This is a genomic window from Vibrio sonorensis (assembly GCF_001854765.1).
Lineage (GTDB): Bacteria > Pseudomonadota > Gammaproteobacteria > Enterobacterales > Vibrionaceae > Vibrio > Vibrio sonorensis.
The window spans coordinates 230,687-288,357 of record NZ_LJJE01000002.1; the positions used below are offsets into that span (position 1 = coordinate 230,687).

Sequence of the window (57,671 nt, forward strand, 5' to 3'; positions counted from 1 at the left end):
CAAAGGAGGAGGAGCACGATGAGTCGAAACCAAGTAATTTTACTCTTCTTACTATCGGTTATCTTCGGTTTGGGGGCGGTATTTTTTGCCAAGCAGTGGATGGACAGTCAGGTACAACCGACAGTAGAAGTGGAAGTGGTGGAGCGAGAGCCAGTAGTGGTGGCAGCGCTTGAGATCACCGCGGGCAGTGTGATTGAACAGCAACACATTAGTACTAAGTTGCTGGAAAAAGATTGGCGAGACGATAACCAATACACCAGTGAAGAAGAGTTGTTGGGTCAAGTGGTCGCCAATACCATTTACGCGGGTGAAATTATCACGGTGCAAAGGCTATCTAACCCCGGTGAAGGTTCAACATTGGCCGCCTTAATTCCTGAAAATAAACGTGCGGTGACCATTCGAGTGGACGATGTTATCGGGGTTGCGGGCTTTTTGCTACCCGGAAATAAAGTGGACGTTTTGAACACGGTGAAATACAGCGAAACATCGGCAAATACCGTGACCGTGCTGAAAGACATTAAGGTTCTCGCGGTAGACCAAACCGCCAAAACGAAAGAAAACAAACCAGTAATTGTTCGCGCAGTGACATTAGAAGTCACTCCGAAAGATGCGGAGAAATTGCTGACCGCCAGAAGTCGGGGGGATATTCAACTTACCCTCAGAAACCCTTATGAGGAAGAGAAAGTCGTCAAACGCTATGTAGCGCCTAGCGTGACTATAATTAAAGGGACAGAGTCTTCCAAAATTCGAGTCAAGGATTGAGGTGAATTATGAAAAGAATAATGGTCACACTCGCCCTGTTTTTAATTAGCAGTGTTGGAGCGTCTTTTATTGCTGTTGCAGCGACTCAAAGTAGCAAGGTCGTTACGGTTGCGCAGCATAAATCAACCCATGTAACCCTTTCAGGTAAAGCCAAACGCGTCTCTTTAGGAGATCCTGAAGTCCTCGATATTGTGATACTCAAATCCGATGAAGTGTTCCTTATTGGTAAAAAATTGGGGTCAACAAACTTGATGGCATGGAACAGTCGCGGGCAGTTGATCGAATCGATCAACATAGAAGTTACCCATGATCTAAATAGTTTAAAAGCCAAGCTCTACGAGTTTTTACCCGATGAGGTGATAGAAGTGCACAGTGCTCAAAATCGCTTAATTTTAAGTGGTCAAGTGAGCAATCAAGCCAGCATGAATATTGCGTTGCGCGTAGCTGAAACCTATACCGCAGGGGAAGCGGCAGACGAAAGCAATAAGTCGCTGAGTGAGCAAACCGACAAAACGGGTGTTATTAACTTAATGACCATTGGCGGGGCTCAGCAGGTAATGTTAGAAGTGACGGTTGCAGAGGTGCAACGCAGCTTGGTTAGAAAGTTTGATTCTAACTTCCACTTCTTTGAAACCAATGGCAAATTTGGTTTTGGTGGTACTTCAGCAGGAGCAAGAATCGATAACCTAACCGCGGGTGGTATCGGTCCTATCTTCAATGCCCCTAGTATCGAAGAGACGGGCTTCCTCAGTACCTTTATCGACGGTGACACCTTGTTCACCTTTGCTCTGGATATCGCTAAGCAAAATGGGGCTGCCAAAGTTTTAGCCGAACCTAATTTGACCGCACTAAGTGGTGCTAAAGCAGAATTTTTAGCTGGTGGTGAGTTCCCAATACCTGTGCCTGATCGCGATGGCATTACGATCGAATACAAAGAGTACGGTGTGGGCTTGAAGTTTATCCCCACCATCATTAGCGATCAGCAAATCAATCTAAACCTTGCCGTAGATGTGAGTGAGATCGCCAACACTAATTCGCTGACTCTCAATCCGGGCAACACCAATAGCACCTATGTGATCCCGCCAATTACGCGAAGAAGTGCGTCTTCAACGCTTGAGCTAGCAGACGGTCAAACCATTGGTATCGCAGGTCTGTTAAGTGAAAACGTTAGGGATATTGTCAGTGAGGTTCCCGGGTTTAGTGACATTCCAGTACTTGGCCAGTTGTTCAACAGCCAAGAGTACGTATCTGGTGAGACCGAATTGGTGATTTTGGTAACGCCAAGGCTGGCGAAACCGATCGATCGCAATCGGGTGACTCTTCCTACCGATGCGTTTGTCGAGCCAACCGACCTTGAGTACTACCTACTGGGCAAAGGGGCGTATATCGCCACTAAATCAGGTAAAGCGCCGGAAGAGCAAGCGACGGCTCATACTCAAGTACCGACCACCAAAGGTGGTTCCGAAGGTCAGTTTGGACACAGTTTATAGGAGCCAAAGATGAAAATAACAATTGTGGCCATAATCGCATTAATGCTTGGGATAGTGGGTTGTGCTGCGAACAACGACCCTCTCGGGGCGCATGTGGCAAAACTTCGCAGTGAACAAGTCAATAATCCCAATGCAAGCAGAGATAACTTAGCAGTGATCCCCATTGGTAGTGGGGAGCGGATGGAAGGTGCTTATCAAATCTACACGGGTAAACAGAGTGAGGAGTTGAAAGGCACAGATAGTCAGTTCTTAGAAGGGTTTGGTGATAGCCCTTAAGGAAGTTGAAAATGGGTCAGGCAAACAGAAAAAGCCAGAAACAGCAAAAAGGCTTAGTTTTGGTACTTACTACAGCAGCACTACTGGCGTTAATTGGTATTGCTGCATTAGCTGTCGATGTAAATCACGCCTTACTAAATAAGACGAGGTTGCAAAACGCGGTTGATGCCGCTGCATTAGCGGCCGCTATAGTTATGGATGATGGCGGTACTCGTGACCAAGGTGCGGCGGCGGCCAATGCGGCGCTCACCACTATGGCTGGTGCTTCGGGGAATGCAGAAATGGATTTCACCGGATCGACGATACAGATTCAGTTTGCCAATGACCCAACGCTTTTCCCAAGTGGGGGAGGCGATCAGTCTGGATATACCACGAGTGAAGATTCTTACATACGAGTGTTTGCCAGTGGCTATGATCTGGAAGATTTTTTTGCTGGCGCTTTTGGCTTTAACAAAGATATAGCGGCGAGTGCTGTTGCCGGTCCGAGTTCTTCTATTGATATTCTCACTAACGTGGTGCCCATTGCGGTTTGTGAAGGCGAAGACGGTGGAGCCAATGGTTACAACATAGGCCAAGTGTATGCTTTAAAACTGGCGGATCAAAATCAATCGGAAATGGGGTCGGGTAATTATCAACTGCTAGATTTTGGCTCAGGGGCTGATACGGTTCGCGAAGCGCTAGCTGGGGGTACGAAGGTACGGTTGACATAACAGAACCGGTGATTACTAAACCCGGTAATACGATTGGCCCAGTTGGACAAGGGTTAAATACTCGATTTGGCGATTACGGTGGTGCGGGCCTTAATGCTACGGATTACCCACCTGATGAATACGTATATGAACCCAATCCCAAAGCGACGTTAGATAACAACGGTGATGTTAGTTATAACGGTACTTGGGGTTATGACGACTATTTAACTTCCGTTCCTTGTAGTTCTGGCACCTACTGTACCGCGAATGGTCAGCCCAATCGAAGAATTTTACCCGTTCCCATTGTCGTTTGCTCAACAGCCAGCGGGGGAACAACCGCCTTTGATATTACGGCGATTGGCTGCTTCTTTATGTTGCAGACTGCCCCAACTTCTAATTCTGGCAAAGAGGCGGTATTTGGGGAGTTTATCGAGGATTGCACTGTAACGGGTGGAGCGCCGGGGGACGATTCCGATACCAACGGGGCGTATCGAATTGTGCTCTATAACGATCCGCTAAGGACAGAGTCATGAGATTGATACGTAAAAAAGAGCACGGTGTAGCTGCGGTTGAGTTTTTGGCAACCATACCTGTACTGCTGATTATTCTTGCTGGGATAACGGAAATAGGCAATGCATGATCCGCTACAACACTATTAATAAAATGGTGCAAAACGGGGTGAGGTACGCGACAACGGACATTACGGGAACGGCTTCATACGACACGATAGCCGATACTACCTCGATTAAAAATATGGTGGTGTATGGAAAAACCAGTGCGGGCGATACCCCTATGGTGGATGGTATGTCAACCGGTGATGTAACTGTCACTCACACCGGAGGTTACGTCACCATCACAGTAAGTCACAATTACACGCCAATCTTGAGCATACTCCCTTTTAGCAGTCAGTTTAATGTTCCATTAAACGCTTCTGCAGTGATGAGGACGGCGCCATGAGAGCTCAAAAAAGGCAAAGGGGCTTAAGTATTGTCGAGTTTACGATTGTCGCAACTGCTTTGTTAATCGTGATTTTTGGCATTATTGAGGTGGGTCGTTATGTCTATTCCCTTCAACTGATCAACGACATGACGCGATCGGCGGCGCGCCTTGCTGCGGTTTGCCGTCCGCAAGATAGAACCGATATCCCAACACTGGTTGTTCCGCCCAATGCACCGGGGGGATTTACAGCAAATAATATAGAAATCGACTATTTAGGTGTAAATGGATCAACGATTGATCTGACATCTTCCGATGCTTTTTCTAATATTAGATATGTAAGGGCAAGAGTTGTGAACTTCCAGTATCAGTTTGCAGGGCTACTTAGCTTTTTAAATGATTTAGGTTTGTTAAACATACCTGATTATGAGGCCATTAGGCCACGAGAGAACTTGGGGTTTCATCGAGGGACCGACGACAACCCCGTTGCTATTACCGATTGCTAGGAGAGGCATATGGGAGAAGCGGTGAAGTTGACAAGGAATGATGAGCACAGTCTTAGGTTAAAAACCAATCTCACCATTTGGGTGTTTTACTCAAGTGATCGCTTCCATATGCATATCACCGATGAACTCAGCAAATGTAAAAGCGTGAGTTATGAAGCGATCTCATTTCACAGCTTAGTGGTTGCAAATCTTGCTCAGTTTAATCCCCCAGATCTTATCTTTGTCGAAACCGGTCCTAACTGGGCGCAAAAAATCGTCGAGTTACAAAACTTCGAGGGCCCAACAAACACGGATGGGCATGAAGCCTCCCTTATCGTTTTTGGCAACGAAAATGACAACGGCGCACTCAAGATTGCACTTCGCATCGGTGCCGCGGATTTTGTATCAGACAAGGCTCAGTTTGAAGAGCTTGTCCCCATGCTCAAAAATGTCGCCGAAGAAAAAGTGGCCAGTCGCCACCTTGGCGAGTTGTTTGTTTTTCTCAATACCAAGGGGGGAGCTGGGGCGTCGACATTAGCGGTGAACGCCAGTATCGAAATGGCTAAGAGACACCCTGATCAAGTGTTACTTCTCGATCTCGATCTTCAGTTTGGGGTCGTTGATGATTACCTCAATGTCTCCTCTCCCTATAGTCTTGCCGATGCCATTGCGCATGTGAGCGATTTGGACGAAATTTCTTTAAATAGTTTTGTCACCAAGCACCCAAGTGGTCTACATGTACTAGGCTTTAAACATGAGAACACACACGATAATTACGATAAAGCGCATCACCTAAACAAGTTGTTACCCATGCTTAGAGAGTTTTATCCCTATGTGATTGTGGATTTGTCCCGGGGACTCGATCGTCTGTTTGCATCTGTTTTAGCGCCTGCGTCAAAAGTGTTTCTTATTACTCAGCAAAATTTGGTGGCGATAAAAAACACCACCAGAATTGCAAAAATGTTGGCGTTCGAGTTTGGTATTAACAAAGAACAATTAGAAGTGATTGTTAATCGATATGAAAAAAGACAATCGATAAAGATTAAAGATATAGAAGAGACCGTTGGCGGTGTAGCAGTGCACATGATTCCCAATGACTTTAAGGTCGCAATTGAAAGTGCCAACTTAGGCAGGCCATTTGCGGAAGGGAAGCAAAATAGTCCGATTGCAAAATCTGTCCTGAAGTTTGCCAACACATTAATGCCAGAAGTTGAAGTGAAAAAAGGCTGGTTAAAACGTCTGTTCTCCTGATGACTAGGGGTAAAACATGTTCTTCAAGCGCAAGAATCTCAATCCAGAGTTACAAGAAAAGCTAGCGGCGAGTGATCAAGCTGAAGCCGTGCAAGCCCGTTCAGCTATCGAATCACTCTCTTCGGAACCCGCATCAGAGGGAGACGCTGACTCGGCGGCGAAGCAGCAAAAACAGATGGAAGCTGAAGCGAAAGAGCAAGCGGTAGAAGATGCGAGAAAACAGTTAGAGCAAGAGTTGGATATTAAACACTACTACCACCAACGCTTGTTAGAGACCCTTGACTTGGGACTTTTGTCAAGTTTAGACGAAGACACTGCCAAGAAAGATCTGCACGATGCCATTGTTCAACTGATGGCCGATGATCAAACTCACGCTCTCAGTGGAGAAGGTCGCAAAAGGGTCATTCGCCAAATTGAAGACGAAGTGTTTGGATTGGGGCCACTAGAGCCATTGCTTCACGACTCAACAGTATCAGATATTCTTGTCAATGGGCCGAAAAGCGTGTTTGTGGAAAGAAGGGGTAAGCTCGAAAAAACGCCCTATACCTTCCTTGATGATAGGCATCTTAGAAACATTATTGATCGCATTGTTAGCCAAGTGGGGCGTCGTATCGATGAAGCTTCACCTATGGTCGATGCGAGGTTGATTGATGGCTCCCGTGTTAATGCCATTATTCCACCTCTGGCCTTGGATGGGCCTTCGGTATCCATTCGTCGCTTTGCCGTCGATAAACTTACTATGGATAACTTACTGGGTTACAACTCCTTGTCTGAACAGATGGCAAAGTTTGTCGAAGCTGCGGTGAAAGGGGAGATGAATATCCTGATAGCAGGTGGTACAGGTTCAGGTAAAACCACAACGCTGAATATTTTCTCAGGATTCATTCCCAGTGATGACCGAATCATCACCATCGAGGACTCAGCGGAGCTGCAACTTCAACAGCCCCATGTCGTTCGCTTGGAAACACGCCCTGCTAACCTCGAAGGCAAAGGGGAGATTACACAGCGAGATTTGGTGAAAAACTCACTTCGTATGCGCCCCGACCGAATTGTACTTGGGGAGGTGCGTGGCGCGGAGGCCGTCGATATGCTGGCTGCGATGAACACAGGTCACGATGGCTCATTAGCAACCATTCACGCCAATACGCCAAGGGATGCGCTTAGCCGTGTGGAAAACATGTTTGCCATGGCTGGCTGGAACATATCAACCAAAAACTTACGCGCTCAGATTGCGTCAGCGATCCACTTAGTGGTGCAAATGGAAAGGCAAGAAGATGGCCGTCGTCGCATGGTGAGCATCTCAGAGATTAATGGCATGGAAGGCGAGATTATTACCATGTCAGAAATATTCCGCTTTCAAAGACAGAAGATGGATGAAGAAGGCAACGTAATTGGATATTACACGGCGACGGGAGTTATTCCGGGCTGTCATGACCAGTTGTCTAAACGCGGTCTCCACCTGCCGTTTGAAATTTTTAACGAGACATTTCAATAGAGGGCAGGGACATGTTTGAAGACGCGACTCTCTTTTTTATCTTACTCTTTTTTGCTGTACTGTTTATTTCGCAGGCGTTAATACTGCCCGCTGCAGGCAGTAAGGCCAAGCACAAGGAGTTGTCTAAGCGACTCAAGGAAACTCAGGCCACACTTGATGAAGAGGCGCGATCTTTACTTCACGAACACTATTTGAAAAGTCTGACTCCTATCGACCGAAAACTGGTCAAAATAGGGCTTTTCTCTTCACTCAAAAAGTCCATAGAGCTGTCGGGCTTTGATTGGTCATTAAGTCAAACCCTAGCTATTACGACTGGTATTTCTGTTTCTCTCGCGCTGATCTTATTACTGCTAAAACAGCCATTTTTTGTTCCTATCGCCGCTTTTGTTGGGGTTTGGGTGATACTCCATATGTATTTGGGCAAGAAAATATCCGACCGACTATCGGCTTTTGAAGAGCAGCTACCCGATGCGTTAGATATTATGCGCCGTATGTTGCAAGCGGGTCAGCCAATTACTCAGGCATTCAATGAGGTTGGTAATGAGATGCCAGCTCCTATTGGAATAGAGTTTAAAAATACCTTTAATTTGCTCAACTTCGGCTATGACATGCGATTGGCCATAATGCAGATGGCTGAGCGAACACCGACGGTATCCATGTTGGCGTTTTCCAGTGCGGTACTCTTGCAGAAAGAGACCGGTGGTAATTTGTCTGAAAACTTAGAGAAGGTATCTCACGTATTGCGTGCCCGATTTAAGTTGGCAAGAAAGATCAAAACCATATCGGCGGAAAGTCGCTTGTCCGCTTGGATACTAGTGTTGTCACCATTTGTACTATTTGTAGTGCTCGCGTATATGCACACCGAGTACGTCAGACCTCTTTGGGAAGATCCTAGGGGGCCAACATTGGTGAGTGCAGGCATTGTCAGCCTGTTCTTTGGCTCGATATGGATTCGCAATATCATTAATTTCGAGGTGTAGTATGGACGCTATTTTAGACCTGTTCTCCTCGTTTGAGATTGATGAGCAAACCCTGTTCTTAGGCATGATCTTGGTAGCCACCATACTGATTGTGTTTAGCTTGGCTTTTATTTTGATTGGCGTTCGTTCACCGCTCAAAGATAAGCTGCTAGAAATACGCAGTGAAAGTGGTTCACAAAAGTTAAAGAAAAACCGTCGCTTAGATAATACGCTGGAATCCCTAGCGCCAATTATGGCTCCAAAGAGTTCAAAAGAGAGAGAGACGGTTCGCCACCAACTTATGCACGCGGGTTATCACGATGCCAGTGCGCTTTCTACTTACTACGCAATTAAGGGCGTTTCGTTAGTTATCGGTTTAACGATTGCAGGCTCTCTCTACTTTTTGGTTCCTGATCTAAGCAACTTGAATTTGCTGATGGCGGTATCCGTCGGTGCTGGTTTGTATGCGCCAAATGTTGGCCTTAATCGCATGGTAAAAAAACGCCAGTCCAAGTTGCGCGGTGGTGTACCGGATGCACTCGATTTACTTGTGGTGTGTACGGAATCTGGTTTGGGTTTCAATGCCGCTCTTCGCCGCGTTGCCGATGAGTTAATGATTTCACACCCAGAATTTGCCGATGAGCTCGATACGGTTTGTGCAAAGATCAAAGCGGGTATCGAAATGTCCGATGCGTTTGCCGATTTAGTAGAACGCACTGGGGTGACGGAAATCACTGGCTTGGTCAATATGCTGGCCCACGCGTCGAGAATTGGTGGCAGTATCTCGCAAACTCTCAGGGAGTATACGGAAGACTTTCGGGATCGCCGCAACCAAGAAGTCGAGGAAATTGCTGCGAAGATCCCAACTAAGATGATCTTCCCACTGTTGCTGTTTATCTGGCCATGCTTCTTCATTGTGGCTATTGGCCCCTCGCTGCTTGCTCTTTCTGCCTCTTTGGGGAAATAAGGAATTTATATGAATGGAAAACAAATAATATTGGCTACCCTTATCGCGCTCGCAGTTGCAGGATGTGCAAGCAAAGAGTCAAAGCCAGCTTTTGACTCTTCTCTGTACGACGGTAGACCCGTAGACACTCTGACCAGTGACGCACCTCCGCTTAATGAAACGGAAGCCATTACCCGAGGTGATATTGCACTGAGAAGCAATAATCTTGACCTTGCCCTATACGAATACATACGTTCGCTCTCTTTTCCTCAGGCCGAGTTTCAAGACAAAACCCTGTACAATATTGGTCGAATACATTTGGTGAGAGGTACGCCTTCACTGGCCGAAAAAGCGTTTTTGTTATCGGTGGAGAAAAACCCAAACAACGTTCAATCCTTGGAGCAGCTCGGTAGTATGTATGCTAAGGCGGGCAGTGTGGATCAAGGTGCCAGCTACTTCCGCAAGGCAATCAATGCAGATCAAATTCGCTTACAGCAGTCGGGTACGTTAAAAAAAGAAGATTTCGAAACCTTGGACAAGGTTCGCGCTTTGCCAGTAGATAACAGCTCGCCAGCGCTATCTTTTATCGGTTTGGGCATACTTGGGGATATCGACGACAAACACGATTTGGCTCAAGCCTATTTTACTCAGGCGTTGAAAATTGATAGTAAGTCGATCAAGGCACTGATCAATCTGGGTTACTCCTACTATATGAGCGGAGATTACAATACCGCTCAGCGCTTTACTTTGTCAGCGTTGGAACAGTCGCCTAATGACGAAAAAGCCCTGAACAACCTCGCTCTGATTTATCTTGGCAAAGGAGAAATTAACCGAGCGCTTAACGTGTTTAAGCAGCAGATGGAAACCCCAGAAGCGCTTAACAACATTGGTTATTTTCTTATCTTACAGGGACAAGCAGATAAGGCGGTTCCCTACCTTCAACAAGCGATTGATAAAAAACCGACCTATTACAAAATTGCCAATGAAAACTTAGAGAGAGCTCTATCTATGATTCGCGAAGAGAAAGGCAGCGAATAAGTGAAACTAAGGGAAGAAAAGGAGAGCGGCTGCTCTCCTTTTTACTATTCCTACTGTTTAGATAGGCAGCATACCACCAGTAATACCAGCAGCGACAAAGAAGAGTACCATCCAAACAATCGGCAACTTCCACTGTTTTAGTAAATAAAAGCCAACCAATACAAATGAGATATCCAGAGCACTAATTACGGCACTGCTAAACACCGGTTGGTAAAGTGCCGCTAATAGCAGGCCTACCACGGCGGCGTTAACGCCATTCATCGCACCTGCCACTTTAGGTTTTGCCGCGAGTGATTGCCAATTTTTAAGTACGCCAAGTAGGAGCAAAAAACCGGGAAGGAAGACGGCAATGGTTGCAATTAGGGCACCGGCCACTGGCGCAGATGGCAACATGACATAGCCAATATAGGTAGCAAAAGTAAACATCGGGCCAGGAACGGCTTGTGCTGCAGCATAGCCAGTCAAAAAGGCATCTTGAGATAGCTGATCGCCAACAATATTTTGCAGTAAAGGCAGAACAACATGGCCGCCCCCAAATACCAAACTACCCGCTTGAAAGAACTCACTAAATAGCGTCAGTGAAGGCAAAGCTGAAGCGAATAACGGCAATGCGAAAAGTAGCGCAACAAATAGTATCAGCGGCAATAGGGAAGGGGCAAAGGTGGCATTATCGCTGTTGGTACTTTCAGCGGTAGATATTTTATCCCCAAGAGCGCTGCGGTGAACAGCACGAACATTTGTGTGCCAATACCCGGAACGAGTAGTAAAGCGATAGCGGTTGCTACGCATAAAGAGACTGATAAGGTATTTTTGCAGAAGTTTTTGTACATGCCCCAAGTCGCATCAGCGACGACAACCACTGCGAGCAGTTTTAGACCGTGCACCACACTTTGAAACAGCGAAGTGTCGGTAAATTGGCTACTAAGTGCGGCCAGAGTCAACATGATCATAATCGAAGGCAAGGTAAAGCCGAGAAAGGCTAAGCACGCGCCAGCTAAACCGCCGCGCTTGTAACCCAATGCAAAACCTACTTGGCTAGATCCTGGCCCCGGTAAGAACTGACTCAAGGCGACAATTTGCGCGTACTCTTTATCATCCAGCCAGTTTAGCTTTTCGACAAAAGTCGTTCGGAAATACCCAATGTGAGCGGCAGGGCCACCAAAACTAATCCAGCCAAGCCAGAAAAAGGTTTTAAATATAGTCAACATAACGGCAAAGTTTACGGTTTCTCATGATTGGGTAAGTGTAGGGAATGATGTAAAATGACTCAAATTGATAGTTTTAATACTCAGTATGAATTAAACGGGATGGGCAGATGAAAGAGTTTAGTTGGAAAGGTGTTGATCTCAATCTTCTTGTCGCTTTTCAGGCATTGTATTTTCATCGCAGCGTTAGCTTGGCGGCCGATGCTTGTTTCGTCAGCCAGTCTGCCATGAGTCACACCTTACAGAGATTGAGAAATCTATTTGATGATCCTCTGTTTGAGAGGGTGGGCGCGAAGATGGAGCCTACCCAATACGCCCAAGAAATCGCTCCGCGTATTGATGGGCTTTTGGGGAGTATTAAAAATGACCTGTTGATAAAAAAACGTTTCTCTGCAGAGAGTTATGCCGGTGTGTGGAAGATTGGTTTAACCGATTATGCGGAGCAGTTATTTGCCTCTTCTTTGTATGATTCCATCAAGCAAAATTCTCCTCATTCTCAAGTCAGCTTCTACAATGTGAACCGAAGTAACTACGTCGATATCGCTGAAAGCGAAGGGTTAGATGTGGTGATAGGCAGTATAGAAAACTTGAATCGTCGATTCCTGTCTGAGCATCTTTATACTGAACAGCACTTGTGTCTGTTTGATCCGGCGATGGTTAAGACAAAACAGCCGATGAGCTAGAAGAGTTCGTAGACATTGAACACGCTCTAGTTAGCCCAGATGGCAGTCTTCAAACCCAAGTAGACAAACGTTTGGCAAAACTGGGTTACCAGAGAAGGGTCGGTGTCGCTTCACGACATTTTCTAACGGTAAGGCGATTGCTGTTGGGTCGAAAACTGCTGTGTATCGTGCCAAAGCGCTTTGCTCAGATGGAGATGTACACTCATGATCTCTATGCTATTGAAACTCCAATTGAGATACCAGACTTTGAGATCCGACTGTTGTATTTAAAAGCCGCGCAACACGAAGAAAAGAACCAGTGGATTAGAAAGATTGTCGCTTCTGTCGTGGAGTAGGGTTTAGTGACTCTTTGACTGGTGAAACCAGTTGTGAACAAAGTCGATAAATGCAGTTAGCTTAGTACTGGTTCTAAGTTGGGGCGGGTAGATAAGATAGATATTACTACTCGCGATATAGTAGTCAGATAACACTTGTACAAGTCGCCCATCTTCTAACGCCTCTTCAACCAAATAGCAGGGCAGTTTAATCAAACCTTTTCCTTTAATCGCAGCATCGAGAAGTAGTAAGTTGTCGCTGATCAGCATGTCGCCATCTGTCTCTACGTGGAGAGTTTTGCCTTGGCTTGAAAACTGCCACTTGCGCAAGTTGGGATCGGACATACAGTTGTGGTGAGCCAATTGGTCTGGGTGTGTGGGTGTGCCGTTTTTAGCAAGGTAATCAGGGGAAGCGCAGCAAAGGTGTTGATACGGCATTAACTTTTTTGCCACCATATTTTCCGGCGGCTGATTGGTCGCCCTAATTGCCAAATCAAAGTGGCTTTTTGCCAAGTCTACCCGCTGGTATCCAATATCCAAATCGAAGCTGATATTAGGATGAAGATGTTGAAACTCACAACAGATATCAACGAGGTAACGATGACTGAAAATGGTGGGGGCAGTAATTCTCAACACGCCTTCCACTTCATTTTTATTGTGGTCGAGTTCTTTTTCTAGTTCGACGATTGCAGAGTTAATGCCATTCATCTTAGCGAGGATTTTTTCTCCAGCAGCGGTGAGTCTTACGCTTCTTGTGGAGCGAATAAGTAAACTCGTTTTGAGCTCTGCTTCGAGTTGTCCTATTTGTGATGATAGATAGCTTCTCGATATACCGAGGTTTTCGGCGGCTTTTGAAAAGCTGAGTTGTTTCGCCACTTCCCCGAAAAGGACATACCTTTCAAAGCGTTTGTGCATTTTGTGCATAGTGTATTCCGTCGAGAAGCCAGTAAGAGTCCGCAATTATATCGTTCCTTATAAGAAATTAAACAGTGGTGATTGTTCGTTATAAAGAATTATCTTTTCGAGTGGGTTGGGTTAATCCTTTGCAAATGTAGGCGTATACTGCGATAGCAGAAGTGCAGTAAAACGCAGCACGATCACATTAGGTAGGGTACATAATGAATAAATCACATCCGGTGTTTTCACCTGTTATTCAAGGCTATTGGCGAATGGCGGAATGGGGGATGACGACTCAACAGCAGCACGCATTTGTTAAGCAACATTTAGAGATGGGGATTACCACTGTCGACCATGCTCCGGTGTATGGCCCTGACTCAGCTTGTGAACGTATGTTTGGTGAAGTGCTATCGCTAGATCCCGCTTTGCGCGAGCAAATTGAAATCGTATCAAAATGCGGCATTTACCCTGGAAAAAATCCAAATGAAGTCGCTCATTACAACAGCAGTAAAGAAGCGATTCTGGCTTCGGTTGATCAATCACTTTCGCGCTTAAACACCGATCACCTTGATGTTCTTCTGCTGCATCGTCCCGATCTTCTCATGGATGCCGACGAAGCTGCAGAAGCATTCGAACTGCTATCTAAAGCTGGAAAAGTGAAGCACTTTGGCGTATCTAATTTCACGCCTTCTCAGTTTGATTTACTGCAATCAAGATTAGCTCAGGACCTGATCACTAACCAAGTTGAAGTGAACCCCGTTAACTTGAGTGTTACTGAAGATGGTACGCTTGATCAGTTACAAGAGTACAGAGTACAGCCAATGGCTTGGTCGTGTTTAGCTGGTGGTCGCCTTTTCAATGACACCAGTGAACAGATGAATCGCCTGCGCAAAACCTTATCTGAAGTCGCAGAAGAGCTAGGTGCTTCAAGCATTGATCAAGTGGTTTACGCTTGGGTGATGCGCATGCCTTCTAACCCGATCCCTATTATCGGTAGTGGTCAGATAGAGCGAGTTCAAGTAGCCGTTGATGCATTAGAGTTAACGATGAGTCATGAGCAGTGGTATCGCATTTGGGGTGCTTCCAAAGGCCACGGTGTCGCTTAACCTTATCGCTTCTAGCTAAACGACAGAGCCCTGCTCCTGTGGGGCTATCTTTTAACTTCTGGCCTCGGCAATCAGTGAGTCAATCTGATTGTGATGCGCCTCTGTAACACCTGCAAGATTGCCATATTTTGGCGAGTCTCGGTCGTCTTCCCAAGGGAAGTGCCAGCCCAAAGTATGTTCGACAAACTCTCTAGCAAAGGCTTCTGAAATTTCTAGACACCCAGCAAGAACCGTATCCACATAGGATTGCATTATTGGGCTAAGAGAGCAGGGTGGCTCTGGATCTTGCTTGATATAGACCCAAACCTCATCCTCTTCGGCAATGGTTTGACTGGTAGTCAGCTGTTCTGGTTTGATCAAAACTCTCTGGTATCCGCGTTCTCTACGGTCAAACTCCAGCAATCCAGCTTGGTCGACTTTTAACAAAACACCATTGACGCTCCCCTCTCCTCGGTTCACCACCAAAGGTGCGAGAATATAGCTGTCGTCAACCTTGCCCCAGTAGCGCATAAAGCCCTCTGCGACTGCGGTGACCGCATCTGAGGTTTGGCCTGTCAGGCGGCGAGATGCAGAATTGATTAAGCTACCGTAACCAAAGATAAAAATGCTCATTTTTTCTCCTGCCTATAAGGACACTCGTTTACTTAACGTTATCGATTTTGTCTTAAGAAGAAAAGAGAAGTTCCTATGATTTATAACTCTTTAATCTGATTGGATTCTCAATGACTCTATGTAGTCAATATAACATGATTATGTTGTGTTAAATTGACTCTATTTTATGCTGGTTTTTATTTAAGTTGTTGTATTTTAACAATTAATATTCTTGGCTTGGTTTGTGCAATAACTTGGTTTTGCAGATGATTTTCGGGTAACACCTTGCTCAATATTACAGATAAACGGATTGAAGAATCGATTCCTCCCTATTTGCGTTTAGGCTTTCGTCCTTTTTTTCTACTTGGCAGCGTCTATGCGCTACTGCGATTGTGATTTGGCTGTGGATGTTTCAAAACGGTCAACCAACCGTTTTGCAGGTCCCAGCTTTGTGGTGGCATGTCCACGAAATGTTGTTTGGTTTCTCTATGGCCATTGTTGTGGGCTTTGTTCTCACCGCCGTTCAAAACTGGACAGGTATCAATGGTACCAAACATCACAGGCTCGCGGTGTTGGTAGGCTTGTGGCTGGCAGTTCGGATCTGTTTTTGGTTACCTGTCCCCCTTTGGTTAACTTCTAGCTTGGAAGCGGTGTTTATCGCTCTGGTTGCCTACGAAGTCGGGTGGCGCGTAGTTAAAGCGAAAGGCTGGCGAAACTTGTTTTTTGTTCCGTTATTTTTAATCGCCATTATTGCCAATTTTGCTAGCTATGCGACGATTAAGGGTATGCCGCCATTTACTTCTTCAGCGGTTTGGCAAGCGATGCTGTGGTGGTTCGCCATTTTACTGACCGTGATGGGAGGTCGTGTTATCCCATTCTTTACTGCCCGTCGCTTTCAGTTTGAAAAACCTCAACCGATAGTCGTGGTTGAACTGTTTTCTGTCGTGCCATTATTAGCTCTGTTTATTCTCAGCTTCTTTCCTGCCACCATGGCCGAGTTGGGCGATAAATTGCTACTCGTCGGTGGTATTGCTCAGCTTTATCGCTGGTATCGTTGGAAACCTTGGACTACTAAAGGCGAGCCTTTGGTTTGGTCACTGCACCTAACTTATCTATGCTTGCCGTTAACTTTGCTGGGCAAAGGACTTTTTGACGATGCTTTTGCCAGTCACAATATGATCCACTTGTTCGCTTTAGGTGCTTTGTCTGGTTTGATCCTTTCAATGATTGCCAGAGTGACAATGGGTCATACGGGGCGAGCCATTTACGAGGGACCGAATATGGGCATTGCATTTGTTTTATTGTTGTCGGCCGCGTTGATTCGCAGTTTTGGTGTGGTGCTCTTTCCCGCTTATATGATGGAAATGATTACGGTGAGTGGGCTATTTTGGGTGATCGCTTTTGCTGTTTATGTTTGGCGTTTTGGCAAGATGTTGGTGACACCAAGAGTCGATGGACATCCCGGATAAAAAAGGGCGCGACGCGCCCTTTGAATCACCCTAGCAACTGAATGAGATTAACTCACCTTTGGAAAATTGATGACGTCACTGGGGTGACGGTGGTTTTTAATATATTCCGCCACGCGAGCTTGCTGATCTTGATTCAGATACAAGCCAATTTTGCTTCGTCTCCAAAGTAGATCTTCGGGCATTTTGACAAACTCGTGCTCAAGCATATAGTCCAACTCTTTCTGGTAAATGCCTTCACCAAAGCATTCACCAAGGTCGCTTGTAGTTTGTGCACCATCGAGAAGCTTGTGAGTGTTGGTACCAAATTGACAGACGTAGCGATGAGCTAGCGCGTGATCTATCCACGGGTAATCATTGACAATAGATTGCACGTACTGATCTCTGGTGCAGCTAAAGTTACCACCAGGTAGGCTTTGCTCAGCTGTCCACGGTTTCCCCATACCACGAAAGAAAGGTGAGAGCTTACTCATCGCTGCTTCGCCTAGTTTTCTATAGGTCGTCAACTTTCCACCAAAGATAGAGAGTAGAGGGGCTTGATCTAACTCTTGGTTCAACTCTAGAGTGTAGTCTCGGGTGATAGCTTGCGGTGAGTCAGACTCATCATCACATAGTGGACGGACACCGCTGTAATCCCAAACAACGTCTTCGCGTTTCAGCGTTTTCACGAAATGCTGATTAACAACGTCGATCAGGTAGTTGATCTCCGCTTCATCGATAGCGACGTCTCTAGGATCTCCTTTGTATTCAACGTCTGTAGTCCCAATAATTGAAAATTTGTCCAAGTAAGGGATGACAAAAACAATTCGGTTATCTTTGTTTTGTAGAATATAGGCTTGTGGTTCGTCGTGAACGCGAGGAACAACAATATGAGAGCCTTTGATCAACCGGATATTGCGAGGAGATAGCTCTTCCATACTGTCGTCAAAGAACTGTTTTACCCATGGTCCGGCGGCGTTGATAAGCGCGCGGGACTGGCGTTGAAAGGTAATACCCGTTATTTGATCTTTAAGAGTAACCTTCCACAAGCCGTTGCTTCGCACTGCATTGATAACCTTGCAATAGTTGGCCACTTCCGCCCCAGACTGCTTGGCCGCTTGAATATTGAGTAACACCAAACGCGCGTCGTCCACCCAGCAATCAGAGTATTCGAATCCTATTTTCATTTCAGGTTTGAGCAATCCAGATTGTGAAAGATTCACACTGTGGCTTGCTGGCAGAGTGGTTCGTTTGCCTAAATGGTCGTAAAGAAACAGTCCGCAGCGAATCATCCATGCGGGTCTTAGAAAAGAGCGATGAGGTAATCGAAAACGCATCGGTTGAGCGATATGGGGGGCCTTCTTTAGCAGTACTTCTCGTTCAGCAAGCGCTTCCGAAACTAAACGAAACTCGTAGTGTTCTAAGTAACGAAGACCGCCGTGGATCAGTTTTGAACTGGCAGAGGAGGTGGCCGAAGCGAAATCGCTAGCGTCATAAATACCGACTGAAAGTCCACGTCCAGAGGCATCAGCGGCAATACCTGCGCCGTTGATCCCACCGCCTACGATGATAATGTCGAGCACACGTTCAGACGTGTTTTTATTATGAATGTCCATAAGTAGCTAACCCTTATTGAGCGAACGAGCATTTTGGAAAGTGAATTAACTCTACATTAAGTTTCGTATCGGATCATCTTTTATTTTCGTTTGTGAGCGTTTGTGTGATTTGCACATAAAAAAACCTCCCTAATATAGAGAGGTTTTTCTAATCAATTAGAGGTGGGTTAATTAGCGACTTCTACCGGGATCTGGTTTTCAGTTAGAATCGCTTGGATTTCTTCAGGCGGAGTTTGATCGGTAAACAGTGTATGGATTTGATTAATACTGCCGAGTTTGACCATGGCGTTACGGCCAAATTTAGAGTGATCGGCCGCTAAAAACACGCTGCGGCTATTTTCTATTATGGCTTGTTTAACTCTTACTTCGTGATAATCAAAGTCAAGCAGAGAGCCGTCGTAGTCTATACCACTAATACCCAATATGCCGAAGTCGAGCCTAAACTGTTTTATAAAGTCGAGAGTGGCCTCTCCGACGATACCACCGTCGCGATCTCTCACTTCTCCTCCAGCCAGAATCACTTTAATTTCTGGGTTAGGAAGTAATATAGTCGCTACATTGAGGTTATTGGTGACGACGCGCAACTGCTTGTGTTCTTTACCTAGTGCTCTGGCGACAGCTCCGGCGTAGTACCAATATCGACAAACAGAGTTGCGCCATCTGGAATGTGCTTCACTAGCTCTTCAGCAATGAGGTCTTTCTGATCAAGGTTATGAGTTTTACGTGTGGTGTAAGAGGTGTTTTCTGAGCTCAATGGCACGGTTGCACCACCGTGATAACGACGAATTTTGTTCTCATCGGCTAACTCATTTAGATCTCTTCTAATGGTTTGTGGACTGACGTTGAACTTTTCAACAAGCTCATCAGTACTTACATACCCTTGCTTTTTCACCAACTCAACAATTTGCTGATGCCTTGGAATTTGCTTCACGTATTACTCCCTGTTGCGTCCCTGTCACAATAGATTTGATATCAATTTCAAGGGATCATTGTCTATTAAAAACAGCTATTGTAGAAGGGGAAAGCAAGTTTAATGAGCTTAAAAACGCAAAAAGAGCGTTCGGGGAACGCTCTTTTGCTCATTCTTAATAAAAAATACTGAGGCTAATCTTCGCTATCGCGCAGTTCTGCCCAAGTTTGTGCGCATTTTACTGCTCGTTTCCACCCCTTGTAGCGACGGTGGCGTTTCTCTTCGTCGTGATGTGGAATAAAGGAGCGATCAATTTCAGCTTTGTCTTTTAGCTCATCGAGGCTGTCCCAGAACCCTACGGCCAATCCAGCTAAGTATGCGGCACCGAGAGCCGTCACTTCGGTTACCGTAGGACGGTGAACTTCGGTATCTAACACATCTGCTTGGAACTGCATCAAGAAGTTGTTGGCGACCGCACCACCGTCGACACGAAGGGCTGAGAGCTTAATTTCAGAGTCTGCTTGCATTGCATCAAGAACATCTCGGGTTTGATAAGCAATACCTTCTAGCGTCGCACGGATAATGTGATTGGAGTTGACGCCACGAGTGAGTCCAACTATGGTGCCGCGAGCATAGGCGTCCCAATAGGGAGCCCGAGACCAGTAAACGCGGGAACGACGTAAACGCCATTGGATGAGTCGACTTTGGTGGCAAAATACTCTGAGTCTTTTGCATCGGCGAGTAGCTTCATTTCATCTCTTAACCACTGGATAGAAGCGCCTCCCATAAAGACCGCGCCTTCTAGAGCGTAGGCTGGTTCACCTTTTTCGCCGCAGGCAAGGGTAGTCAGCAAGCCATGAGTCGAAGCCACTTTTTCCTGACCAGTGTTCATTAATAGGAAACAGCCAGTACCATAAGTGTTTTTTGCTTGGCCGGGTTGCACACACATCTGACCAAAGAGCGCAGCTTGTTGGTCACCCGCAATTCCTGCAATCGGGATTCGAGTACCGCCTTTACCACCGATGTTTGTCTGGCCGTAAATCTCAGATGAACGCTTAACTTCTGGCATCATTGACACAGGAATGTCGAGTGCTTTTAGTAGCTTCTCATCCCAACGCATGTCATTGATATTAAATAGCATAGTTCGAGATGCGTTGGTGTAATCAGTAACGTGAACACGTCCTTGAGTCATCTTCCACACAAGCCAAGTATCAACCGTACCAAACAATAGTTTTCCCGCTTTGGCATCTTCACGAGCACCTTCAACATTGTCCAATATCCATTTTACTTTGGTTCCAGAAAAGTATGGATCGAGAAGTAGACCAGTGTTTTCTTTTACGTATTCCTCTAGGCCTTGGGATTTTAGCTCATCACATATCGCCGCCGTACGGCGACACTGCCAGACAATAGCGTTGTATACGGGTTTTCCCGTTTCTTTGTTCCAGACAATGGTGGTTTCACGTTGATTGGTAATGCCGATAGCCGCGACTTGGTCGCTGCGGATCCCCGATTTACCTAGCACCTCTACCAAGGTAGAGCTTTGAGTGGCATAGATTTCCATTGGGTCGTGCTCTACCCAGCCTGCTTGAGGATAAATTTGCGTGAACTCGCGTTGCGATACGCTGACGATGTTTGCGTCACGGTCCAGTACAACTGCTCTAGAGCTTGTCGTGCCTTGGTCTAAGGCGACAATATACTTTTGCTCATTCATATTTAAGTCCTTTGAATTCGTTATTGTAATTTTAGTTGTTCGCGCTTAAGCACGAGCTTCTTTTGTCGCGCTTTCTTGCGGTGACGCGCTCTTTTCTTCAGGGATTGGCAGGTATGGGGCGATGACCTTGGGGTATAACCATCCACCAAAACACGCACCAGCGATAGGCGCGAGTATAGGGACGATAAAGTAAGGAATATCGCGAGCACCAGACAGGGCATAGTCCCAACCGGCGAAGTAAGTAAAAAGCTTAGGGCCAAAGTCACGAGCTGGGTTCATTGCGAAACCTGTTAACGGACCTAGAGAGCCGCCTATGACGGCAATAAGAATGCCGATCAACAGTGGTGCCATAGCGCCTTTTGGCGCGCCGTTTTTGTCATCTGTTAGCGCTAATATGGCAAACATTAATACCGCAGTAATGACAAACTCAACGGCAAATGCACCGAAGAAAGAGAGGGAAGGATTTGGATACGTAGAAAAAATGCCAGCGGTCGCGAGTCCATCTTTGCTTCCACGAACAAGGTTATGTGCTATTTCATAGTCGGTGAAAAGATTGCTGTATAGCGCGTATACCAAAGCCGCCGCACCAAATGCGCCCAATAGCTGGCTGATGATATAAGGGAGTACTTTTGCCTTGTCGAAACCGTGAAATAAAGCGAGCGATATGGTTACTGCGGGGTTGATATGAGCACCGGAAACACCAGCAGTACAGTAGATAGCAATGGCTACTCCAAAGCCCCACATAATGCTGATTTCCCATTGCCCAAATTGAGCTCCGGCGAGAACTAAAGCTGCAACACAGCCGACGCCAAAGAATATCAGTAGTCCAGTACCAATAAACTCAGCAAGGCACTGGCCGAACAGAGTAGGTTGTTTGTATGTCGTCATGGTAAGAGTCCTTTTGAGATTAATATGCCGATATTATTGTTTTGTGGCACGTCGTGAATTGTGCATATTTATCTTTGTTCGAAAACAAACAAACAACAAAAATGAGCGTTCGAGCATGAAAATGACGAATTTTTCGTATCTATTTTGTTAAATGTACCAGTAAATGAACATTTTTACTTGTTTTTCGAACTAGCCCTTTAGGGGAAAGGAACAGGGGGTGATCATTGGAACTGACTTTTTTATTAAGCTTATGTAATTGTTGGCTTAATTTATTTTTTTTGCTGTAAGTTTGTTGCTTAAGTGTGAGGTGGGTAAGTGGTAGTGGATAGGCATTTTAAATGACTGGTTAGACCGAAATGCTCACGGCCTACTTGTTAACCAAAAAAGCCCCACCTAATAGGCAGGGCTTAAGCAATTTTGAAAACCGCGATTAGTTGTTGCTGTGTAGTTCGCTGTTTAGCTCGACTGCAGTTTTGTTAGCGAGACATTCGATCTGGCCAGTTACTGAGTTGCGGCGGAATAGAAGATCAGATACGCCTGCAAGGTCACGCGCTTTCACTACTTCAACTTCTTTACCTTCAGAATCTAGCATACGTACTTTAGAACCCGCGGTAACATAAAGACCAGATTCAACGGTACAGCGGTCACCTAGTGGGAAACCAAGACCAGCGTTCGCACCTAGAAGCGAGTTTTCACCAATAGAAACAACAACAGTACCGCCACCAGATAGCGTACCCATGATAGAAGCACCACCGCCAATATCAGAGCCATCACCAACGACCACACCAGCAGAAATACGACCTTCAACCATGCTTACACCCGTTGTACCGGCGTTGAAGTTGATAAAGCCTTCGTGCATAACAGTTGTGCCTTCGCCAACGTGAGCACCAAGACGAACACGAGAAGTATCAGCGATACGAACACCTGCTGGTACGACGTAATCAACCATTTTAGGGAACTTGTCTACGCAGTCTACGCTTAGAGCACGGCCTGCTAGTCGCGCTTCGATTTGACGGTCGGCTAGCTCAGGCAGATCGATTGGACCTTCGTTTGTCCAAGCAATGTTGTGCAACAGACCAAAGATGCCGTCTAGTACCGTGCCGTGTGGTTGAACTAGACGGTTAGAGATAAGCTGAAGCTTAAGGAAACCTTCTGCAACTGATGTTGGTTTCTCATCTGTTGCAAGAACCACAAGAACAAGTGGTTGCTGAGAAGCGGCCGCTTTTTCTGCAAAAGAAGCGTTAGCGGTATCGCGGTTAGCGGCGAAAACTTTTGCCAGTTCAGCGCTTTGCTCAGCCGTTACTTCAACCGCTTGATTACCTTGTTGGTAATCGCTTACTTCCGCCAAAGCCGCTACAAGTTCATCACTTGGATTTAAAACAGGGTTAGGGAAAAATGCTTCGATGATTTTTCCATCACGGTTTTTGGTTGCCGTACCAAAGGCTAAAGAAAAGTGAGCCATAGTTATCTCCATTTAAAAGCGTTTTTACTACCTCAGCGTGAAATCTCATCTGGGTAATACTGTATTTGAATTGTTATCCATCATAATGAGACAGATGTCGACTTTAAAGAGCGAGAATTGAGAAAGTCTGTAAGCCGATATTTATTGTCTTTTTAGCGATATATGCCTAGTGGGCGTCAATACAACCTCAATGTCTTATCAAAAAAAAGCCCGAAGTGAACTTCGGGCTTTTTGCTTAAGACTTTACTTTTAACTGATTGGCGCGGCGCTTTTGCGCTCTATATGCTTTATTTGTCCAACCATTAACCCCGTTTGAGCGGCGGGGGTTAAAAGTGATTACTTAGAAAGGTCTTCTGCGTGCTCAGATAGGAACGCTGCAACACCTTTTGGAGATGCGTCCATACCTGCTTTACCTTCTTCCCACTGTGCAGGACATACTTCGCCGTGCTCTTGGTGGAAGTTTAGTGCGTCTACCATGCGTAGCATTTCATCGATGTTACGGCCTAGTGGTAGGTCGTTAACTACTTGGTGACGTACAAGACCGTCTTCGTCGATTAGGAAAGAACCGCGGAAAGCAACGCCTGCTTCTGGGTGCTCTACGTCGTACGCTTTGCAGATTTCGTGTTTAACGTCTGCAACTAGAGGGTATTTAACTTGACCGATACCGCCGTTCTCAACAGCAGTGTTACGCCATGCGTTGTGAGAGAACTGAGAATCGATAGAAACGCCGATTACTTCTACGCCTTTCGCTTTGAAGTCTTCGAAACGGTTGTCGAATGCGATTAGCTCAGATGGGCAAACGAATGTGAAGTCTAGTGGGTAGAAGAATACAACTGCTTTCTTACCTTTTGTAAACTCTGCAAAGTTGAAGTTATCAACGATTTCACCGTTACCTAGTACTGCTGCAGCAGTAAAATCAGGGGCTTGACGACCTACTAGTACCATTTTTGTTGCTCCTAAAAGTGTATGGTTAGTTCCAAGCAATTATCTATTTATTAAGCTTGGTCCGTGTTTGTACGAGACAAACTATAGTACAAATTGTAGTATGTAAAAAAGCGAATTAAATAGATTAAGTTAATCGAAAAAAGCGATAACAAATCTGGATCCCCATTCTTGCCTCATTTGTCGATATTACTATGAATAAATGGCCTAGCTTAAGCAGTTACATTATTTAGTCACCCTACATGAAACGCGTCACTTCAGCGAAGCTGCGGAAAAGTGTTTTGTTAGTCAATCCACTTTGAGTAAAGGAATTCAGAACCTTGAAGAGTTAGTTGGATGTCCCCTTTATGAAAAGAAAGACAAAAAAAGCCCCTTGGTGTTTACCCAAGCTGGCGAGCTGATCGTGCAACACGGCAGAGAACTGTTGGCCAAAGGACAAGACATCGTTGAGTTGGGCAAGCTGTGCCAAGGTGGTGAAATGCAAGGGCAGCTAAGGCTTGGGTGTATCCCGACTATTGCCCCATTTTTGCTTTGCGATCTCGTTCAAGAGGTCAATAGCCGTTTTCCTCAGTTGAACCTATTGTTGAGAGAGGACACTACAACCAATCTTCTCGCGGCTTTGCGACATGGTGAGCTGGATGTTCTTATATTGGCGCTACCTGTAGAAATAGAAGGAATGGACAGCCAAGTCGTTGGTCAAGATCCGTTTAAGATGGTGATCAGTCGCAATCAGGCCGACGCTATCCGCGTTCCTATTAAATATGACGACCTTCCAGATGAGTCGGTATTTTTGTTGGAGAAGGAGCACTGCCTTACCGAACATGCGGTATCGGCTTGTAAGTTGACCGACAAAGAAAAGATTAATCCTTTTACTGCCACAAGCTTGCATACTTTGGTTCAAATGGTCGCTAATGGCTTGGGGACCACCTTTATTCCTCAAATGGCCATCGAACACGGCTTGCTAGACAATCAAAATTTGGTGGTTGTAGAGCCGCCGGGTCAGGCCGCGTATCGAAATATCGGGCTGGTCTGGAGGCCAAGCTCATCGAGAGTGAGCACTTTTAAGCAGTTGGCCGATCTTGTGTCGGAGCTGCTTTAATTGGTAGGTATAACCGCCACAATAGGTGTAGTAAATAGCTTTTTCCGATTGTGAAAAAGCCTATTTTTTACCCTAGACCCAAGTCGTAGGCAGAATGCTCTGTTTTTAACTGGTCTAAAAGTCTAAATTAGCACGGTTTGGCGGTATTTTATTCTGCTGGTAAACTTTAACTTGTAAAATTTTACAAGGATATCTAGAAGAAGCTTTCATAAAATTGTGAAACTTCACAATGTAAATTTTACTGATTTCTCCTCACACTCATCTCTTATACTCAATTTGTAACATACTGTTGTGCAAAGATTGAGCGCTAAATCTGTTTAGAAATACCCACAAAACCGAGTTCGTTATTGGCGAATTTTATCAAAAACATTTGTAATTAAATTACGTAACTGCTTACGGGTTTTTGTGCTGAATAGGGTCTGATAGGGTTGCGGAATAAAACTTTGAATTTTACTTTTTGTCTTGTTTTGAACTTTTACTCTACCGCTTTAGTGTGTAGATTTAATAAGGCTTCGTTAAGACTTATGTCTAGATTGTTCTCACGTTGGATTTGAGTGAAAGTAGAGTGGTAAGTACGAAGTCTAGATAAGCGGCCTTAATTATAAATGCCACCGTTACGTGGTTTAATACTTACAAATGTAATTATTTAGCTAATTGAATCAGATAAAGTTTCTGAGCCAGTGTTCAAGGAAGAGAATGATGCTTGCATATACACCAGACAAAAATTTCACCGCAGAAGCCCAAGAAACTCAAAGCAAGTTGAACGTCACTACGACGCTTTCAAAGCAACATCAAGCAATATTCCCTGTGGAAGCCCAAACCTTTTTGTCATTACTTTGCAGCAAGTTTAGCGAAGAAGTAGAGACACTTCTTGAGCAAAGGGAACAAAAGCAAGCACGAATTGATAACGGTGATCTACCGGACTTTTTGCCAGAGACAGAGGACATTCGCGAAGGGAGTTGGAAAATTCTTGGAATTCCTGAGGATTTACAAGATCGCCGAGTTGAAATCACTGGGCCTACCGATAGGAAAATGGTGATCAATGCACTTAACGCCAACGTTAAAGTGTTTATGGCAGATTTTGAAGACTCAATGTCTCCTGCATGGGAAAAGGTACTTGATGGACAAGTGAATCTTCGCGATGCGAATCTAGGAACCATCAGCTATACCAATGAATCCAATGGCAAGCACTATCAATTGGATCCCAATCCGGCGGTGTTGATCTGCCGTGTTAGAGGTCTACACCTTAAAGAGAAGCACGTTACCTTTAACGGTCAAATTATCCCCGGAGCACTGTTTGATTTTGCGCTCTACTTCTACAACAACTACAAAACACTGTTGAGCAAAGGAAGTGGACCTTATTTTTATCTTCCCAAGCTGCAATCTCACAAAGAAGCCCAGTGGTGGAGCAAGGTGTTTCATTTTACCGAAGATTATTTCGGGCTTGATACTGGAACTATCAAAGCGACGGTACTGATTGAGACGCTTCCCGCAGTCTTTGAGATGGATGAGATCTTATTTTCTCTTAAGGAGCATATTGTCGGTCTGAACTGCGGCCGCTGGGATTACATATTTAGTTATATCAAAACGCTGAAAAAGCATTCGGATCGAATACTGCCAGATCGCCAAGTCGTTACTATGGACAAGCCATTTTTGAATGCTTATTCGAGGTTGTTGGTACGCACTTGTCACAAGCGTGGTGCATTTGCCATGGGGGGGATGGCGGCCTTTATTCCCGCTAAGGACCCAACAGAAAATCAACAGGTCCTAGAAAAAATTCACAAAGATAAATCACTGGAAGCAAACAATGGCCACGATGGTACTTGGGTGGCGCACCCCGGTTTAGCCGATACCGCCATGGAAGTGTTTAGCAAAGTACTCGGTGAGCGCCGCAATCAGCTGGAAATAAGCCGAGAGGAAGATGCGCCAGTTACCGCCAAGGAGTTATTGGAAACTTGTGGCGGTGAAAGAACGGAACAAGGGATGCGTCACAATATTCGCGTCGCCCTTCAATATATCGAAGCTTGGATCTCAGGCAACGGCTGCGTCCCTATTTACGGTTTAATGGAAGATGCCGCGACAGCAGAAATTTCTCGCGCATCGATTTGGCAATGGATTCAGCATCAAAAAACCTTGGACAACGGTGAAACTGTCACCAAGGGCTTGTTTGAGCAATATCTAGCCGAAGAGATAAAGGTTGTTGAGCAAGAGGTCGGAAGCGAACGGTTCCAATCTGGTCGCTATGGGGAAGCGGCAAAATTAATGGCGTCATTAACGACTAGCGATGAATTAACAAATTTCTTAACCGTACCGGGTTATGAGTATTTAGATTAACTAGGCCCAAGGCCATCAATACGTGAAATGAACTCAAGCGTAGAGCCAGTTGTACTACAAAGAGAAGGAAAAACAATGCGGTAACGCATTCATTATAAGAGGGATAGACCAATGACTTTAACTCGTCGTCAACAAATTGAAGCTCTGGAAAAAGACTGGGCAACGAACCCGCGCTGGAAACAGGTTAAACGACCTTATACTGCTGAAGAAGTCGTCGAACTACGCGGCTCTATGGTTCCTGCTAACACAATTGCACAACGCGGTGCAGATAAGCTTTGGTCTTTGGTCAACGGCAGCTCGAAAAAGGGTTACGTAAACTGTCTGGGTGCACTAACTGGTGGTCAGGCGGTACAGCAAGCAAAAGCAGGCATTGAAGCGATTTATTTGTCAGGCTGGCAGGTTGCAGCAGACAACAACACGGCTTCAACCATGTATCCAGACCAGTCTCTATACCAGTAGATTCGGTTCCAGCAGTAGTCAAACGCATCAATAACTCGTTCCGACGCGCGGACCAAATCCAGTGGCTGCGGGTAAAACGCCTGAAGATGAAGGTGGTATTGACTATTTCCTACCAATCGTCGCAGATGCTGAAGCAGGCTTTGGTGGCGTACTCAACGCTTATGAGCTAATGAAGTCGATGATCGACGCAGGTGCGGCTGGTGTTCACTTCGAAGACCAACTCGCTTCGGTGAAAAAATGTGGTCATATGGGTGGCAAAGTATTAGTACCTACTCAAGAGGCGGTGCAAAAACTGGTTGCGGCTCGATTAGCGGCTGACGTCGCCGGCACCACAACACTGGTGATTGCGCGTACAGATGCAAATGCTGCCGACCTGCTGACTTCTGATTGCGACCCGTATGACAAGGACTTTATTGTTGGTGAGCGTACTGCAGAAGGTTTCTATCGCGTACGTGCGGGTATTGACCAAGCGATTTCACGTGGTTTGGCCTACGCTCCATATGCAGATTTGATCTGGTGTGAGACAGCTACACCTTGTTTGGAAGAAGCTCGCAAGTTTGCCGAAGCGATTCACGCCGAATACCCAGACCAGCTACTGGCATATAACTGTTCTCCTTCATTTAACTGGGAGAAAAACTTGGATGCAGAAACCATTGCTAAGTTCCAACAGGAGCTTGCAAATATGGGTTACAAATACCAGTTCATCACACTTGCTGGCATTCACAACATGTGGTTCAACATGTTTGAATTAGCACATGCTTATGCGCAAGGTGAGGGTATGCGCCACTATGTTGAAAAAGTTCAGCGTCCAGAGTTTGAAGCTGCAGAGAAGGGCTATACTTTTGTGGCTCACCAACAAGAGGTGGGTACGGGATATTTTGACCGTATGACCAACACGATTCAAGGTGGAAATTCTTCGGTTACAGCTTTGACAGGCTCAACGGAAGAAGATCAATTTTAGGCATTTATTTCACTATTTGACATGCATTTGAGCGGCTTAGGCCGCTCTTTTTTTATTTGCGGTTTATCGTGGCAGAGGGCACTAATCTTCAAGGGATAAGTAATAAGGCTGATGGTTTACCACTCTGATTAATGGATCAGTTCGATGCTGCGTGAGAGGTGATGGAATATCAGTTGCTAATTTGGGTGCAATGGCGTGGTAAAACTTATCGCAGCTTATTTAACACGACAGAGGACAAGTAAAATCTAAGCAGAAAGCAGAAAGCAGAAAGCAGAAAGCAGAAAGCAGAAAGCAGAAAAGGGTATAAGGTAGAAATTTGAAGGTTGAAGGTTGAAGAAGGGCTCGGCTTTCTAGCAGCAACAAAAAAGGGAGCTAGGCTCCCTTTTTACACTACTCTGGAACTTATAGACGGAAGAAAGCCAGTAGTTTTTTCTGCTCATTAGCTAGGTTGGCTAGCTCTTCACTGGCTTGTTTACTTTCTTGAATACCCGTTACGTTTTCGTTGACCAGATCAAAGGTCATTGAGACGTTTTCAGAGATATCTTGTGTTACGCCAGATTGCTCTTCAGACGCCGTGGCGACTTGGGTGTTCATATCAGAAATCTCAGTTACCGAACGAGCAATTTCAGTAAAGGAGTTACTGAGTTTATCGCTCATCTGGCGAGAGTCTTCAACCAGTAAGGTATTGTTTTGCATGTACTCGTTGGCTTGTGTAGCCTGAGATTGGAGCTTGGAAATAATTTCCTGAATATCAATCGTAGATTGCTGAGTTTTCGCTGCTAGTGAGCGAACCTCATCGGCTACGACAGCAAAGCCTCGACCTTGTTCACCAGCGCGAGCGGCCTCAATAGCAGCGTTAAGAGCCAGTAAGTTAGTTTGCTCTGAAATACCGTTGATCACTTCGACGACAGTACCGATTTCGGTCGAGTAGTTGTTGAGTTGTTCAACGATGTGTGAAGTCTCTTGAACTGAATCATCGATTTTCGCTGCAATAGTATCTGCTGAAGCGAGTGCATCTTGTCCATCAGATACATTGGTGGTTGCTGCGTTTGCCGCTTGCTCAGCACCAGAAGCATTTTGACTCACCTCAGAGGCGGTACTAGAGAGTTCATTGATTGCCGTTGCAATCTGTTCAACCTGACTGAGCTCTTTTTGCGCATTTGATTCAGCTTGCTTCATCGTACGTGTCATGGACACCGAAGAGTCACTAACGCGATCGGAAATCTGGTGGAAGCCCTCGATGATTTTTCTAAGCTCTGTACGCATTTGAATCGTATTTTTGTAGATCCCCGACTCTTTGCCCGTCTCTTCTTGGCGAACCGTTAGGTCACCCTGAGAAATCTGGCTAACGATAGTGGCAATTTCCGACGGTTCACCACCTACAACGCTAAGTACACTGCGATAGATAAAGAAGGCAATGGCAATGGCCATCAATACCGCGACACTCGACAACAGAAGAATAACTGTCATCGCGCCATCCAATCTCTGTACCATTTGTGGGCCAAGAGTATCTTGCTGGCGTTTAACCATCAGCTTGGTCTGTTCGATCGATTCAGCGACTTGTGCACCAATCACGTCAAGCTGTCCACTGATGATCTTGTTTCTCGCCAGAATGGTGTCTACCACCTGAGAGAAGGTACTTTGATAAATACCAAAGGCCTTTTCAAACTGCTGGAACTGAGCCTTGTTATTTGAGCTTTGCAGATAAGATTTTAATGTCGTCGCTCTGTCTTTGACTGCTCGGAACTCGACACGCGCTCGGTCTGCGTCGGACTTTTCATTGCTCACCAAGAATTTAGCGGCATACAAGCGAGCTAGAAGAATACTCTCTTGCAAATTACCCGAATAGACGGTGACGTTTAAATCTCCGCTTTGATATGCAGACTGCATAAGGTCCGTGATGGATTTTCGCATCGCCAAACCATTTGGATCTAGCTGATCCAAAACGAGTTGATTGCGTGCATCAATGAGATCGACCACCTTGTTAAAGTTGTCACCATAGCTGACCAAATTGTCCCTCATTTCTTTGAAGGCAGTCAGTTGAGCCTCGCTGTGGTTTTGCTCCATTAGCTCGTCTAGCAACTCGATACTCAAGCTCAAACGCTCTTCGAGCACCTGTTTGCTATCATCGGACTTTTTCTTGATGTACTTATTGGCGGCAAGTCGAGCTTCAAGAATGTTCGCTTGAACTCGTCCCGCACCTACGTTAGCGAGTGCTAACCTTCGATAATCGTTGAACCCCTCGTTAGTCGCGCTGAATCTCAAATAAGAAATGGTTGATGTAACCAGCAGCAATAAAATGACTAACCCAAATCCCAAAGTAAGCTTTTGCTTCAAACTCATAGTCTAAATTCCCAGTATAAACTTATAAGCCTTTATTCTTACCTAAGCGCTAATCGTTGTTTTTTTTATAGTTTTTTATAATTTATTCATAAATTGTTACGGGTTTAAGAATCTAGTGTCAATAGTGACTATGCAAAAAGCATGGTTATATGCAATTTATTCAACTACCCAATAGTAAGAGTAGAAGAATGTTTGCAGTTTTCTAGTGAATGTGGTGGGATTTATGTGTTTCTTTTTTGAGGTCAGATTAGATAAGCAATCTCTTAGAAAGCTCTGATAAGCTCCCTAAGAGTCTCGGACGTCGATAGAGAAGAGTGATCACCACTCTTCGGATGGTTCACTTTCTTCTTGTAACTCAAGTAGATTAATTGCGATCGTAACAAAGTCGCTGTCGGTAATAATTCCAACCAGTTCACCTTGGTCAACCACTGGAAGGCAACCGACTTTGTGTTTTTGCATATAAATGGCGCTCTGTTTTAGCCCAGCTTTTGGTGCCACGTTCATCACGTTGCTACACATCACCTCGTTAAGAGGAGTACTCAAGGTGAATGCTTGACTTTCCGGTAGGTGTTGTAAGCTCGATTCTTGCGCGGCGAGCACGTCTCTTTGGGTAACGACTCCCAGCAAGCGTCTTTCCGCATCAACGATTGGAATATGACGAATATCGAGCGCTTCCATCGTATCTTTAGCATCTGATAAAGTATGAGACCGCAGCAGAGTGTGAGGATTGCGTGTCATCATGTCTTCAACCTTAATCATGGCTGCCTCCTACGTTCTAATATGTACTCTTTAACTATAGTTTTTTTCCCGCCGTTTAACTGAGAGCTAGTTCGTTTTTATTGTCATAACCACGTAAATATTATGTCTTATTGAGTGTCTCAGTTTATTACACATCAGCCTTGCTATTGCGACCACTCCGCCTATACTAGTCGGCTGCAAAATTACTACCCGGTCAGAGATACAAGAAATCATGCAAGTTTCAGATTTTCACTTCGAACTACCCGATGAACTCATTGCTCGTTACCCACAAGCTGAGCGTACGGCAAGCCGTTTGCTTCAGCTAGAAGGCAATAGTGGCGCATTAGTTGACGGTACGTTTTCCGATGTGTTGGATCAGGTTCAGCCCGGTGATTTGATGGTGTTTAACAACACTAGAGTGATCCCTGCGCGTATGTTTGGCCGCAAAGAATCAGGCGGTAAGCTGGAAGTGCTTGTGGAACGCCTATTGGATGAAAAGAGTATCTTAGCACACGTTCGCTGCTCTAAATCTCCTAAAGCGGGTAGTACCATTTTTGTCGGCGAAAATGATGAATATCAGGCGACGATGGTAGGTCGACACGATGCGCTGTTCGAACTTAAGTTTAAATCAGAGAAAAAGGTGTTGGAGATCCTAGAAGAGATAGGACACATGCCTTTGCCACCTTATATCGATCGCCCAGACGAAGACTCGGATAAAGAGCGTTATCAAACCGTTTACAACTCAAAACCGGGTGCGGTAGCTGCCCCAACGGCAGGCTTGCATTTTGACGAAGCGCTTATCGAAAAGATTAAGGCGAAAGGTGTTGAGCTTGCTTATGTCACGCTTCACGTGGGTGCTGGTACATTCCAACCGGTAAAAGTGGACAATATCACTGAACACCACATGCATGCTGAGTATGTGGAAGTTCCACAAGAAGTCGTTGATGCTATCGCTGCGACCAAGGCTCGTGGCGGTCGAATTATTGCCGTAGGTACTACGTCTGTACGCTCTTTGGAAAGTGCCGCTCAAGATGCGCTTAAAAATGGTACCGATTTAGTGCCGTTTTTTGGTGATACGGAAATCTTTATCTATCCGGGCTATGAGTATCAGTTGATCGACTGTTTGATCACTAACTTCCATTTACCAGAGTCAACATTGATTATGCTGGTAAGCGCATTTGCTGGATACGAAAACACAATGGCAGCTTACGAGCATGCCGTTAAACAAAATTACCGTTTCTTTAGTTACGGCGATTCAATGTTTATCCGTAAAAAAACGGAAAAATAACCTATAACTGTTAACGCAGAGTGGTAATATCCCTTATCTTTGTAGGTTTACTTAAACTCTGCGAATAAATAAACGAGTGCTAGCAGTAGGCTAGGAAAGAGCTCGCTCTTTCTCGCAAGGATAAGGCGACCGCTCTCCATACCCAGAAATGGGGATAGGGCCATTTGGCCGATGTAACCGTCAGACTGTTTCTCTGACAATTGGAGGCTTCGTGAAGTTAACTTTTGATCTTAAAAAAACCGATGGCACTGCCCGCCGCGGTCAGCTAAATTTTGAACGTGGGACTGTGCAAACTCCCGCGTTTATGCCTGTTGGTACTTACGGTACTGTTAAAGGTATGACCCCTGAAGAAGTGAAGGGTACTGGTGCAGAAATCCTATTGGGTAACACCTTCCACCTTTGGCTTCGTCCGGGCCAAGAAATCATGAAGATGCATGGCGACTTGCACGATTTTATGAACTGGCATGGCCCAATTCTTACCGATTCAGGTGGCTTCCAAGTATTTAGTCTTGGCGACATTCGCAAAATCACTGAAGCTGGCGTGCACTTTCGCAACCCAGTAAACGGGGACAAGATTTTCATGGATGCCGAGAAGTCGATGGAAATTCAAAATGACCTTGGTTCAGACATCGTTATGATCTTCGACGAGTGTACGCCATATCCCGCGACACACAACGAAGCGAAAAAGTCGATGGAAATGTCACTGCGTTGGGCTCAGCGTTCACGCGATCACTTTGACAAGTTAGAGAACCAGAACTCTCTGTTTGGCATTGTGCAAGGCGGTGTTTACGAAGATCTACGCGATGTGTCTGTCAAAGGCCTAACGGAAATTGGATTCGACGGCTATGCCGTTGGTGGTCTTGCCGTTGGTGAACCTAAAGAAGACATGCACCGCGTACTAGAGCACACTTGTCCTCAGTTGCCAGAAGATAAACCTCGCTATTTGATGGGGGTGGGTAAACCAGAAGATTTGGTAGAAGGTGTGAGACGCGGTATCGATATGTTCGACTGTGTTATGCCAACCCGCAACGCTCGCAACGGTCACTTATTTGTGACTGGCGGTGTGATCAAGATCCGCAATGCGAAGCATAAAACCGACACGGGCCCACTTGATTCGCACTGCGACTGTTACACTTGTCAGAATTACTCGAAGTCTTATCTACACCACTTAGATCGCTGTAATGAAATCTTAGGTGCACGTTTAAACACGATCCATAATTTGCGTTACTATCAGCGTTTGATGGAAAGCATCCGCAATGCGATTGATGAAGACCGTTTTGATCAGTTTGTGGAAGAGTTTTACGCTCGCCGCGACCGTGAAGTACCACCACTGGGTAAGTGATTGGTAAAAAATTAGGCATTGGCACATTATTTTTGAGATTGGGATCTCTAATTCATAAGAGTGAGGGTTGAAAGTCGTGTGCCAGAGCCCAACCTATTGGAATATTAATAAAAAGTATTAAGAGGACGTTTTAATGTTTATTTCTCAAGCACACGCAGCTGCAGAAGGTGCACCAGGCGGCGGTTTTGAAATGATTATCATGCTGGGTATGTTCGCGGTGATCTTCTACTTTATGATCTACCGTCCACAAGCTAAGCGTGTAAAAGAGCACAAGAACCTAATGTCTGCCATGCAGAAAGGTGACGAAGTTCTGACTAGTGGTGGCTTGGTAGGTAAAATCACTAAGATCTCTGAAGAGAACGACTACATCTCTATCGAGCTTAACGCGAACAACGAAGTTGTTATCAAGAAAGACTTCGTTACTGCAGTGCTACCAAAAGGTACGCTGAAATCTCTATAAAACAGCCCGAGGATCCTCGCTGTGTTAAACCGTTATCCATTGTGGAAGTACTTGATGGTGGTGTTTACCATCGCTATCGCAGCGTTGTACGCACTTCCTAATATTTACGGTGAAGATCCGGCTATTCAAATTACAGGGGCACGTGGTGCCTCTGTCGATATGTCAACGCTGGATTCTGTCACTCAAGCTCTTGAAAAAGAGAACCTATCCCATAAGTCCATTGCTCTAGAGAATGGCTCTATTCTTGTTCGTTTTACCGATACCGATACGCAAATTAGTGCTCGTGATGTGGTAAACGAAGCCTTGGGTAAAGACAACATTGTTGCTCTTAACCTCGCTCCTGCAACACCTGATTGGCTTGAAACTATTGGCGCTGCGCCGATGAAGTTGGGTCTGGACCTTCGCGGTGGTGTTCACTTCTTGATGGAAGTGGATATGGACGCAGCGATGGAAAAATTGGTGGGCCAGCAAGAAGAAGCATTCCGCTCAGAACTGCGTGAAGAACGTATTCGCTATCGCGCGATTCGCCCGTCGGGTAAAGACGCGGTGGAAGTTCTGCTTCGCGATGAAGCGCAATTAGAAGCGGCGAAAACCCTTCTAGAGCGCAACCATCCAGACATGCTGTTTACCGATTCAGATTCGAATGGTCGTTATGCGTTAACTGCCACCTTCTCCGAGCAACGCTTGCAAGAGATTCGCAACTACGCGGTAGAACAGAACATCACGATTCTGCGTAACCGTGTTAACGAGTTGGGTGTTGCTGAGCCATTGGTGCAACGTCAAGGTGCTAGCCGCATCGTGGTTGAGCTACCAGGTGTTCAGGATACCGCTCGCGCGAAAGAGATCTTAGGTGCAACGGCAACTCTAGAATTTAGAGAAGTGGATGACAAAGCTGATTTAGCGGCCGCTGCGAGTGGTCGAGCTCCTGCGGGTAGCGAAATCAAGCAAGATCGCGACGGTCGTCCAGTGGTACTGAAAAAACGCATTATCCTGAGCGGTGCAAACATCACTGATGCAAGTTCTAGCGTGGATGAATACGGTCGTCCTCAAGTTAACATCTCGCTAGACAGCGAAGGTGGTAACAAGATGTCGGCTTACTCACGTCAGAATGTGGGCAAGTTGATGGCGACGGTATTTGCTGAGTACAAAGACAGTGGTCGACGCACTCCAGAAGGCAAAGTTGTACTGTCTAAGCACGAAGAAGTGATTAACCAAGCGACGATTCAAACGGCGTTGGGACGCAACTTCCGAATTACTGGTATTGATTCGGCGGCTGAAGCGCACAACCTAGCGCTGCTACTTCGTGCAGGTGCATTGATTGCTCCTATTTCGATTGTTGAAGAGAGAACCATTGGTCCATCAATGGGTCAGCAAAACATCGATATGGGTATCGCAGCGTGTATCTGGGGTATGGTAGCCGTTATGCTGTTTACTCTGGTTTACTACCGCAAGTTTGGCTTCATCGCCAACATGGCGTTGGTTGCTAACTTGGTTCTGATCATTGGTGTTATGTCGATGATTCCAGGTGCAACAATGACCTTACCGGGTATTGCGGGTATTGTTCTCACGGTCGGTATGGCTGTCGATGCGAACGTACTTATCTTTGAGCGTATCCGAGAAGAACTTCGCGACGGACGTAATCCTCAGCAAGCGATTCATCAGGGCTATGCAAACGCATTTAGTACTATCGCCGATGCCAACATCACTACTCTCATTACTGCGATTATTCTATTTGCAGTGGGTACTGGTGCAATCAAAGGCTTCGCGGTAACGCTATCTATCGGTATTCTGACTTCTATGTTTACAGCCATCATTGGTACACGTTGTGTCGTGAACCTGTTATACGGCGGTAAGCGCATAGATAAACTGTCGATCTAAGGCTGGGAAGATAATGTTTCAAATTCTGAAAGCAGAAAATACGATCGGCTTTATGCGTTGGTCAAAAGCGGCTTTTGTTTTGTCGCTTGTGATGATTGGTGCAGCCATCTTTACCTTATCCACTAAGTGGTTGAACTGGGGTCTAGATTTTACTGGCGGTACGCTGATCGAAGTTGGTTTTGAACAGCCAGCAAATCTTGAACAGATCCGTAGCTCACTCGAAGCAGAAGGCTTTGGTGATGCAACGGTTCAGAACTTTGGTAGTGCTCGTGATGTAATGGTGCGTCTACGTCCACGTGATGATGTATCTGGAGAAACTCTGGGTAACCAGATCTTAGATGCTATCAAACAGGGCACGGGTGAAAGTGTTGAAATGCGCCGAATCGAGTTTGTTGGCCCTAATGTGGGTGACGAGCTGACGGAAGCGGGCGGTTTGGCTATCTTAGTCTCTCTGATCTGTATTCTTATTTACGTCTCTATGCGATTTGAGTGGCGTTTAGCGGCGGGTGCGGTGCTGGCACTGGCGCACGACGTTATCATCACTTTGGGTATATTCTCACTGATGCAAATCGAAGTTGACCTTACTATCGTAGCGGCGCTGCTAACGGTTGTTGGTTACTCACTCAACGATACCATCGTTGTATTTGACCGGATCCGTGAGAACTTCCGCAAGATGCGCAAAGGCGAACCTTCTGACGTAATGGACAACTCGATCACGCAAACACTGAGTCGTACCTTGATTACTTCCGGTACCACATTGTTTGTAGTTATCGCGCTATTTACCCAAGGCGGCCAAATGATCCACGGCTTTGCGACAGCATTGCTACTTGGTATCACTGTAGGTACGTATTCTTCGATTTACGTAGCATCGGCTTTGGCACTAAAACTTGGTATTACCAAAGAGCACCTTATGCCACCTCAAGTGGAAAAAGAGGGTGCAGAGTTCGACGAGATGCCATAAAGGTATTAGTAGAATTGAAAACCGCCGTCTTTACGGCGGTTTTTTTATGCCCTTAATGCAAAAATGAGCGAGCCCTTTGTCATGGATTTCCTAACCATTGGCGAAGTTGATATCATAAATACAAATTACAAAAAGGAAGCAAGTCATGCCACATTTACGATTTCGTGCCGTTGAACCTCAAACGGTTCAAACGCTATCTAAGTCACTTATTGACGAACTGCAGCCATTAATGGACTGTCCACGTGAAGATTTTACCTTCGAATACATCTACACTACTTTTTACCACGAAGGTGAAGTGAGTTCGGCGTACCCATTTGTCGAGGTTCTTTGGTTTGACCGTGGGCAAGAAACTCAAGATGCCGTTGCCAGCTCGGTGACGAAACAAGTAAGAGGCGTTATCGGAGAAGATGTCGATGTCGCTGTGATTTTCACAGCTCTTGATGCCAAAAGCTATTACGATAACGGCGAGCACTACTAACACCAATTTGCGAATGTGAGAGGGAGATAATGAACGCGATACGACTAATGGTACTCATGTTTATTTCTTTCTCTATATCTGCAACACCTTGGGAGCGCTTTCAGCTTCCTTCGGCGAGTGAACCTCATGCCATTGGGAGCTATGCCAACGGTTGTCTCGCTGGGGCACATGCACTGCCATTAGAAGGGGAAGGGTATCAGGTACTTCGCAGTCAGCGAGGCCGATATTATGCCCATCCTGACACGATTGATTTTATCGAGCGTTTGGCGCGCACTGCACAAAATGAGTTTGATAGCCTTTTGCTGATCGGCGATTTGTCTTTGCCTTTAGGTGGGCGATTCTCTTCTGGCCATAGCAGCCACCAAACGGGCTTAGATGCGGATATCTGGCTGCGATTAGCAGATTACCCGCTCAGTGACGAAGAACTCAACCAGCCCGTTCCTGTTAGCCTTGTAAACTTAGAAGCTTATCGGTTGCACCGAGAGCATTGGCAGGGACGACACTTTTCTTTGGTTAAACGCGCCGCTCAAGACGAAAGTGTTGCGCGAATTTTTGTCCATCCGGTAATCAAACAGAAGCTGTGTGATTCGGAAACGAGCAGCAATAGAGATTGGCTGCGCAAGGTTAGGCCTTGGTGGGGACATCACTACCACATGCACGTTCGTTTGAACTGCCCTTATGACAGCGAGCTTTGTACACCACAAATCGAACCGCCAATAGGAGATGGGTGTGGTAGTGAACTGGCAAGCTGGAGACCCAAGCCAAAAACCGCGAATGAAGATACACCTAAAGCGAAGAAGAAAAAGCGAAAAAAAATACCGCCCGCTTTGTGTTTAGAGATGTTAGAAATGAACAATGCCGCTCTGTAAGCGGCATTGTTTTTTTAAGCAAGACCCTGAATGATAACGAACTTTTCAAGCAGTTCGTCATCGGTCTCGACATTGTCGGGGTCGACAATGATGCACTTAGTGATAGGGCAAACTGACTGACAGGTTGGCTTGTCGTAATGCCCTTTGCACTCGGTACACAGGTCGGGATCAATTTCGAATATTTCGTCACCCATGGTAATTGCGCCGTTTGGGCATTCAGGGTCACACATATCGCAATTGATACACTTATCTGTGATCAGCAGCGCCATAATTACTTACCTGTTGGGTTACGGGTATCCTGGCCAGTGTTTAGGTTGCGCATCAGTAGGCCGTACTCCAAGTCCATCTCTTCTGGTACAGGAATAAAGACAAAGTGTCCGTTGCCTTTTGCGTCGTCAACGGCCTGAGATTTGCGGTTTTCCATCGCTTCTAATGTAAAGATGACATTGCCTTTTGGCGTCATTAGCTCAAGGCTATCGCCAAGCATAAATTTGTTCTTCACTTCAACTTCTGCGAGGTCGCCACGACGTTTGCCAGTGAACTCACCGACGAACTGTTGTGCGTCGGAAACCGAGTACCCATACTCGTAGTTTTGATAGGAGTCGTGAGTGTGGCGACGCAAGAATCCTTCCGTGTAGCCACGGTGAGCAAGGCTTTCCAGAGTGGTCATTAGGCTTGGGTCGAACGGCTTGCCCGCGACGGCATCGTCGATTGCTTTGCGATACACCTGAGCGGTACGTGCGCAGTAGTAGAAAGACTTAGTACGGCCTTCAATTTTAAGTGAGTGTACACCCATTTTGGTCAAACGCTCCACGTGTTGAATCGCGCGAAGATCTTTGGAGTTCATGATGTAAGTACCATGCTCGTCTTCAAAGGCTGCCATTTTTTCATCTGGCTTATGGCTCTCTGAAAGAAGCACCACTTCATCGGTAGGTTTGCCAAGACCAATGGTGTTTTCTGGACGCTCTTCTTGCACTTCAATGGCTTGCGAAGCATTAGGGTCAAACTCTTCTACAATCTGCCCTGCATCGTTTTCAGTGCCTTTTTCAACCTTGTACTCCCAGCGACATGCGTTGGTGCATGTTCCTTGGTTAGGGTCGCGTTTGTTCATATAGCCAGACAGTAGGCATCGGCCGGAGTAGGCCATGCAAAGCGCACCGTGAACAAAGACTTCTAGTTCAGTCTCTGGACAGTGTTCGCGGATTTGCTCAATCTCTTCTAGAGAGAGCTCGCGAGAGACAATCACGCGTTCAACGCCGTTTGCCGCCCAGAATTTAACGGTTGCCCAGTTGACCGCATTCGCTTGAACTGAAAGGTGGATAGCCATTTCTGGAAAGGCTTCGCGAACCATCATTATCAGGCCAGGGTCAGACATGATTAAGGCATCTGGGCCCATTTCAATCACTGGCTTAAGGTCGCGGATAAAGGTTTTCAGCTTTGAGTTATGCGGCTGAATGTTGCATACCACGTAGAACTTTTTACCCAAGGCGTGGGCTTCATCGATACCGATTTTTAGGTTCGCGTGGTTAAATTCGTTGTTGCGTACGCGAAGGCTATAGCGCGGTTGTCCAGCGTAAACGGCGTCGGCACCGTACGCAAAAGCGTAACGCATGTTTTTTAGGCTACCTGCCGGAGACAAAAGCTCTGGTACGAAAGGTTTGTCAATTGTCATTGCTCAATCTCTTTTTAATCTGATCACAAGTCAGGCTAGTCCCACCAAGTGGGATTAGGGGCGCAAATTTTACGCGAAATTGTGAGCGGTGACCAGAAAAAACTCCATATTGAGTTTGTGGGTTTTATAGAGAAAGAGAAGCCCTGCATCTAGCAGGGCTTGATAGGGTTAGTTACGCATTTGGATGGGGCAAACCACCTAGGGCGCTATAGAGATCCGGCAGGAAGGCCGACATCTCTGCACACATTAAAGAGAAGTCTGCATCAAAGCGAGCGGCCTTGTCTTCACGAGGAATGTCTTCATTTTGATCTTTTAGCTCATCGGAGAATTTGAGTCGTTTAATACTGCCGTCTTCTGCCAGAATAAATTCGAGGCGCTCTTGCCAGAGTAGGGCGAGTTTGGTCACCATTTTGTCTGCTTCAATATGGGTTCGGATCTCATCGCTGGTCAGTTCTTGCTTTTTACAGCGAATGATACCGCCTTCTTCTAACACCGACTTTAGCTCTGCTTCATCAAGCATTTGGTAGCCAACAGGTGTTTCACCTGTTTTCACCCATTGAGTTAACGTCGTTTCAATGGCCTGTTCTGGGATTGCAGGAACAACAGGTAGGCTACCCATGGTTTTGCGCAATAGGGCTAACACGTCCTCAGCTTTTTTATAGCTGCTGGCATCAACTAAGATCAGGCCTTCTTTTGGCATGATTAACACGTTGGTGATATTGCTTCGACTAAATGCGCGAGGAAGTAGATCCAAAACGATGTCGTCTTTTAGATTGTCTTTTTCTTTTTTCTTAAGAGGGCGACCTTCTGCGGCTTCTACCGCTTCAACTTTGGCATTCAGTGACTCTTTGATCACGGAAGCTGGCAGCATTTTTTCTTCTTTTTTAGCCGAGATGAGAATTCGGTTTTCGGCTACATGGGTCATCATATCGCCTTGTTTACCCATTACCGACACCCAGCCAAACTTCTGCTTATCTTGGCTACCGCATGGGGTGAATTGAAATTCTTTTAGTTGATTCTCTAGCTGATCTGCGTTGAAAGTCACTTCGCGATTCACGCGATAGACCAGACAGTTCTTAAACCACATAACGTTTCTCTCTGCTTAATTCAGACCGGCAATCATAGGCAATTTTACTCTCTAGGTGTTAATAGATTTTTTTACTTTGGTGAACTGAAGGCCGCAATTTTGTTCAGGAATAAGGAGTTAGTACGGTCAATATTGGTAGGTGCCTTTTGTTAAACACATTTGGAGCGAGTGCGAAACTTATATGAAAATTTGTTTGCAAAGGTCACAAAAGTGTCATAATTGCTAGTAATAATGCTCACTGTTGCAAAGGCTAAAACCTCAATAAAAACTCACTTAAATCAACTAACATAAGGTTAATCAAATTATGTCTAGAAGGATTCTGGTTGTTGAAGACGAAGCTCCAATTCGCGAGATGCTTTGCTTTGTTCTTGAGCAGAAAGGTTATCAAGCTGTAGAAGCTGAGGACTATGACACGGCAGTAACAAAACTTGCCGAACCTTTCCCAGATTTGGTTCTACTTGATTGGATGCTACCTGGTGGTAGCGGTATTAACTTCATCAAGCATATGAAGCGAGAAGAACTCACTCGTAACATACCCGTAGTGATGCTCACTGCGCGTGGCGAAGAAGAAGACAAAGTTCGCGGTTTGGAAGTGGGTGCAGATGATTACATTACCAAGCCCTTTTCTCCTAAAGAGTTGGTTGCTCGGCTAAAAGCGGTCATTCGCCGCGTGACGCCAACGGCTCTTGAAGATGTTATTGATGTTCAAGGTTTGCGTTTAGACCCAGTATCTCACCGTGTCACCGCTAATGATGCACCGGTGGATATGGGACCAACTGAGTTTAAAATGCTGCATTTCTTTATGACACACCAAGAACGCGTTTACAGCCGTGAGCAGTTGTTAAATAACGTTTGGGGTACTAACGTGTACGTAGAAGACCGCACGGTAGATGTACATATTCGTCGCCTGCGCAAAGCACTAGAGGCAGCGGGTCACGATAAGCTTATTCAGACTGTACGCGGTGCTGGCTATCGTTTCTCAACCAAAGCATAGGACGAGGTGCAAATCGGTAAATGGTTGAAAGGTTAACCTGGAAAAAGCTGGCATGGGAGCTGGCTTTTTTTTACACCCCTTGGGTGATTGTAGGATGGATTTTTGGTTATCTGCCGTGGTTGCTTTTTGCTGCCACGGTTTTGCAGTTAGTATGGCATCTGAACAATCAGATCCGGCTGTCAGCTTGGTTATGGGATGAAAAGCGCCTAACGCCGCCCTCGGGCAGCGGTAACTGGGAGCACCTGTTTAACGGACTCTATCGCCTGCAACAGCGACAACGTAAAAAACGCAAAGAACTGACCAACCTGATCCGCCGATTCCGCAATGGTGCCGAATCCTTACCCGATGCCGTTGTGGTATTTCGGGGAGAAGGAAACATCGTCTGGTGTAACAAGCTCGCGCAGCACTTGCTTGGTTTTCGTTGGCCAGATGATTCAGGGCAACCTATTTCAAACCTTATTCGCACCCCGGATTTTATTAAGTACCTAAATAAACAGAACTTTTCTGAGCCATTAGAGATGCGCTCTCCGCTCAATGTGGAACGCATGCTTGAGTTGCGGATTGTGCCTTATACAGAGGGTGAGCATCTGATGGTGGTTCGCGATGTGACTCAGGTAAAACAGCTCGAAGGTATGCGACGCAACTTCTTTGCCAACGTTTCCCACGAACTGCGAACCCCCATGACGGTACTGCAGGGTTATCTGGAAATGACAGAAGACCCTGATATGGTCGTAGGGCCGATGTGGACAAAAGCGCATGGAGTGATGACGGAGCAGCTTAACCGAATGAATAGCTTGGTCAATCAACTGCTGACGCTATCAAAAATAGAAGCTGCGCCCATGCACGAGCTAGATGAGGTGGTCAATGTTCCCGCTATGCTAGATGTGTTAGAAAAAGAAGCGGCAAGCTTAAGCGGAGACAACGGGCATCAACTTCACTTCGAGGTAGATACTCGCTTAAGAGTACTGGGGGATGAAGATCAGCTTCGCAGCGCAATTTCTAATCTGGTTTACAACGCGGTGAAGTACACGCCGCCGCAAGCCAATATTTTTGTTCGATGGCATTTAACCCCTCAAGGGGCATGCCTTGAAGTTGAAGATAAAGGCGAAGGCATAGAGCCGCAGCACCTGCATCGATTGACCGAACGCTTCTATCGTGTGGATAAAGCGAGATCGAGAGATACGGGCGGTAGCGGTTTAGGGTTAGCAATTGTGAAACACGCGTTAACGCATCACGACTCTCATTTAGATATTCACAGTGAAATTGGCGAAGGGAGTTGCTTCTCTTTTGTACTGCCTCAGCGTTTGGTGGTGCATTAAGATGAAACGTTATTTACGCTTTGCTATCGCTTTGATGACATTGGGCTTGAGTTCACAAGTCATCGCTCAAAATCACGAGTTGGTCGCTTATCAGAAAGTGCCAGGAATTTCTGGCAGTTTTACCAGTATCGGTTCTGATACTTTGGCTGGGATGACAACTCTGTGGCTCGAAGAGTTTAGTGTGCTTTATCCCGCTATCAACGGACAGGTGCAGGCTTCTGGTTCTTCTACTGCTCCTCCTGCACTGACTGAAGGTACGGCGCAATTTGGGCCGATGAGCCGTCAAATGCGCAACCGAGAAGTGGAAGCGTTTGAACGCGCCCATGGATACCGACCAACTGCACTGCGAGTGGCCATTGATGCTATCGGTGTGTTTGTTCATCGCGACAACCCTATTAAAGGACTAAATTTTCAGCAATTAGACAGTATTTTCTCGGCGACACAACGCTGCGGTTCTGATATGCCGATTGCGACTTGGAGTGAACTGGGTGTGTCACACCAATGGGCGCAACGAAGTATTCAGTTGTTTGGTCGCAACTCGGTGTCTGGTACCTATGGCTATTTTAAAAAGCGCGCACTTTGTGGCGGAGATTTTAAAAACAGCGTCAACGAGCAACCCGGTTCAGCCTCAGTGGTGCAGTCTGTTGCTTCGTCTATAAATACGATTGGCTATTCCGGTGTTGGTTACGTGGTATCTGGTGCTAAGTTGTTACCAATTGCGGAGAAGGGGAGCGACTTTATCACTCCAAGCCAAGCAAACATTCTCAGTGGTGATTACCCACTTTCGCGTTATCTGTATGTCTACGTGAACAAACATCCCAATAAAGCTTTGTCGCCGATTGAGGCGGAGTTTGTGCGCTTTATCTTTTCTAAACAAGGGCAGGCGTTAGTAGAGAAAGATGGTTATGTTCCTATCTCTGCGGATTTTGCCGAACTAGAGTTAAAAAAAGTCGGGTTATAACCCGACTTTTTTAAATATTGAGTCGCCACCCTGCACTTTTCCAATAGTCTTGCTCCATATTTAAATCAGCATCTAACAGCCGATTTTCCTCAAGCCAATCACGGTCTTCACATGTCAATGTCCATTCATCTTCATTGATTGAAAGTGTCAGTTTTGGAAGGGGCTCTTCATTCCTTTGTCCGTGAAGCAATATAGAAAGGCGCAAAATACGTATTAGGTCTATGACCTGTTCTTTTTTGAACAGCGTAAAGTCTTCCATCTCTTGAAGCTTTAGTGCTTTGCGCTGAAAGCGAACTAACATCGCCAACACTCGTTGTTGCTCGCGATTAAAGCCCGGCATGGGAGTATGTGAAAGAATATAAGCTGAATGCCTATGAAAGGCCTGTAAGCTGATACTCAGTCCCACTTCGTGAAGCAAGGCTCCCCATTTTAACAAATCGAACAAAGGGCTCTTTTTCTTGATGCCCAGTTCACTGTGTACTTGGTGGAAGAACTTTTGTGCCTGTTCACTGATTTTACTTGCGTGATCAAGGTCCACTCGATGTTTCTGAGCCATGTTTTCCGTTGTGCGCATACGAATGTCTGAGCGTTTAAACCTCGCTTCCATTTCGTATAGCAAACCCTCTCGCAAGGCACCTTCGGAGAAGTGAAGTTCATCGATTTTGAGATCGGTGACTATAGCATCTAATATCGCCACTCCTGCCGCAAACACGGGTTTGCGTTCAGGGGCGAGTCCGGTGAGTTCAATATCCTCAATGTTGGTCCACTCGCACAGTTTATCGATCAGCTTTTCAAGGCGTTTAGAGGTGATTAATCCATCTTCATAACCTAAGCCGATCAAGACTTCTCTTATGGCTTTTACCGTACCAGAAGAACCAAAGGCGATGTCCCAACCTTTTTTGCGATACTTATAGGCAATAGATTCGAGTTTTTGCTCGGCGGCGAGTTTGGCTTTGGCAAAATTCTTTTTGGAGAGTTTGCCATTGGCAAAATATCGATTGGTGTAACTGACACATCCCATTCGCTTACTGTTGACCAGCGAGGCCTCAAAACCTTTACCTATGATCATCTCAGTACTACCACCACCGATATCGATAACGAGTTTTGAATCGGATTCTGGTTGAGTGTGGGCCACGCCCGTATATATCAGTCGCGCTTCTTCTAGGCCGGGTATTATCTCAATTGGGTAGGGTAGTACTTCTCTCGCCCTCTGTAGAAAGAGGTGGGCATTGTTGGCTTGGCGTAAGGTGTGTGTCGCTGCAATGCGAACATTGTCCTCTTCAAAGCCTTGCAGGCGCTCTGCAAACATACTCAGACAGTCTAGTCCTCGCTCCATGGAAGCGTGGTCGAGATTTTGCTGGGCGTCCAATCCCGATGCGAGTCTTACCCGTTGCTTGTGGCGGCTGACCAGTTGTAAATCTTGATCAACCACTTTTGCTACGACCATATGAAAGCTGTTTGAGCCCAGATCAATGGCCGCTATGTCTCGTGTTTCCTTTGGCTGCGTCATCTTTTAAAGATTGCTCTTTTTTCTTCTTTGTCTGTTTTTCTACATTTTTAAGATAGTCGTAAATGGCCACCTGCGAGCGGAGTTTTTTGCGGTTTCCGCGTGGAACGTAGGTGTTGGTCATCTCTTTGTCTATCCATCGAGCTTTTACTGTATCGGTAAAGTGAATATTAATGATATCAATTATTCGCTGTTTAAGACGTTGGTCACGAACTGGTGCTCCGACTTCGATGCGGTAGTCGATGTTTCGCGTCATCCAATCGGCAGATGAAATGTATACCTGAGGATCGCCGTCGTTGTGGGTAATCAGCACGCGGGGGTGTTCTAAAAAGCGATCGACAATACTGATGATCTTGATGTTGTCGCTTACCCCTTCTACACCGGGGACCAGTGAACACATGCCGCGAATCACCATTTTGATCTCTACCCCTGCATTACTGGCACCGTAGAGTTTATTGATCAAACCTTTGTCTACAAGGTTGTTGACCTTAAGGGTAATGGCGGCTTTTCGTCCTGCTTTAGCATTGAAGATCTCGGTATCGATCAGGCGATAAAGCTGAGTTCGCGAGTTCCGAGGTGAGACTATTAGGTGGTTAAACTTCACCGGACGATAGGGGTTTTCTATGTAGCCGAAAACGTTGCGAACTTCATTGGTTAACTCGGAATCTGCCGTTAACAAGGAGAAGTCCGTATAAATTCGAGCGGTTTTCTCGTGGAAGTTACCTGTACCAATATGGGCATAGCGTGCGATCTCTTCGCCTTCACGGCGGCTAATTAAGAGTAATTTGGAGTGAATCTTAAGGCCCGGTGCACCAAAGAGTACGTGAACCCCCGCTTCGGTTAATACCTTTGACCATTCGATATTGGCTTCTTCATCAAACCTCGCCTGCAGTTCGACAACCACAGTGACACTTTTTCCGTTGTGAACGGCGTCAATTAACGAGTTCATCAAGCGGGAGTCTTTGGCCACGCGATAAACATTTATCTTAATACTGAGTACTTTAGGGTCGAAGGCGGCTTGCCTTACTAGTTCAGTGACGTGTTCGAAGGTGTGATACGGGTAGTACAACAATATATCTTGAGCTTTAATCGCATCAAATTTGTTGGCGTAGCATCAAAATCAGCGCAATTCATCGGCGGTAGTGGCTTGTTTTCTAGGTACTCTCGCCCAACATTAGGGAAACCGATAAAGTCTTTAAAATTGTGGTAACGACCACCGGGGATCAGGTTGTCATAGTTAGATATTTTTAGTTTGTCACACAAGAAAGAGAGCATGTGGTTTGGCATCTCTCTCTCGTATACAAACCTCACAGGCATTGCGGTTAGGCGTTGGCTTACCCCTTCAGACATCTGTTCTAACAGGCTGTGCTCAACCTCGTAACGCAAATCGTATTCTGCATCGCGAGTCATCTTCATTGCGTATCCGCTCAGTTCGTCGTATTCGAAGAAGCCACTGAATAACTCATCGAGGCAGTAACGGATGATATTATCGAGTAAAATAATGGTTTTGCGTCGCTTGCCTTTCTGTTCTGGCACCATAACAAATCGCGGCAAGTGGTCCGTTGGGATTTCTAACAGTGCGTATTGGTAGCTGTCGGATTTTTTGAGCTCTACCGCTATGTAGGCGTATTCATCTTTTAGGAACTGGAGAACGTCGATATCCTCTGATATCAGCAGCGGTGTAATATGTGGAATGACCTCTTTGTGGAAGTATTTTTTTATCCACTTTTGCTGAGTTTCACTTAACTGAGTTTCGTTGACGAGAAAGATTCGGCGACGTGCCATTTCACGGATAAGCTCGGCGTAGAGTTCGTCAAAGCGTTCATTGAGTTTAAGAGCTTTAGACTGCATCTTGCTCAGAAGGTGTTTTGAGTTGTCATTGCCACCGCGTTCTTGGTTGATCAAAATACGTCGCTTAACGTCGGCAAAACGGACTTTGTAAAATTCATCTAAGTTGTTGGAAAAAATGCCCAGAAAGCGAATTCTCTCAACGATAGGTACAGATTTATCTGCCGCTTCTTGGAGGACGCGCTCATTAAATGACAGCCAGCTTAATTCTTTTTCTACGTAGAGTTTTTCCGCACTCATTCTCTGCACCTATTGCCGAAGACGGCTTTTAACCAACTAACAAAAATTTTTTTAGAACTGGTGTAGCAAATTAAGATGTTTCTATTACATTTTTATTTCAAAACCATATTGCATTGTTTTCAGATGTTTATTGCTGGCTGTAATATAAGTGTCACCTAAACGACATATTATAATTGTGGGACAAACTAGGTAAATTAGACAATGGCAGTAGCCGATTTTTCATTAAAAGAACCAGACAGAAAGAGATTGATCAAAGATCGCCTTTTTCGCCTTGCCGTTTCATCGGGAGGCGTAGGGGTTCTTGCGGCCTTGGTTCTGATATTTGTTTACCTAGCTTTGATGGTTTTACCTCTTTTTAAAGATGCCGGTATCACGCCAGATATAGCCAACCGCGCCGTAAATACTTCTACGCCATTGGCGATGGGAATTGATGACTACGGTGAGCACGCCTATTTGCTCTACCCCGAAGGCAATTTGGATTTTGTTACCCTTAGCGAAGATTCAGGTGACGACACGCAGACTCACGCTTTGGGCGATGAGTACGACTTGTTTTATGCTGCACCTTCGTCGTCCGGCTGGCTGGCAATGGCCAGTAGTGAAGGGGACGTTAAACTAGTTCGGCCTCACCTTACTAGCCGCATGTCGAGTAATGGACGCGAATTTGTCCCCAAGTTAGAAACCTACCCTTTGTCGGAACCAGTACTTCAAAGAGCGGGTGTAACACTCAAACAATTTGCTTTTGCACTTCAAGATGATGTGTTGATATTTGCAGGTGCTTATAGCGATGACAGAATTGAAGTTCGCTGGATGGAAGAGGGGCGATGGAGCAGTTATCTCTTCTCGATGCCAGTGCCACAACTGGATCAGATCTTTTTTACTCCCAATGGAAAGTTATTGTACTTGCTCAGCGGCTCTGAATTAATTATTGCCAACCGCGAAAGTGAAAAAATGACGGTTCGAGAGATCGTCGATCTCAGCTTGGGAGAAAGTAAACATTCGGTATCAAACATTGATCTCTTGTCAGGAGCGCACTCTCTGTTGGTGACTCACAATGACGGGCTGGTTTCCCAGTGGTTCGATGTAGTTCGCAATGGGCAGAGACATTTAACCCATATCCGAGAGTTTAAGCTCGCCTCTGAACTACAGTTTTTACTTCCCGATACCTATCGAAAAGGGTTTTATAGTTTTTATATCAACGGTACGGTACAGAGCCATTACACCACTAGTGAAAAGCTGGTGATTTTTAATCGCACCTACAAAAAAGTGCCTCAGTTTGCTGCCATGTCGGGGAATGAACAGTATTTACTGGCTTACCGTGATGGAAGAGTGAGTGTTGCACATCTAGACAACCCCTTCCCCGAGATTTCTCTGTCATCCCTGTGGCAAAAAGTATGGTACGAGAGTTACCCAGAACCTGAGTTTGTATGGCAAACCACATCCGCCGACAATGAGTTTGAAGCCAAATTTAGTTTGATCCCTATTGCGTTTGGCACGTTAAAGGCAGCAGCCTTTGCCATGTTGTTTGCTATTCCCATCGCTGTGTTGGGGGCGATTTATACGGCTTACTTTATGACGGCGAGAATGCGTCGCATCGTTAAACCCTCGATTGAGTTGATGGAGGCTTTGCCAACGGTCATTATTGGTTTTCTCGCTGGGCTTTGGTTTGCCCCTTTGGTTGAAAGGCACTTGGTGTCTGTTTTGGCTCTACTGATTTGCTTGCCGCTGTCTACCATTGTTATCGGTGGCGTTTGGCATTTGTTACCAAGTGCTTGTACGAGAAAGTTTGCCAATGGTTGGCACGCGGCGTTATTGATGCCAGTTATCCTTGTCTTAGTCACTTTAATTGTCTATCAAGGCGCTAATCTTGAAGCGTGGTTTTTTGAAGGTGATGTGAGAGCTTACCTCGCCAATCAAGGCATCGATTTCGATCAGAGAAATGCTCTCGTGGTAGGCTTCGCTATGGGATTTGCGGTAATACCGACCATATTCACCATTGCGGAAGACGCCATCTTCTCAGTCCCTAAACACCTGTCCGATGGTTCATTGGCCTTGGGCGCGACAGCGTGGCAGACGTTAACTCATGTGGTTTTACTCACCGCAAGCCCTGGTATCTTTTCGGCCATTATGATGGGGCTGGGCCGAGCCGTGGGTGAGACTATGATCGTCTTGATGGCCACAGGTAACACACCCATTATGGATTGGAACATATTGGAGGGGATGAGAACCTTGTCGGCAACGATCGCCGTAGAGATGCCTGAGTCAGAAGTGGGCAGTTCTCACTACCGGATTCTGTTTTTAGCGGCGCTGCTCTTGCTGGTGTTTACTTTTGCTGTTAACTCGCTGGCTGAGTGGGTAAGACAAAGATTAAGAGATAGATATCGTGCACTTTAGTTTTTTTAAAATGATCAATAACGGAGTGGCGCGTGTTTAAGTGGTTTAAATCGGGTGCGCCATGGATTTGGTTAACAGGCGGAGCGGTGAGCATTAGTTTGCTATCGGTTTTGGTTCTTCTGTTGCTAATTGGCTGGAAAGGGTTGTCTTATTTTTGGCCAGCACCTTTGTACCAGTGGCAAACCATTGATGGTGACAAGCTGATCGGGCAACTCTACGGCAGTGAGAGTGTTTCCAGAGCGCAACTTGTCGAGTTAGGGGTGACTCTTCCTAAAGAGCAAGACGCACTAGATAGTGTCAGTCGGTTGAATATCAAAGTTGCAAATCGAGATCTATACGATGCTGATTTTGTCTCGATTCTCGACTTAGATCTGGCGAAGAGAACTCGTCCAGTAGAATGGGCGGTTATCGAGCGAGCTCGAAGCGGTGATTTTTATGGTAAGCCGTTGGCCTACAAAGATGAAAACGGCACGTGGCAATCGGATATTCACAGAGCTCTTGAAGCGGGGCTAAAGCGAGCAAGTGCGGTTAATAGGCAGATTGAACGCCTCATCGACAAAGAGATCAGAGCGGTTAGCGCTAAGGCCGATCAGTTAAGATTAGAAAAAAGAAAGCGGGAGCTTAACAACAATTTAGACGATGCGTATTCCATTTACTACCAGAACCAAATGGATGGGTTTCGCCAAGCGCTCGTGCACGCTGAAAAAGAGCTGGATGGGTTAAGATCACAACTCGAACAACAAAGCCTGTTGGTACAAGCGATGACTGGGGAGAAAGTGGAGATCCCTCTGTCGGAAATACTGGACTTGTGGTACCCAAATCAGCTGACGTTAGGGGAAAAAATTGCTCATTGGGGCAAGCAAGTTTGGAAGTTTCTCTCGGATGACCCAAGAGAATCTAACTCTGAAGGCGGTGTGTTTCCAGCCATGTTTGGTACGGTGTTACTAGTTATCATAATGTCGATCATTGTGATGCCTTTAGGCGTGGTTGCTGCGGTCTATCTTCATGAGTATGCGGAAAACAATGCATTTACTCGATTAATTCGAGTGGCCGTCATCAACCTTGCTGGTGTGCCATCGGTGGTATATGGTGTGTTTGGTTTGGGCTTTTTTGTTTATACCCTTGGTGGCTCTATAGACAAACTGTTTTACTCGGAAAGTCTACCAGCGCCGACGTTTGGTACACCGGGGTTATTGTGGTCTTCACTCACCTTAGCCGTACTGACGCTTCCCGTGGTGATTGTCGCAACTGAGGAGGGCTTGAGCCGAATCCCTGGCTCTGTACGTCACGGTTCTTTAGCCCTTGGAGCAACTCAGTTTGAGACCTTGTGGCGAATAGTATTGCCGATGGCGAGCCCAGCGATTATTACTGGTCTAATATTAGCGGTGGCTAGAGCCGCGGGAGAAGTGGCGCCTTTAATGCTTGTGGGTGCGGTTAAATTAGCGTCGAGTCTACCTGTTGATAGCACTTTCCCTTTTATACATCTGGAAAGAAAGTTTATGCATTTGGGGTTTCATATCTATGACATCGGATTCCAGACCAGCAACATTGAAAGTGCGCGACCACTGGTTTACGCCACCTCTTTTTTACTAGTGACAGTGATTATTGGTTTGAACCTAACAGCAATTAGTATTCGCAATAATTTAAGAGAAAAATATCGGACAATGGGACAAGATTAAGTATGTTTTCTGTCGATCAAACATTGGGCTACCTGCCGCCATTAGATGTTAATAATCTGTCCGATGAACAGACGGCCATCTCTATTGAGGGGTTAAACCTGTATTATCAAAGCAGCCAAGCGCTGGATGATATTTCGATGCGTATTCCCAAAGGCAAGTGACCGCTTTTATCGGGCCTTCAGGTTGTGGTAAATCAACACTTCTGAGATGTATTAACCGAATGAATGACCTTGTTGAAGGTTGTCGAGTTGAAGGTAAGGTTAAACTTCACAGCAAAAACATCTATCACCCACAAGTGGATGTTGCGACGTTGCGCCGTCGAGTGGGTATGGTGTTCCAACGTCCTAATCCATTCCCCAAATCGATTTATGAAAACGTGGTTTATGGACTGCGACTACAAGGGATTAAAAATAGCCGAACTTTAGATGACGCTGTAGAGCGGTCCCTTAAAGCGGCAGCATTGTGGGAAGAAGTGAAAGACCGTTTGCACGAAAACGCATTTGGGCTATCTGGTGGCCAGCAACAGAGACTGGTAATTGCTCGGGCGATTGCCATTGAGCCAGAAGTACTGCTTTTAGATGAGCCGACCTCTGCTCTAGACCCAATTTCTACCCTAACTATCGAAGAGCTGATAAACGAACTAAAAACTCAGTACACGGTAGTTATCGTTACTCATAACATGCAACAAGCTGCTCGCGTGAGTGATCATACCGCCTTTATCCATATGGGTAAGCTGGTGGAGTATGCCGATACGGATACTATTTTTACATCGCCAGTAAAAAAGCAGACCGAAGACTACATTACAGGTCGTTATGGGTAATACTGTTAAAGCAATCAACGAATTTCTGATAGGAGTAGGCGTATAAATGAATTTTGGACGACACATTTCAGGGCAGTTTAATGTCGAGCTTGAATCGATCCGAACCCATGTATTGACTATGGGGGGCTTGGTTGAGCAGCAACTCTCTTTCGCAATGCAAGCACTGCACAAAGAGGACATTGAACTCGCGCGTAAAGTGGTTCGAGATGACCACAAAGTGAACGCGATGGAAGTGTCGATAGATGAAGCCTGTACGCGTATCATTGCCAAAAGACAACCTACCGCCAAAGATCTTCGCCTGATCATGGCGATTATTAAAACCATTACTGACCTAGAGCGAATTGGGGATGTGGCAACCAAGATGGCTTATGTGGCGATTGAAAGTCCTTCCTCAAAAGAGCGGCAGTTTCACGTCTCTTTAGAGCCGCTTTGCCGCAATGCCATCGCTATGCTTCATCAAGTACTCGATGCATTTGCCAGAATGGATGTGGACGCCGCCGCCGAAGTGTACAAACTGGACGACAAGTTGGATGCTGAATACGAGGCGGTGATTCGCCAGTTGATGACTTATATGATGGAAGACCCAAAGAACATTCCTCATATTCTTCAGGTCATGTGGTCAGCAAGGGCGATAGAGCGAGTGGGCGACCGCTGTCAGAACATTTGTGAGTACATCATCTACTTTGTAAAAGGCAAAGACGTTCGTCACCTCGGCGAGCAAAGCATTGATGATGCTCTGCGTTAAAAACGCAGAGTAACGCCTAGGTTCAAAGAGGTAGATAGGTGCGAAGATAAAAAGGTTTTGTGCCTATCTATGTAATTGAGATCCATACCTGCGCGGAAACCTAACTGGTCACTGACGTTGAGTGTCCACGCAAAAGCTCCACTTATACCAGTCCCGTCTCTTTCTCTCGTATTGGAAAGAATCGTTCTTGTCCCTTGGTAATCGACGACACCCATCTCAAACTGAACGCCAATATCAGGGGCCGATTCAAAGTTGTATTGCGTACCCAAACGATAGGTCTTTAGCCTGTCTCTATCTGTAATATACTCGGCAGAGATGTGACTATAGCTTAGATAAACAGCGTCTAAGCCCAGCGTATTTGTTAAACCTAGGTGCAATCCACCACCGGAGATACCAGAACCAAAATATGGCCCTACTCTTAGATCGGGTGATACGTATACCGTGTTTGCAAAACTGGAAAAACTGGATAACAGCAGTAACGGAGTGATGAGCTTTTTCATTGATTTAAACCTATAGAAAGCGTTAATAAAAGCCTTCCTTAGCCCTGTTCATCGCTAGGGGAAACTAGCGAATAGCAATATTTTATTGATTAACTTTTGTTGTGTATAAGCGTTGCTTTTTATTTTATAGATAAGTAATTCTTATCACTTAAAAGAAAAGCTCCCGCCAATTTTCCAAGAAACTTCTGAGTTAGAAAGTCCGTAATAGGTGCCGTTTGGGTCGAGCACTGTCATCTTGGCATAGGGATAAAATCGCCATAATGGCTTCATGGTGCCAAGGGTAAGCTCCCACTCGTTTGCGTGTCCTTGATTGAAGTCGGTCATATCTGACTTGTCGACGGCGAAGTGGTGCTCATAGCGACCCGAAATATACAGGTGATTAAAATAGTGAGCAGTGCCAATATAGGCGGAGTAATTGTTGGCGTCATCGACGGTTAACCAAGTAAATCCATTGCGAATACGTTCAGCCGTCACTCCTCCCTTAACGGAAAACCCATCAAAATATTGGGTAGCAGATAGGTCTATTTGATGACTTTGTGTTTTAACTCCGTCAATACCAGCAATATCTTTCATTAACCAGTCGTCGTACAGTCCGTATTCGTAATAGGCACTGAGTCTTAAATCAGGAGATAAAAAAGTTTGATAGCCAGCGCCAAGACCAATCCAATCATCAGTGTCGGCTCCAATAGAGATATAAGTGTTGTCCGTTACAGAGGCTGTTAAGCCTAGTTCGATGAGATCCTTTTCTATCGAAATATTAATCGCGGCATACAGGGGGGCAGAAAACACCACGGCGATAAATGGCATTATTTTCATTGTGAATTTCCAAAAAAACTCCCGACAGAGCGTCGGGAGTAGAAATGGTGGTTATCGATTAAGGCGGTTGCGGATAGCGTCTCGTACTGTTTGGCGATCGACTTGATGAGAAGGAGTCTCCATCATTGGGGAAATTCCCCCTTTAATTACGTCACCACCAATGTAGATGCCGTCTCGGCCGTCGAAAACATAGTAGCTACCTGCATGCTCTCCTTCTCGTATCATTCTAATATCAAAGGAGTTTCCGTCTGCATCTAAGACGGAAAATTCATGGCTCTTCCAAGATATATTTGAAATGGTGTACTCATTGCCTTCCGCATCAGTAATTGTGTTTCCACTGACTAAGTAAGAGTACTCAGGGTCATTCCACATAGGTGGCTGCTCTGGTCCAGTCCATGTGGGAGGAAGGCGATCTGGAGTTTCTTCCGTTTCAGGGATACTAGGTCCGCCCCAAACAGGGGGTAAGCGACTCGGTGCCTCTTCGATATCTGCTTCATTAGGCCCACTCCAAATAGGAGGTAAACGGTCAGGTGAAGATTCTGTATTGGAGTGGGCACCATCGGAGGAAGAGCAACCAGCTAGGGCGATGGAACCAGTAACAACAAGCGCTAAAAGAGTTTTATTCATAATTGATACCTATTGGACAAAGTGAATAACAAGCAGCCCATTGTCCCTAGGCGTAATTGAGTATTTTGGAAGAGGAATATGGAGCTTTATCCATCGCACTACCAATACTTAACAGAGGCAATCCGTACCTCGCTTGAAGTTATGGATACATTTTGTTCGATAAGTATTGCTTTATCTAATTAGAAAATAAGATACGTTTGATAAGCATTAATTATTGTTAAGTTGCTGTTGGAGAACGCGTTGAACTTCTTTATACAGCCAGTTTACCAAGGGATTGTTTCGATACTTAGTGTGGTAAAAAGCCATGACAGGCAACTGGATTTCACTGCCTTTATAAACGGCTTTCATTGCCCTTAACTCTGGATGTTTACCAATGGGGAACAGGTTGGAGTGGGGAATAAACATATCCGTATGGGAAATAACATCGACTGCCGCCATGGTAAATTCGGTTCTAAAACCGATTTTGGCTTCTATTCCCTGCTCGCTCATTAGTTGGGCCGCCAATACTTGGTGATCATTCCACCCCGGAGTGATCAACGAAGCGATTTCATAGCCAGCCATGTCTTGTGCGGTGACACTGACCTGATTTATCGGATGTCCATCGCGCACTATGACCGCACCAGTAAGGTCAATGAGCTTTTTGGAGTAGAGGTTTTGGGTGAGTTCACTTTCGTAGTTGACGCCAAAAAGCACCTCTCCCTTAGCGATATCACTCAGCGTGTTGTGGTTCCAACCGACGAGCTCCAAGATGCAATTGGGCGCGCTTTGTTTGAGTTGGTGAAACAGTGAACCTGAAAGACAAGATAACACGATTGGTGCTACGGCAATTTTTACCTTGTAGTCGATATCAGCTGGTGAAAAATGCTCAGATCGATTGAGAGCAACGGCTAAACCATCTAGATAGGGGGTGATCTTATTCGCCAGTTCTTCGGCAAAGGGAGTCGGTTCCAGACCGTGTCGTACTTTTACAAATAGCTCATCGTCAAAATGATGTCTTAGCTTTTGCAAAGATTGGCTAATGGCTGGTTGGGAGACAAAGAGCCTCTTTGACGCTTTGCGCATATTGCCCTCTTGAATAAGAACGATAAACGTCCTTAACAAGTTGAGATCAAGAGAGAAATAGAGGTCCTTAGCCATTTTGTCATCCTATCGGCTCGT

General features: G+C 45.7%; 43 protein-coding genes and 10 pseudogenes (1 of these 53 cut by a window edge). 33 read left to right on the forward strand and 20 right to left on the reverse strand.

What is annotated here, in order from left to right; genetic code table 11:
- The 13 genes and pseudogenes from BLO31_RS01080 to BLO31_RS01135 form a co-directional block, all read left to right on the forward strand.
- Nucleotides 1-22 carry the end of an AAA family ATPase gene (locus BLO31_RS01080; RefSeq protein WP_070962490.1) on the forward strand. It extends 1,328 nt beyond the left edge of the window, so only the last 22 of its 1,350 coding nucleotides appear in the window; its start codon lies beyond the left edge, outside the window; its stop codon occupies nucleotides 20-22.
- Nucleotides 19-762 carry a Flp pilus assembly protein CpaB gene (gene cpaB, locus BLO31_RS01085; RefSeq protein WP_070962491.1) on the forward strand — a complete coding sequence of 248 codons (744 nt, stop codon included), beginning with the start codon at nucleotides 19-21 and terminating at the stop codon, nucleotides 760-762. Before BLO31_RS01080 ends, cpaB begins: the two co-directional genes overlap by 4 nt.
- 8 nt (nucleotides 763-770) lie before the next feature.
- Nucleotides 771-2,252 (forward strand): type II and III secretion system protein family protein, encoded by a 1,482-nt coding sequence (locus tag BLO31_RS01090; protein WP_070962492.1) that lies wholly within the window; start codon nucleotides 771-773, stop codon nucleotides 2,250-2,252.
- 9 nt (nucleotides 2,253-2,261) lie between these two features.
- Nucleotides 2,262-2,528 (forward strand): hypothetical protein, encoded by a 267-nt coding sequence (locus BLO31_RS01095; RefSeq protein WP_070962493.1) that lies wholly within the window; start codon nucleotides 2,262-2,264, stop codon nucleotides 2,526-2,528.
- A gap of 11 nt (nucleotides 2,529-2,539) precedes the next feature.
- Nucleotides 2,540-3,750: pseudogene (locus tag BLO31_RS01100) on the forward strand (pilus assembly protein TadG-related protein).
- Nucleotides 3,747-3,857, forward strand: coding sequence for a TadE/TadG family type IV pilus assembly protein (locus BLO31_RS24190; RefSeq protein WP_245688336.1), 111 nt, complete (start codon nucleotides 3,747-3,749; stop codon nucleotides 3,855-3,857). Before BLO31_RS01100 ends, BLO31_RS24190 begins: the two are co-directional and overlap by 4 nt.
- Nucleotides 3,854-4,174, forward strand: a complete 321-nt coding sequence (locus BLO31_RS01105; RefSeq protein ID WP_245688337.1) for a pilus assembly protein — start codon at nucleotides 3,854-3,856, stop codon at nucleotides 4,172-4,174. Before BLO31_RS24190 ends, BLO31_RS01105 begins: the two co-directional genes overlap by 4 nt.
- Complete coding sequence (locus BLO31_RS01110; RefSeq protein ID WP_070962494.1) at nucleotides 4,171-4,659, forward strand: TadE/TadG family type IV pilus assembly protein; 489 nt, start codon at nucleotides 4,171-4,173, stop codon at nucleotides 4,657-4,659. The genes BLO31_RS01105 and BLO31_RS01110 overlap by 4 nt, the downstream gene beginning before the upstream one ends.
- 9 nt (nucleotides 4,660-4,668) lie before the next feature.
- On the forward strand, nucleotides 4,669-5,889 hold the full coding sequence (locus tag BLO31_RS01115; RefSeq protein WP_070962495.1) for an AAA family ATPase: 1,221 nt from the start codon (nucleotides 4,669-4,671) through the stop codon (nucleotides 5,887-5,889).
- A 16-nt stretch (nucleotides 5,890-5,905) separates the two neighbouring features.
- Nucleotides 5,906-7,384, forward strand: a complete 1,479-nt coding sequence (locus BLO31_RS01120) for an ATPase, T2SS/T4P/T4SS family (protein ID WP_070962496.1) — start codon at nucleotides 5,906-5,908, stop codon at nucleotides 7,382-7,384.
- Between the two features lie 11 nt (nucleotides 7,385-7,395).
- A complete protein-coding gene (locus BLO31_RS01125) occupies nucleotides 7,396-8,364 on the forward strand; it encodes a type II secretion system F family protein (protein WP_070962497.1) in 969 nt (322 codons plus the stop codon).
- 1 nt (nucleotide 8,365) lies between these two features.
- Nucleotides 8,366-9,310: a type II secretion system F family protein gene (locus BLO31_RS01130; RefSeq protein WP_070962498.1), complete on the forward strand. Its 945-nt coding sequence runs from the start codon at nucleotides 8,366-8,368 to the stop codon at nucleotides 9,308-9,310.
- A gap of 9 nt (nucleotides 9,311-9,319) precedes the next feature.
- Nucleotides 9,320-10,327: a tetratricopeptide repeat protein gene (locus BLO31_RS01135; protein ID WP_070962499.1), complete on the forward strand. Its 1,008-nt coding sequence runs from the start codon at nucleotides 9,320-9,322 to the stop codon at nucleotides 10,325-10,327.
- Nucleotides 10,328-10,384: 57 nt separating this feature from the next.
- On the opposite strand, the pseudogene chrA reads toward BLO31_RS01135, so the two are convergent.
- Nucleotides 10,385-11,535 (reverse strand): annotated as a pseudogene (gene chrA, locus BLO31_RS01140) (chromate efflux transporter).
- 107 nt (nucleotides 11,536-11,642) lie between these two features.
- Between chrA and BLO31_RS01145 the strand changes: the two are divergent.
- Nucleotides 11,643-12,550, forward strand: a pseudogene (locus BLO31_RS01145) (LysR family transcriptional regulator).
- 3 nt (nucleotides 12,551-12,553) lie between these two features.
- Here BLO31_RS01145 and BLO31_RS01150 read toward each other — a convergent pair.
- Complete coding sequence (locus tag BLO31_RS01150; RefSeq protein WP_070962500.1) at nucleotides 12,554-13,453, reverse strand: LysR family transcriptional regulator; 900 nt, start codon at nucleotides 13,451-13,453, stop codon at nucleotides 12,554-12,556.
- Between the two features lie 194 nt (nucleotides 13,454-13,647).
- On the opposite strand from BLO31_RS01150, the gene BLO31_RS01155 reads away from it, so the two are divergent.
- Nucleotides 13,648-14,532, forward strand: coding sequence for an aldo/keto reductase (locus BLO31_RS01155; protein WP_070962501.1), 885 nt, complete (start codon nucleotides 13,648-13,650; stop codon nucleotides 14,530-14,532).
- 51 nt (nucleotides 14,533-14,583) lie between these two features.
- Here the strand turns inward: BLO31_RS01155 and BLO31_RS01160 are convergent, their stop codons facing one another.
- Nucleotides 14,584-15,144, reverse strand: a complete 561-nt coding sequence (locus BLO31_RS01160; protein WP_070962502.1) for a gamma-glutamylcyclotransferase family protein — start codon at nucleotides 15,142-15,144, stop codon at nucleotides 14,584-14,586.
- Nucleotides 15,145-15,408: 264 nt separating this feature from the next.
- Between BLO31_RS01160 and BLO31_RS01165 the strand changes: the two are divergent.
- Nucleotides 15,409-16,592: pseudogene (locus tag BLO31_RS01165) on the forward strand (NnrS family protein).
- Nucleotides 16,593-16,639: 47 nt separating this feature from the next.
- On the opposite strand, the gene glpD reads toward BLO31_RS01165, so the two are convergent.
- The 6 genes and pseudogenes from glpD to BLO31_RS01195 form a co-directional block, all read right to left on the reverse strand.
- Nucleotides 16,640-18,184, reverse strand: coding sequence for a glycerol-3-phosphate dehydrogenase (gene glpD / locus BLO31_RS01170; protein ID WP_070962503.1), 1,545 nt, complete (start codon nucleotides 18,182-18,184; stop codon nucleotides 16,640-16,642).
- A gap of 167 nt (nucleotides 18,185-18,351) precedes the next feature.
- A pseudogene (locus tag BLO31_RS01175) lies at nucleotides 18,352-19,115 on the reverse strand (DeoR/GlpR family transcriptional regulator).
- A gap of 173 nt (nucleotides 19,116-19,288) precedes the next feature.
- Nucleotides 19,289-20,805 (reverse strand): annotated as a pseudogene (glpK, locus tag BLO31_RS01180) (glycerol kinase GlpK).
- Nucleotides 20,806-20,850: 45 nt separating this feature from the next.
- The gene (locus BLO31_RS01185) at nucleotides 20,851-21,693 is read right to left on the reverse strand and encodes an MIP/aquaporin family protein (protein WP_070962504.1); all 843 of its coding nucleotides are present in this window, start codon (nucleotides 21,691-21,693) and stop codon (nucleotides 20,851-20,853) included.
- A 430-nt stretch (nucleotides 21,694-22,123) separates the two neighbouring features.
- The gene (gene dapD / locus BLO31_RS01190) at nucleotides 22,124-23,155 is read right to left on the reverse strand and encodes a 2,3,4,5-tetrahydropyridine-2,6-dicarboxylate N-succinyltransferase (protein WP_070962505.1); all 1,032 of its coding nucleotides are present in this window, start codon (nucleotides 23,153-23,155) and stop codon (nucleotides 22,124-22,126) included.
- A gap of 336 nt (nucleotides 23,156-23,491) precedes the next feature.
- Entirely contained in the window at nucleotides 23,492-24,100 is a 609-nt protein-coding gene (locus tag BLO31_RS01195) for a peroxiredoxin C (protein WP_070962506.1), read from the reverse strand.
- A gap of 191 nt (nucleotides 24,101-24,291) precedes the next feature.
- On the opposite strand from BLO31_RS01195, the pseudogene BLO31_RS01200 reads away from it, so the two are divergent.
- The 3 genes and pseudogenes from BLO31_RS01200 (at nucleotide 24,292) to aceA (ending at nucleotide 28,950) form a co-directional block, all read left to right on the forward strand.
- A pseudogene (locus BLO31_RS01200) lies at nucleotides 24,292-25,196 on the forward strand (hydrogen peroxide-inducible genes activator).
- Between the two features lie 699 nt (nucleotides 25,197-25,895).
- Complete coding sequence (aceB, locus tag BLO31_RS01205) at nucleotides 25,896-27,530, forward strand: malate synthase A (protein ID WP_070962507.1); 1,635 nt, start codon at nucleotides 25,896-25,898, stop codon at nucleotides 27,528-27,530.
- Nucleotides 27,531-27,641: 111 nt separating this feature from the next.
- Nucleotides 27,642-28,950: pseudogene (aceA, locus tag BLO31_RS01210) on the forward strand (isocitrate lyase).
- 402 nt (nucleotides 28,951-29,352) lie between these two features.
- Here the strand turns inward: aceA and BLO31_RS01215 are convergent.
- Nucleotides 29,353-31,293 (reverse strand): HAMP domain-containing methyl-accepting chemotaxis protein, encoded by a 1,941-nt coding sequence (locus BLO31_RS01215; protein ID WP_070962508.1) that lies wholly within the window; start codon nucleotides 31,291-31,293, stop codon nucleotides 29,353-29,355.
- 318 nt (nucleotides 31,294-31,611) lie between these two features.
- Entirely contained in the window at nucleotides 31,612-32,052 is a 441-nt protein-coding gene (locus tag BLO31_RS01220) for a CBS domain-containing protein (RefSeq protein WP_070962509.1), read from the reverse strand.
- A 211-nt stretch (nucleotides 32,053-32,263) separates the two neighbouring features.
- Here BLO31_RS01220 and queA point away from each other — a divergent pair, with 211 nt between their 5' ends.
- From queA to mepA, 7 genes are all read left to right on the forward strand, one after another.
- Nucleotides 32,264-33,319, forward strand: coding sequence for a tRNA preQ1(34) S-adenosylmethionine ribosyltransferase-isomerase QueA (gene queA / locus BLO31_RS01225; protein ID WP_070962510.1), 1,056 nt, complete (start codon nucleotides 32,264-32,266; stop codon nucleotides 33,317-33,319).
- Between the two features lie 211 nt (nucleotides 33,320-33,530).
- On the forward strand, nucleotides 33,531-34,661 hold the full coding sequence (gene tgt, locus BLO31_RS01230) for a tRNA guanosine(34) transglycosylase Tgt (RefSeq protein WP_070962511.1): 1,131 nt from the start codon (nucleotides 33,531-33,533) through the stop codon (nucleotides 34,659-34,661).
- 133 nt (nucleotides 34,662-34,794) lie between these two features.
- Complete coding sequence (gene yajC / locus BLO31_RS01235; RefSeq protein WP_070962512.1) at nucleotides 34,795-35,121, forward strand: preprotein translocase subunit YajC; 327 nt, start codon at nucleotides 34,795-34,797, stop codon at nucleotides 35,119-35,121.
- A gap of 21 nt (nucleotides 35,122-35,142) precedes the next feature.
- Nucleotides 35,143-36,999 carry a protein translocase subunit SecD gene (gene secD / locus BLO31_RS01240; RefSeq protein WP_084659572.1) on the forward strand — a complete coding sequence of 619 codons (1,857 nt, stop codon included), beginning with the start codon at nucleotides 35,143-35,145 and terminating at the stop codon, nucleotides 36,997-36,999.
- Between the two features lie 13 nt (nucleotides 37,000-37,012).
- A complete protein-coding gene (gene secF / locus BLO31_RS01245) occupies nucleotides 37,013-37,960 on the forward strand; it encodes a protein translocase subunit SecF (protein ID WP_070962514.1) in 948 nt (315 codons plus the stop codon).
- Nucleotides 37,961-38,105: 145 nt separating this feature from the next.
- Nucleotides 38,106-38,438: a DUF1904 domain-containing protein gene (locus BLO31_RS01250; protein WP_070962515.1), complete on the forward strand. Its 333-nt coding sequence runs from the start codon at nucleotides 38,106-38,108 to the stop codon at nucleotides 38,436-38,438.
- Between the two features lie 29 nt (nucleotides 38,439-38,467).
- Nucleotides 38,468-39,307, forward strand: coding sequence for a penicillin-insensitive murein endopeptidase (gene mepA, locus BLO31_RS01255; protein WP_070962516.1), 840 nt, complete (start codon nucleotides 38,468-38,470; stop codon nucleotides 39,305-39,307).
- 14 nt (nucleotides 39,308-39,321) lie between these two features.
- Here the strand turns inward: mepA and BLO31_RS01260 are convergent, their stop codons facing one another.
- The 3 genes from BLO31_RS01260 to rdgC form a co-directional block, all read right to left on the reverse strand.
- The gene (locus tag BLO31_RS01260) at nucleotides 39,322-39,576 is read right to left on the reverse strand and encodes a YfhL family 4Fe-4S dicluster ferredoxin (protein WP_070962517.1); all 255 of its coding nucleotides are present in this window, start codon (nucleotides 39,574-39,576) and stop codon (nucleotides 39,322-39,324) included.
- A gap of 2 nt (nucleotides 39,577-39,578) precedes the next feature.
- A complete protein-coding gene (gene trhP / locus BLO31_RS01265) occupies nucleotides 39,579-40,979 on the reverse strand; it encodes a prephenate-dependent tRNA uridine(34) hydroxylase TrhP (protein WP_070962518.1) in 1,401 nt (466 codons plus the stop codon).
- A gap of 172 nt (nucleotides 40,980-41,151) precedes the next feature.
- The gene (rdgC, locus tag BLO31_RS01270) at nucleotides 41,152-42,066 is read right to left on the reverse strand and encodes a recombination-associated protein RdgC (RefSeq protein WP_070962519.1); all 915 of its coding nucleotides are present in this window, start codon (nucleotides 42,064-42,066) and stop codon (nucleotides 41,152-41,154) included.
- Between the two features lie 304 nt (nucleotides 42,067-42,370).
- Between rdgC and phoB the strand changes: the two genes are divergently transcribed.
- Genes phoB through BLO31_RS01285 form a run of 3 tightly spaced genes read left to right on the forward strand, consistent with a single transcriptional unit; the run spans nucleotide 42,371 to nucleotide 45,340 of the window.
- Nucleotides 42,371-43,060, forward strand: a complete 690-nt coding sequence (gene phoB, locus BLO31_RS01275) for a phosphate regulon transcriptional regulator PhoB (protein WP_070962520.1) — start codon at nucleotides 42,371-42,373, stop codon at nucleotides 43,058-43,060.
- A gap of 20 nt (nucleotides 43,061-43,080) precedes the next feature.
- A complete protein-coding gene (gene phoR, locus BLO31_RS01280) occupies nucleotides 43,081-44,379 on the forward strand; it encodes a phosphate regulon sensor histidine kinase PhoR (RefSeq protein WP_070962521.1) in 1,299 nt (432 codons plus the stop codon).
- Nucleotide 44,380: 1 nt separating this feature from the next.
- Nucleotides 44,381-45,340, forward strand: a complete 960-nt coding sequence (locus tag BLO31_RS01285) for a PstS family phosphate ABC transporter substrate-binding protein (protein ID WP_070962522.1) — start codon at nucleotides 44,381-44,383, stop codon at nucleotides 45,338-45,340.
- Between the two features lie 10 nt (nucleotides 45,341-45,350).
- Here the strand turns inward: BLO31_RS01285 and ppx are convergent, their stop codons facing one another.
- Nucleotides 45,351-46,850, reverse strand: coding sequence for an exopolyphosphatase (gene ppx / locus BLO31_RS01290; protein WP_070962523.1), 1,500 nt, complete (start codon nucleotides 46,848-46,850; stop codon nucleotides 45,351-45,353).
- Nucleotides 46,810-48,935, reverse strand: a pseudogene (gene ppk1 / locus BLO31_RS01295) (polyphosphate kinase 1). Before ppk1 ends, ppx begins: the two are co-directional and overlap by 41 nt.
- A 201-nt stretch (nucleotides 48,936-49,136) precedes the next feature.
- On the opposite strand from ppk1, the gene BLO31_RS01300 reads away from it, so the two are divergent.
- From BLO31_RS01300 to phoU, 4 genes and pseudogenes are all read left to right on the forward strand, one after another.
- The gene (locus BLO31_RS01300; protein WP_070962524.1) at nucleotides 49,137-51,326 is read left to right on the forward strand and encodes an ABC transporter permease subunit; all 2,190 of its coding nucleotides are present in this window, start codon (nucleotides 49,137-49,139) and stop codon (nucleotides 51,324-51,326) included.
- Nucleotides 51,327-51,358: 32 nt separating this feature from the next.
- On the forward strand, nucleotides 51,359-53,005 hold the full coding sequence (pstA, locus tag BLO31_RS01305) for a phosphate ABC transporter permease PstA (RefSeq protein WP_070962525.1): 1,647 nt from the start codon (nucleotides 51,359-51,361) through the stop codon (nucleotides 53,003-53,005).
- A 2-nt stretch (nucleotides 53,006-53,007) separates the two neighbouring features.
- Nucleotides 53,008-53,825 (forward strand): annotated as a pseudogene (gene pstB / locus BLO31_RS01310) (phosphate ABC transporter ATP-binding protein PstB).
- Nucleotides 53,826-53,871: 46 nt separating this feature from the next.
- A complete protein-coding gene (gene phoU / locus BLO31_RS01315; protein ID WP_070962526.1) occupies nucleotides 53,872-54,570 on the forward strand; it encodes a phosphate signaling complex protein PhoU in 699 nt (232 codons plus the stop codon).
- Here the strand turns inward: phoU and BLO31_RS01320 are convergent.
- The 4 genes from BLO31_RS01320 to BLO31_RS01335 form a co-directional block, all read right to left on the reverse strand.
- The gene (locus tag BLO31_RS01320; protein ID WP_070962527.1) at nucleotides 54,567-55,070 is read right to left on the reverse strand and encodes a hypothetical protein; all 504 of its coding nucleotides are present in this window, start codon (nucleotides 55,068-55,070) and stop codon (nucleotides 54,567-54,569) included. The two genes, phoU and BLO31_RS01320, sit on opposite strands and share 4 nt — an antisense overlap.
- Before the next feature lie 144 nt (nucleotides 55,071-55,214).
- Complete coding sequence (locus BLO31_RS01325) at nucleotides 55,215-55,886, reverse strand: hypothetical protein (RefSeq protein ID WP_217495092.1); 672 nt, start codon at nucleotides 55,884-55,886, stop codon at nucleotides 55,215-55,217.
- A 51-nt stretch (nucleotides 55,887-55,937) separates the two neighbouring features.
- Nucleotides 55,938-56,513, reverse strand: coding sequence for a hypothetical protein (locus BLO31_RS01330; protein ID WP_070962528.1), 576 nt, complete (start codon nucleotides 56,511-56,513; stop codon nucleotides 55,938-55,940).
- 207 nt (nucleotides 56,514-56,720) lie between these two features.
- On the reverse strand, nucleotides 56,721-57,650 hold the full coding sequence (locus BLO31_RS01335; RefSeq protein ID WP_070962529.1) for a LysR family transcriptional regulator: 930 nt from the start codon (nucleotides 57,648-57,650) through the stop codon (nucleotides 56,721-56,723).
- Nucleotides 57,651-57,671: the final 21 nt, after the last annotated feature.

Coding starts and splice junctions, on each gene's coding strand:
- BLO31_RS01195 (WP_070962506.1), bottom strand. CDS start 24,100: ATGGTACTAGTAGGTCGTCAAGCCCCTGATTTTACTGCTGCAGCAGTA.
- BLO31_RS24190 (WP_245688336.1), top strand. CDS start 3,747: ATGAGATTGATACGTAAAAAAGAGCACGGTGTAGCTGCGGTTGAGTTT.
- BLO31_RS01120 (WP_070962496.1), top strand. CDS start 5,906: ATGTTCTTCAAGCGCAAGAATCTCAATCCAGAGTTACAAGAAAAGCTA.
- BLO31_RS01260 (WP_070962517.1), bottom strand. CDS start 39,576: ATGGCGCTGCTGATCACAGATAAGTGTATCAATTGCGATATGTGTGAC.
- BLO31_RS01135 (WP_070962499.1), top strand. CDS start 9,320: ATGAATGGAAAACAAATAATATTGGCTACCCTTATCGCGCTCGCAGTT.
- BLO31_RS01250 (WP_070962515.1), top strand. CDS start 38,106: ATGCCACATTTACGATTTCGTGCCGTTGAACCTCAAACGGTTCAAACG.
- BLO31_RS01090 (WP_070962492.1), top strand. CDS start 771: ATGAAAAGAATAATGGTCACACTCGCCCTGTTTTTAATTAGCAGTGTT.
- aceB (WP_070962507.1), top strand. CDS start 25,896: ATGCTTGCATATACACCAGACAAAAATTTCACCGCAGAAGCCCAAGAA.
- BLO31_RS01115 (WP_070962495.1), top strand. CDS start 4,669: ATGGGAGAAGCGGTGAAGTTGACAAGGAATGATGAGCACAGTCTTAGG.
- BLO31_RS01215 (WP_070962508.1), bottom strand. CDS start 31,293: ATGAGTTTGAAGCAAAAGCTTACTTTGGGATTTGGGTTAGTCATTTTA.
- BLO31_RS01185 (WP_070962504.1), bottom strand. CDS start 21,693: ATGACGACATACAAACAACCTACTCTGTTCGGCCAGTGCCTTGCTGAG.
- BLO31_RS01300 (WP_070962524.1), top strand. CDS start 49,137: ATGGCAGTAGCCGATTTTTCATTAAAAGAACCAGACAGAAAGAGATTG.
- phoR (WP_070962521.1), top strand. CDS start 43,081: ATGGTTGAAAGGTTAACCTGGAAAAAGCTGGCATGGGAGCTGGCTTTT.
- BLO31_RS01330 (WP_070962528.1), bottom strand. CDS start 56,513: ATGAATAAAACTCTTTTAGCGCTTGTTGTTACTGGTTCCATCGCCCTA.
- glpD (WP_070962503.1), bottom strand. CDS start 18,184: ATGGACATTCATAATAAAAACACGTCTGAACGTGTGCTCGACATTATC.
- ppx (WP_070962523.1), bottom strand. CDS start 46,850: ATGACGCAGCCAAAGGAAACACGAGACATAGCGGCCATTGATCTGGGC.
- BLO31_RS01285 (WP_070962522.1), top strand. CDS start 44,381: ATGAAACGTTATTTACGCTTTGCTATCGCTTTGATGACATTGGGCTTG.
- BLO31_RS01160 (WP_070962502.1), bottom strand. CDS start 15,144: ATGAGCATTTTTATCTTTGGTTACGGTAGCTTAATCAATTCTGCATCT.
- BLO31_RS01130 (WP_070962498.1), top strand. CDS start 8,366: ATGGACGCTATTTTAGACCTGTTCTCCTCGTTTGAGATTGATGAGCAA.
- yajC (WP_070962512.1), top strand. CDS start 34,795: ATGTTTATTTCTCAAGCACACGCAGCTGCAGAAGGTGCACCAGGCGGC.
- BLO31_RS01335 (WP_070962529.1), bottom strand. CDS start 57,650: ATGGCTAAGGACCTCTATTTCTCTCTTGATCTCAACTTGTTAAGGACG.
- BLO31_RS01095 (WP_070962493.1), top strand. CDS start 2,262: ATGAAAATAACAATTGTGGCCATAATCGCATTAATGCTTGGGATAGTG.
- dapD (WP_070962505.1), bottom strand. CDS start 23,155: ATGGCTCACTTTTCTTTAGCCTTTGGTACGGCAACCAAAAACCGTGAT.
- BLO31_RS01325 (WP_217495092.1), bottom strand. CDS start 55,886: ATGAAAATAATGCCATTTATCGCCGTGGTGTTTTCTGCCCCCCTGTAT.
- BLO31_RS01150 (WP_070962500.1), bottom strand. CDS start 13,453: ATGCACAAAATGCACAAACGCTTTGAAAGGTATGTCCTTTTCGGGGAA.
- mepA (WP_070962516.1), top strand. CDS start 38,468: ATGAACGCGATACGACTAATGGTACTCATGTTTATTTCTTTCTCTATA.
- phoB (WP_070962520.1), top strand. CDS start 42,371: ATGTCTAGAAGGATTCTGGTTGTTGAAGACGAAGCTCCAATTCGCGAG.
- phoU (WP_070962526.1), top strand. CDS start 53,872: ATGAATTTTGGACGACACATTTCAGGGCAGTTTAATGTCGAGCTTGAA.
- queA (WP_070962510.1), top strand. CDS start 32,264: ATGCAAGTTTCAGATTTTCACTTCGAACTACCCGATGAACTCATTGCT.
- BLO31_RS01110 (WP_070962494.1), top strand. CDS start 4,171: ATGAGAGCTCAAAAAAGGCAAAGGGGCTTAAGTATTGTCGAGTTTACG.
- secF (WP_070962514.1), top strand. CDS start 37,013: ATGTTTCAAATTCTGAAAGCAGAAAATACGATCGGCTTTATGCGTTGG.
- BLO31_RS01105 (WP_245688337.1), top strand. CDS start 3,854: ATGATCCGCTACAACACTATTAATAAAATGGTGCAAAACGGGGTGAGG.
- trhP (WP_070962518.1), bottom strand. CDS start 40,979: ATGACAATTGACAAACCTTTCGTACCAGAGCTTTTGTCTCCGGCAGGT.
- cpaB (WP_070962491.1), top strand. CDS start 19: ATGAGTCGAAACCAAGTAATTTTACTCTTCTTACTATCGGTTATCTTC.
- BLO31_RS01155 (WP_070962501.1), top strand. CDS start 13,648: ATGAATAAATCACATCCGGTGTTTTCACCTGTTATTCAAGGCTATTGG.
- BLO31_RS01320 (WP_070962527.1), bottom strand. CDS start 55,070: ATGAAAAAGCTCATCACTCCGTTACTGCTGTTATCCAGTTTTTCCAGT.
- rdgC (WP_070962519.1), bottom strand. CDS start 42,066: ATGTGGTTTAAGAACTGTCTGGTCTATCGCGTGAATCGCGAAGTGACT.
- BLO31_RS01220 (WP_070962509.1), bottom strand. CDS start 32,052: ATGATTAAGGTTGAAGACATGATGACACGCAATCCTCACACTCTGCTG.
- BLO31_RS01125 (WP_070962497.1), top strand. CDS start 7,396: ATGTTTGAAGACGCGACTCTCTTTTTTATCTTACTCTTTTTTGCTGTA.